The organism is Flavobacteriales bacterium (genome assembly GCA_016716605.1).
Lineage (GTDB): Bacteria > Bacteroidota > Bacteroidia > Flavobacteriales_F > PHOS-HE28 > PHOS-HE28.
Genome location: JADJWA010000002.1, coordinates 338,582 through 396,252, shown reverse-complemented (window position 1 = coordinate 396,252; position 57,671 = coordinate 338,582). Strand labels below are relative to the sequence as shown.

The 57,671-nt window shown below is 62.6% G+C and carries 47 protein-coding genes and 2 tRNA genes (2 of these 49 running past the window's edge); 27 read left to right on the top strand and 22 right to left on the bottom strand.

Annotated elements, in window-relative coordinates; translation table 11 throughout:
* The 6 genes from IPM12_16695 to IPM12_16670 form a co-directional block, all read left to right on the top strand.
* Positions 1 to 320: the 3' portion of a response regulator transcription factor gene (locus IPM12_16695; protein MBK9149444.1), read on the top strand. 319 nt of this gene lie to the left of the window's left edge; only the last 320 of its 639 coding nucleotides appear in the window; the start codon falls outside the window, past its left edge; the stop codon is at positions 318 to 320.
* Between the two features lie 94 nt (positions 321 to 414).
* Positions 415 to 1,194 carry a hypothetical protein gene (locus IPM12_16690; GenBank protein ID MBK9149443.1) on the top strand — a complete coding sequence of 260 codons (780 nt, stop codon included), beginning with the start codon at positions 415 to 417 and terminating at the stop codon, positions 1,192 to 1,194.
* A 110-nt stretch (positions 1,195 to 1,304) separates the two neighbouring features.
* Positions 1,305 to 2,075 carry a hypothetical protein gene (locus IPM12_16685; GenBank protein ID MBK9149442.1) on the top strand — a complete coding sequence of 257 codons (771 nt, stop codon included), beginning with the start codon at positions 1,305 to 1,307 and terminating at the stop codon, positions 2,073 to 2,075.
* A gap of 1,962 nt (positions 2,076 to 4,037) precedes the next feature.
* Positions 4,038 to 4,400: a hypothetical protein gene (locus tag IPM12_16680; GenBank protein MBK9149441.1), complete on the top strand. Its 363-nt coding sequence runs from the start codon at positions 4,038 to 4,040 to the stop codon at positions 4,398 to 4,400.
* Between the two features lie 4,042 nt (positions 4,401 to 8,442).
* Entirely contained in the window at positions 8,443 to 11,943 is a 3,501-nt protein-coding gene (locus IPM12_16675; GenBank protein MBK9149440.1) for a T9SS type A sorting domain-containing protein, read from the top strand.
* 155 nt (positions 11,944 to 12,098) lie between these two features.
* On the top strand, positions 12,099 to 13,601 hold the full coding sequence (locus tag IPM12_16670; protein MBK9149439.1) for a gliding motility-associated C-terminal domain-containing protein: 1,503 nt from the start codon (positions 12,099 to 12,101) through the stop codon (positions 13,599 to 13,601).
* 7 nt (positions 13,602 to 13,608) lie between these two features.
* Here IPM12_16670 and IPM12_16665 read toward each other — a convergent pair whose 3' ends face one another.
* On the bottom strand, positions 13,609 to 14,883 hold the full coding sequence (locus IPM12_16665) for an aminotransferase class V-fold PLP-dependent enzyme (protein MBK9149438.1): 1,275 nt from the start codon (positions 14,881 to 14,883) through the stop codon (positions 13,609 to 13,611).
* Positions 14,884 to 14,993: 110 nt separating this feature from the next.
* Here IPM12_16665 and IPM12_16660 point away from each other — a divergent pair, with 110 nt between their 5' ends.
* Together IPM12_16660 and IPM12_16655 are read left to right on the top strand one after the other, a co-directional pair.
* A complete protein-coding gene (locus IPM12_16660; protein MBK9149437.1) occupies positions 14,994 to 17,348 on the top strand; it encodes a gliding motility-associated C-terminal domain-containing protein in 2,355 nt (784 codons plus the stop codon).
* A gap of 68 nt (positions 17,349 to 17,416) precedes the next feature.
* On the top strand, positions 17,417 to 19,795 hold the full coding sequence (locus IPM12_16655) for a gliding motility-associated C-terminal domain-containing protein (GenBank protein MBK9149436.1): 2,379 nt from the start codon (positions 17,417 to 17,419) through the stop codon (positions 19,793 to 19,795).
* 6 nt (positions 19,796 to 19,801) lie between these two features.
* On the opposite strand, the gene IPM12_16650 is transcribed toward IPM12_16655, so the two are convergent.
* From IPM12_16650 to IPM12_16600, 11 genes are all read right to left on the bottom strand, one after another.
* A complete protein-coding gene (locus tag IPM12_16650; protein MBK9149435.1) occupies positions 19,802 to 20,704 on the bottom strand; it encodes a hypothetical protein in 903 nt (300 codons plus the stop codon).
* A 58-nt stretch (positions 20,705 to 20,762) separates the two neighbouring features.
* Positions 20,763 to 21,371 (bottom strand): septum formation protein Maf, encoded by a 609-nt coding sequence (gene maf, locus IPM12_16645; protein ID MBK9149434.1) that lies wholly within the window; start codon positions 21,369 to 21,371, stop codon positions 20,763 to 20,765.
* Complete coding sequence (locus tag IPM12_16640; protein ID MBK9149433.1) at positions 21,368 to 22,399, bottom strand: geranylgeranylglycerol-phosphate geranylgeranyltransferase; 1,032 nt, start codon at positions 22,397 to 22,399, stop codon at positions 21,368 to 21,370. The genes maf and IPM12_16640 overlap by 4 nt, the downstream gene beginning before the upstream one ends.
* A 2-nt stretch (positions 22,400 to 22,401) precedes the next feature.
* Entirely contained in the window at positions 22,402 to 22,941 is a 540-nt protein-coding gene (locus IPM12_16635) for a 3-deoxy-D-manno-octulosonate 8-phosphate phosphatase (GenBank protein MBK9149432.1), read from the bottom strand.
* The gene (locus IPM12_16630; protein MBK9149431.1) at positions 22,910 to 23,695 is read right to left on the bottom strand and encodes a DUF2520 domain-containing protein; all 786 of its coding nucleotides are present in this window, start codon (positions 23,693 to 23,695) and stop codon (positions 22,910 to 22,912) included. Before IPM12_16630 ends, IPM12_16635 begins: the two co-directional genes overlap by 32 nt.
* Before the next feature lie 66 nt (positions 23,696 to 23,761).
* Positions 23,762 to 26,587, bottom strand: a complete 2,826-nt coding sequence (ccsA, locus tag IPM12_16625) for a cytochrome c biogenesis protein CcsA (GenBank protein MBK9149430.1) — start codon at positions 26,585 to 26,587, stop codon at positions 23,762 to 23,764.
* 131 nt (positions 26,588 to 26,718) lie between these two features.
* Positions 26,719 to 27,108: a cytochrome c maturation protein CcmE gene (locus tag IPM12_16620; protein MBK9149429.1), complete on the bottom strand. Its 390-nt coding sequence runs from the start codon at positions 27,106 to 27,108 to the stop codon at positions 26,719 to 26,721.
* Entirely contained in the window at positions 27,105 to 27,326 is a 222-nt protein-coding gene (locus IPM12_16615) for a CcmD family protein (protein MBK9149428.1), read from the bottom strand. The genes IPM12_16620 and IPM12_16615 overlap by 4 nt, the downstream gene beginning before the upstream one ends.
* On the bottom strand, positions 27,310 to 28,335 hold the full coding sequence (gene ccsA / locus IPM12_16610; protein MBK9149427.1) for a cytochrome c biogenesis protein CcsA: 1,026 nt from the start codon (positions 28,333 to 28,335) through the stop codon (positions 27,310 to 27,312). The genes IPM12_16615 and ccsA (IPM12_16610) overlap by 17 nt, the downstream gene beginning before the upstream one ends.
* Positions 28,336 to 28,337: 2 nt before the next feature.
* Complete coding sequence (locus tag IPM12_16605) at positions 28,338 to 29,003, bottom strand: heme exporter protein CcmB (GenBank protein MBK9149426.1); 666 nt, start codon at positions 29,001 to 29,003, stop codon at positions 28,338 to 28,340.
* 57 nt (positions 29,004 to 29,060) lie between these two features.
* Positions 29,061 to 29,891, bottom strand: a complete 831-nt coding sequence (locus IPM12_16600) for a hypothetical protein (GenBank protein ID MBK9149425.1) — start codon at positions 29,889 to 29,891, stop codon at positions 29,061 to 29,063.
* 101 nt (positions 29,892 to 29,992) lie between these two features.
* Here IPM12_16600 and IPM12_16595 point away from each other — a divergent pair, with 101 nt between their 5' ends.
* On the top strand, positions 29,993 to 30,577 hold the full coding sequence (locus IPM12_16595; GenBank protein MBK9149424.1) for a glutathione peroxidase: 585 nt from the start codon (positions 29,993 to 29,995) through the stop codon (positions 30,575 to 30,577).
* Positions 30,574 to 31,296: a bacillithiol biosynthesis deacetylase BshB1 gene (gene bshB1 / locus IPM12_16590; protein ID MBK9149423.1), complete on the top strand. Its 723-nt coding sequence runs from the start codon at positions 30,574 to 30,576 to the stop codon at positions 31,294 to 31,296. The genes IPM12_16595 and bshB1 overlap by 4 nt, the downstream gene beginning before the upstream one ends.
* A gap of 2 nt (positions 31,297 to 31,298) precedes the next feature.
* Here bshB1 and IPM12_16585 read toward each other — a convergent pair whose 3' ends face one another.
* Genes IPM12_16585 through IPM12_16575 form a run of 3 tightly spaced genes read right to left on the bottom strand, consistent with a single transcriptional unit; the run spans position 31,299 to position 35,273 of the window.
* On the bottom strand, positions 31,299 to 32,555 hold the full coding sequence (locus tag IPM12_16585; protein ID MBK9149422.1) for a polysaccharide biosynthesis C-terminal domain-containing protein: 1,257 nt from the start codon (positions 32,553 to 32,555) through the stop codon (positions 31,299 to 31,301).
* Positions 32,552 to 34,126 carry a hypothetical protein gene (locus IPM12_16580; protein ID MBK9149421.1) on the bottom strand — a complete coding sequence of 525 codons (1,575 nt, stop codon included), beginning with the start codon at positions 34,124 to 34,126 and terminating at the stop codon, positions 32,552 to 32,554. The genes IPM12_16585 and IPM12_16580 overlap by 4 nt, the downstream gene beginning before the upstream one ends.
* On the bottom strand, positions 34,116 to 35,273 hold the full coding sequence (locus IPM12_16575; protein MBK9149420.1) for a glycosyltransferase: 1,158 nt from the start codon (positions 35,271 to 35,273) through the stop codon (positions 34,116 to 34,118). The genes IPM12_16580 and IPM12_16575 overlap by 11 nt, the downstream gene beginning before the upstream one ends.
* A gap of 102 nt (positions 35,274 to 35,375) precedes the next feature.
* Here IPM12_16575 and IPM12_16570 point away from each other — a divergent pair.
* The 5 genes from IPM12_16570 to IPM12_16550 all read left to right on the top strand — a co-directional run bounded on the left by IPM12_16570 (position 35,376) and on the right by IPM12_16550 (position 38,184).
* Positions 35,376 to 35,451, top strand: a tRNA-His gene (locus tag IPM12_16570).
* Positions 35,452 to 35,607: 156 nt separating this feature from the next.
* Positions 35,608 to 36,924: a sodium:proton antiporter NhaD gene (gene nhaD, locus IPM12_16565; protein ID MBK9149419.1), complete on the top strand. Its 1,317-nt coding sequence runs from the start codon at positions 35,608 to 35,610 to the stop codon at positions 36,922 to 36,924.
* 157 nt (positions 36,925 to 37,081) lie between these two features.
* Complete coding sequence (locus tag IPM12_16560; protein MBK9149418.1) at positions 37,082 to 37,438, top strand: 30S ribosomal protein S6; 357 nt, start codon at positions 37,082 to 37,084, stop codon at positions 37,436 to 37,438.
* A 4-nt stretch (positions 37,439 to 37,442) separates the two neighbouring features.
* Positions 37,443 to 37,718 (top strand): 30S ribosomal protein S18, encoded by a 276-nt coding sequence (locus IPM12_16555; GenBank protein MBK9149417.1) that lies wholly within the window; start codon positions 37,443 to 37,445, stop codon positions 37,716 to 37,718.
* A gap of 19 nt (positions 37,719 to 37,737) precedes the next feature.
* Entirely contained in the window at positions 37,738 to 38,184 is a 447-nt protein-coding gene (locus IPM12_16550) for a 50S ribosomal protein L9 (GenBank protein ID MBK9149416.1), read from the top strand.
* Between the two features lie 138 nt (positions 38,185 to 38,322).
* Here IPM12_16550 and IPM12_16545 read toward each other — a convergent pair whose 3' ends face one another.
* Together IPM12_16545 and IPM12_16540 are read right to left on the bottom strand one after the other, a co-directional pair.
* Positions 38,323 to 39,345 carry a multidrug transporter gene (locus IPM12_16545; GenBank protein ID MBK9149415.1) on the bottom strand — a complete coding sequence of 341 codons (1,023 nt, stop codon included), beginning with the start codon at positions 39,343 to 39,345 and terminating at the stop codon, positions 38,323 to 38,325.
* A 3-nt stretch (positions 39,346 to 39,348) separates the two neighbouring features.
* Positions 39,349 to 40,938, bottom strand: coding sequence for a Na+/H+ antiporter (locus IPM12_16540; protein MBK9149414.1), 1,590 nt, complete (start codon positions 40,936 to 40,938; stop codon positions 39,349 to 39,351).
* A gap of 80 nt (positions 40,939 to 41,018) precedes the next feature.
* Between IPM12_16540 and IPM12_16535 the strand changes: the two genes are divergently transcribed.
* The 6 genes from IPM12_16535 to IPM12_16510 all read left to right on the top strand — a co-directional run bounded on the left by IPM12_16535 (position 41,019) and on the right by IPM12_16510 (position 45,359).
* The gene (locus IPM12_16535; GenBank protein ID MBK9149413.1) at positions 41,019 to 41,393 is read left to right on the top strand and encodes a hypothetical protein; all 375 of its coding nucleotides are present in this window, start codon (positions 41,019 to 41,021) and stop codon (positions 41,391 to 41,393) included.
* A gap of 62 nt (positions 41,394 to 41,455) precedes the next feature.
* Complete coding sequence (locus IPM12_16530) at positions 41,456 to 42,394, top strand: hypothetical protein (protein MBK9149412.1); 939 nt, start codon at positions 41,456 to 41,458, stop codon at positions 42,392 to 42,394.
* 3 nt (positions 42,395 to 42,397) lie between these two features.
* Positions 42,398 to 43,156, top strand: coding sequence for a hypothetical protein (locus tag IPM12_16525; GenBank protein MBK9149411.1), 759 nt, complete (start codon positions 42,398 to 42,400; stop codon positions 43,154 to 43,156).
* A 176-nt stretch (positions 43,157 to 43,332) separates the two neighbouring features.
* Positions 43,333 to 43,965 carry a hypothetical protein gene (locus IPM12_16520; protein MBK9149410.1) on the top strand — a complete coding sequence of 211 codons (633 nt, stop codon included), beginning with the start codon at positions 43,333 to 43,335 and terminating at the stop codon, positions 43,963 to 43,965.
* 67 nt (positions 43,966 to 44,032) lie between these two features.
* Positions 44,033 to 44,107, top strand: a tRNA-Val gene (locus IPM12_16515).
* 292 nt (positions 44,108 to 44,399) lie between these two features.
* Entirely contained in the window at positions 44,400 to 45,359 is a 960-nt protein-coding gene (locus tag IPM12_16510) for a DUF3078 domain-containing protein (protein ID MBK9149409.1), read from the top strand.
* Between the two features lie 45 nt (positions 45,360 to 45,404).
* Here the strand turns inward: IPM12_16510 and IPM12_16505 are convergent, their stop codons facing one another.
* Together IPM12_16505 and smpB are read right to left on the bottom strand one after the other, a co-directional pair.
* Positions 45,405 to 47,372 carry a glycosyltransferase family 39 protein gene (locus tag IPM12_16505; GenBank protein MBK9149408.1) on the bottom strand — a complete coding sequence of 656 codons (1,968 nt, stop codon included), beginning with the start codon at positions 47,370 to 47,372 and terminating at the stop codon, positions 45,405 to 45,407.
* A complete protein-coding gene (gene smpB / locus IPM12_16500; GenBank protein ID MBK9149407.1) occupies positions 47,372 to 47,821 on the bottom strand; it encodes an SsrA-binding protein SmpB in 450 nt (149 codons plus the stop codon). The genes IPM12_16505 and smpB overlap by 1 nt, the downstream gene beginning before the upstream one ends.
* 37 nt (positions 47,822 to 47,858) lie before the next feature.
* Between smpB and lhgO the strand changes: the two genes are divergently transcribed.
* From lhgO to IPM12_16475, 5 genes are all read left to right on the top strand, one after another.
* On the top strand, positions 47,859 to 49,100 hold the full coding sequence (gene lhgO, locus IPM12_16495; protein ID MBK9149406.1) for an L-2-hydroxyglutarate oxidase: 1,242 nt from the start codon (positions 47,859 to 47,861) through the stop codon (positions 49,098 to 49,100).
* Positions 49,101 to 49,127: 27 nt separating this feature from the next.
* A complete protein-coding gene (locus IPM12_16490; protein ID MBK9149405.1) occupies positions 49,128 to 49,541 on the top strand; it encodes an acyl-CoA thioesterase in 414 nt (137 codons plus the stop codon).
* Positions 49,538 to 50,263 (top strand): DUF4197 domain-containing protein, encoded by a 726-nt coding sequence (locus IPM12_16485; GenBank protein MBK9149404.1) that lies wholly within the window; start codon positions 49,538 to 49,540, stop codon positions 50,261 to 50,263. The genes IPM12_16490 and IPM12_16485 overlap by 4 nt, the downstream gene beginning before the upstream one ends.
* A gap of 78 nt (positions 50,264 to 50,341) precedes the next feature.
* Positions 50,342 to 51,241 carry a nucleoside phosphorylase gene (locus tag IPM12_16480; GenBank protein ID MBK9149403.1) on the top strand — a complete coding sequence of 300 codons (900 nt, stop codon included), beginning with the start codon at positions 50,342 to 50,344 and terminating at the stop codon, positions 51,239 to 51,241.
* A gap of 153 nt (positions 51,242 to 51,394) precedes the next feature.
* Entirely contained in the window at positions 51,395 to 54,217 is a 2,823-nt protein-coding gene (locus IPM12_16475) for a hypothetical protein (GenBank protein MBK9149402.1), read from the top strand.
* A 109-nt stretch (positions 54,218 to 54,326) separates the two neighbouring features.
* Here IPM12_16475 and IPM12_16470 read toward each other — a convergent pair whose 3' ends face one another.
* Complete coding sequence (locus IPM12_16470) at positions 54,327 to 55,094, bottom strand: energy transducer TonB (GenBank protein ID MBK9149401.1); 768 nt, start codon at positions 55,092 to 55,094, stop codon at positions 54,327 to 54,329.
* 174 nt (positions 55,095 to 55,268) lie between these two features.
* On the opposite strand from IPM12_16470, the gene IPM12_16465 reads away from it, so the two are divergent.
* Entirely contained in the window at positions 55,269 to 56,156 is an 888-nt protein-coding gene (locus IPM12_16465) for a transglutaminase family protein (protein ID MBK9149400.1), read from the top strand.
* 8 nt (positions 56,157 to 56,164) lie between these two features.
* On the opposite strand, the gene IPM12_16460 is transcribed toward IPM12_16465, so the two are convergent.
* Together IPM12_16460 and IPM12_16455 are read right to left on the bottom strand one after the other, a co-directional pair.
* A complete protein-coding gene (locus tag IPM12_16460; protein MBK9149399.1) occupies positions 56,165 to 57,622 on the bottom strand; it encodes a hypothetical protein in 1,458 nt (485 codons plus the stop codon).
* Positions 57,619 to 57,671, bottom strand: the final stretch of a protein-coding gene (locus IPM12_16455; GenBank protein ID MBK9149398.1) for a sugar transferase. The gene runs 541 nt beyond the window's last position; only the last 53 of its 594 coding nucleotides appear in the window; the start codon falls outside the window, past its right edge; it ends in the stop codon at positions 57,619 to 57,621. The genes IPM12_16460 and IPM12_16455 overlap by 4 nt, the downstream gene beginning before the upstream one ends.

The following is a 57,671-nucleotide window of genomic DNA, read 5'->3' as shown; positions in this document are numbered from 1 at the left end:
TGTTGAAGGACGCGCGCCCCAACGAGGTGGTCCATGCTGTGAAGACCCTATCTGGCGGTGGTTCGCCCATGAGCCCAGGCATCGCGCGTCGTGTCCTCGCCAGCTTCAGCGCACCGCGGAAACAGGTCAAGGAAATGGAACTCCTGAGCGAGCGAGAACGTGAAGTGCTGGAACAGCTCGCCAAGGGCCACCGCTACAAGGAGATCGCCGATGGCCTCAACCTGAGCATCGAGACGGTGCGCACGCATATCCGCAACCTCTACGACAAATTGCAGGTGAGCTCGCGCACCGATGCGCTGAATAAGCTCTATCCACGCTAGACAGGGACGGTTCCACATGAAAGTGGTATTGCCGACGGCGCGCGGCGAGACCACCTTGCGCCGTGCTCCGAATGGAACAAGCACCCCTTGTACCATGGCGATCACTCCGCGCGCCCAACTGAGCGCGATTCCCCTTCTTGTCCTGCTTGCCACCGCATGCGCGCCCAAAGCGCAGGCGCAGCGCACCGCATTCGTGTACGATCCCACGAAATACATCCTGGTCGATGACAAGATGTTCCGTGGGGGAATCGGTTATGCCGCCTTCGGCATCAGCGACGTGGACACCCTCCAGGATCGTCTGGGGCAAGGGCTCCATACGCGCATAGAGTGCCGGCTCGTCTCCAGGATCCTCGACCGCGATGAAGGCTTCGTGATCGCTGACGCGTTCTTCCTGGAACTCACGCTGGGACGCATGAGCAGTGAGCCGCTCGCGTACTACATCGATCCAGAATCGCGCTTCAGCGTGAACATGCAGTTCGGCTATTCCTTCCTCGCAGGCTACAGCGCCGAACGCTACGGTGTGCTCGCAGGTAAGAGCTTCAATTGGTCTTCGGCATCAGTGGGCGGCACCTCGTTGCCCGGCGTGGATCTGTTCACGAGCACCGGGCCTTGGATGATGCGTGCGGAATTCCGGCCCGCCTTCTCCAACGAGTTCCGGATCATGCTCACGGGCTGGGACAACTTCAACGACGAGCGCCGCGATCAGGGCTTTCGCGTGGACATCCCCTTCCTGCCCAAGCGGCGCTTCTTCCTCACCTACGAGTACGGCCGGCGTAGCAGCGACGTGAGCTACGCCACCTTCGACAACGACCAGTATGCGCCGGGGTTCTTCACCCAGCACCTCTTCGGAATACGCTTCGGCTCGATCTACTGACCGCTTCCACGGCGAGGTCGCGCTGGTCAGCGTGGTTTCACATCAAAGTGGTATTGCCAACGGGCACATGTCAGGGAACCTTCGCGGGCATCATCGCTCAACCCTCCTTCATGCGCTTCCCGACCCTTCTTCCTCTGCTCATTCCCACGCTCCTCTTCGGACAGAAGGAGTTCCCCAAGGTGTGGGAGACCAAGTTCACCGTTGACCCCAAATGGAACGCCGTTTCACCCGATGCGGCGTACGTGATCGCCGGCGATATGACCGAGGTCGAGATGCTTGACGGAACCAACGGCACGGTCCTATGGAAGTACAACTTCAAGGAGAAGCACGGGGTGAAGAAGTGCGAGAACTGGCGCACGGACCACGAAAGTGAGACCGTTGAAGTGACCACCCAGAAAACCAACAAGGACCCCATCGAGACCGTCTATCTGGACTATCGCACCGGGCAGGTGGTGAATGCGAGCCAAGTGGCCGCGCGCACCAAGGAGAGAAAGACGAAGGCCCCGAAGAACAAGGGGCCCAGGCGCACCAGCCAGAGCAGCTGCTACGATGAGGCCAGCAGTACCACCATCGAACTCGGTTATGATGCAAAGCGCATCATGAGCGCCAAAGGCGGAACGGACCTCAACATCACCTTGGAGGCTTCCGGTGGTCACACCTGGAAGGCGAATTTCACCGGACGCGTGGTGCGCCACCTCACCAATGATTATCTGCCAGCCGATGATGGCGAGGTGATACTGAGCATCTCCTGTGGTCACGGCCGAGCATTCGTGGTAACGACAAGCCAGCGCCCGGCGATGCCGGCACCGGGGCCGCCACCCGGGCATACCGGGGACATGGAACTGCCGACAACTTCAAGAAAGGCGAGTGCAACATCCTGAGCAGCGGCGGTCCGGCTTATGCCTGCGGGGAAAAGAACTGTACATCTTCGAGGCGTCCACGGGCAAATGCTGAAGCAGGGCGAGTACAACGCGAAGGCCATCGGCAAGGCGAAAGGCTCTCTACCCGCATGATGCGTTCATGGTGGAAGGGGAGGGGGCATCGCCCAGCTGGATGCTGACCTTGAACTCGAAGTGCGCCACGAACACCGGCCTGTGCCTGCTCACCGAGATGCGCGGCGATGCCTTCATCGTGTGGACCGGCAAGAAGCCCGACGACCGCAATGAGTTCATCCGCTTCGACCCCGCCACGGTCATCAGGGCAAGCTCGAGGGCTGCTACCGCCCGCGGTTCGATACCACCGGTGACCGCTTCGTGCGCTTCGACAACTGAAGGTGATGATGTACTGGACGAACTGATTTGCCCTCGCCTCATGAGGAAGCGGGCGCGAAGGCTACAAATCGAACGCAGCATGAACATGACTCGCGCGCTGTGCCTTACCGCCTCGGCTTACCACTGGCCTTCTGCCGCACGCCCAGTGTGGGCGCCGCTTTCGGGCCCCGCGGATACCATTACGGCCCACGCCCGAATGGGCCGACCACCAGCAGCATGGTCAGGACGACGCTGGCAACCCCGGTGATGGTTTTCCGCGACCCCAGTCAGAGTCTATCGCACTTACGGTGAAGCGCTGGGAACTGGTTCGCGCAAAACCGTGGGCAGCCCTGATTCTCAGCTGGCATGGTAACCGAGCACAGCATCGCCTCCCCGATGGGCATCCGATGGTGGCCCATCTGGACCATACCGTCTCGCAACGTCTCACTGTGCAAAGCTGGAATGGCAGCGCCCGGCAAGTGGTTGGGGCGGTGGGCATCACTGCCACACAGGTGGCCAAACGAGCTTAGTTGTCGGCGACGATGGCCCGCCCGTGGCCTTCGCGGATTATGGTGCGTCGGGCCGCTTCACTGTGCTGCGCTGAGCGGTGCGGTATGGCAACCTGTCCGTCCTAGCGCTTTCACAACTCGGGGGCCTAGGCCCGCCCGCGCTTGGGATGCAGAGCCCGCGTGTTGTAGTATCGTGATGCGGCCTCGTATCTCCTGTTCGGCGATGGAACGGCAGCCCCTATCGGCGGTGGGCGGTAGCCGCTTCACCGGACCGCGTTCGCATCAAACCCGGGCATGGACTTGACCAGCGCGGGCGAGCCGTGTGGTGGGTGGGGATGGCAGCATGGCGGCGGCCTCTCTGTGCAGCGTTGGAATGGGAGCGCATGGGTTCCGGTGGGCACGCTGGGCTTCACTCCCAGCTCCGCGAATCAAGTGGCGCTGGCGCTCAACGACTTGGATCTACCTACGGTGGCTTATGCGATGTCGCCTTAAGCGACCGCGTCACCGTGCAGCGCTGGGGACGGCTCCACCTGGCAGGGCATCGGCACCGTGGGCATCTCGGCCAGTGTCGACCGGCCCGTGCATGGGCCTTACGCCCACCGGGCATCCCGGTGGTGAGCTACCTCGACAACGGACTTGGCAACAAGGCGATGGCGCAACGCTGGAATGGCAGCGCATGGGTGCCCTACTGATCTCCCATCTCCTGGGCACTGATCACTGCGACCGCTGTTGGTCCGGACGGCAATCCTGGGTGTACATGATCGTTGCACAACAACCGCACCATTGTGAAGCGCTGGAACGGCAGTTCTTCGGCTCGGCGACCCCGCGCTTGCGCCAACGAGAGCGTCTATTACCATGGCATCGCCATCGCCCCCAATGTCGAAACGACGATCGCGTATCGCCTTCCAGCATCCGGGAACCGCGCGCAAGTGCAGCGTTGGAACGGGGACGGCGTGGGAGACCGTAGGCACACTGAATCTCCGTGGGGAAAGTCGAATACACCACGCTCTGTCATGACATCCGATGCGCGACCAGTAGTGGCCTTCCGGACGATGGGCTCAGCGTTGCTCGGTGCTCCGCTGGAATGGCAGCGCGTGTCGCGTTGGGGGGCACGGGCTTCACCAGCGGCCCCATCTTCGACCTCGCCATGGCCCTGAATGCGGCGGGCGACCCCGTGGTGGCTTACCGTGATGTGGCGACCCAAACAGTTGTCGCGCAGCGCTGGAACGGATCCAGCTGGACCATGCTCGGCGGCGGACCTCTTTCCGTGACCAATTCCAGTTCGCCCTCCGTCGCGATGGATGCCCAAGGCGATCCCGTGGTCGTTTTGATGCGTCGGCGGCAAGCCCACCGTGAAGCGCTGGAACGGCCTTGCATGGGAGCTCATGGATTGCCGGGCTTCACGGCCGTATTCGCGCAGCTGCCACAGCTCGTGCTCGGACGATGACGATGCGCCGACCGGCCATCACGATGGCGCTAACGGATTCTCAGCGCGAACGTATCAAGCGGAACGGGGCGGCGTGGGTGCCTGTTGGCGCCAGCGGTTTCACTTCGCCGCTGAGTTACGGTGTGGGACGCTAGTGGCCCGTAGCTCCACTGGTCGCCTCGTAGTCGCGTATCGCACCCGGGACTTTGGTGTGCGTGCTTACGATGAGACGATGCCTGACAGGTTCCGTCGCAGTGATCTGCGCAGGCGCCACGGTGGGAAGCGCCTTTACAGCGTCGAGGGTGCATTCAATCCGGGCAAGTGTTCACGGCGCAATCTGAGCGCTGCATCGGTAGCTTCGCGAGTCCCGCGGACATCGGCAGCGTGAATGCTAACCGCGAGAGGAAGTATCACCACCACGATTCCGCTTGGCCACCACCCGGCATCGCTTTTCGGTACGGGTTCGTGAGCGATCCGCTGCCTTTCAAGTGGAAGCGACAACGGAACCGACCTACTGTCGCCACGCCCGCAATGTGGTACGATGACGGATGGCGATGGACTGGCGACCCTGACACAGGCGTTGAAGCCCGCGCATCCGGGTCCGGCGGTTTGCGAACGAATGCCTCTCGACCCCTGCCCGCTGCTTGCGAACATGGAGCCCGGCGACGCCTGCGATGCCGGCCCGGCCTTCGTGCCGGTCGAGTTGGAGGCAGCTGGGTGATTGCGTTGTGTGGCCCGCACCACCGACTCCGACTTCGTGTACCAGCGGACGGCCTGGACCAGCTGACCCACGAGACGCACCCGTGTGGCGGCACCCCCATCCTCGGGTGCAGAGCGGCGGTTACCCGATCGGTAACGGCTGAGGCTACCCGCCCGCCCGACGGCTGCTTCTTCCGCGGTGGTGGAGGACGGCGGCTTCACGGCATCGTTGGCGGGGATGTTGCCGCGCATCAACAGCGCGCATCCCCGATTGACAACAGCTACGACAACTCCGGCAACGGCGGCTTCACCACAGCGGCCGTTCAGCCGTGTCGCCGGCGGCGAGGGCTTCGCTGTGGCACGGACGCGCTTCGATCTTCACCGGTGCGTCAAGCTCGACTGAGGACCACCCGCGGACAGCAGCAGGGTGTAGCGACAACGGTGCGGTACGCGACCGGTACAACGCCAACCTGCCACCAGCGGCTACCAGGCGTGGTGGTTCAAACCCAACGGCGGGTACAGCTCAAGACCCAGTACCACAGCATGGCCAACGGCCTTCCGGCGAGCGCCACGCGGCTGCCACTTCAAGCTCAACAGCTGGGCGGCAACCAGCCGCAAGAGGCGGTGTACAACGCGAAGGTGCGCGATCCTGAACAACCATTTCGCCACTGCCGTCTGGGGCCCTGCGTGCCGTGCTGGTGGACAACACCGCAGCGATTGCCCGCGCACGAAGCTCAACGACATCCCGGGCGACCCCTTCTTCAGCTGCGGTGGCGCGCGGACCACCGGGAACAACGTTGGTCCATGCCCGCGCGGTGCGCCGCCGGATGGCGCCCGGTTGTACTTTGGAGAACGCGAAGCGCTACCAGTTCCGCTTCCGCTCGGACAACAACAACCCGGTGTACACGGTGGTAAGACGGCCAACACCCACTTTCGTGAACACCACGGGCCTCGGTCTGCGCTTGACGATTGACGTAGAGCTTCGAGACCAGCGGCAAATTTTCAACCGGTGCGCCCTCAACGCTTCCCCATGGGCGATGTATTGCTGACATCTCCGCCCGCCCGTCAACGCGGCAACCAGAACATGGTTGATGATGCTTCGACAGGCCCAGCACAACTGCGCATGTACCCGACCCAACCGCGGCGACCAGCTGATGCTGAGCTCAGTCGGTGGAGGAGGGCGTGCAAACGGTGAGCGTGACATCCCGGATGCTCGCGCGCGAAAGGCAAGTACGCATCGCCACCCGTGTGGCGGCTTCCTCAACACGGTGCTTCAACCAAAGATCAGAACTGGCCGCTGGCATGTACATGGTGAACATCACCGCTGGCGAGCAGGTGTACGAGCGCTCCGGGCGATCCAGCCGTAAGGCAGCAACGACGAATCAATGCGAAGGCCCCGGGCTGGCCTTCTGCGTTCCGCTCAGTGATATAGGACAACAATCGTCACGCAACATCCAAGGCAACCGTGGTGAACGGCGATGAAACAGGAATGTCCTACACGACTTCATCAGGACGACCCTGCGCGTGGCCGTGTCGTGTGGCCGGGATAGCCTAATCATCAACCCGCCTAAATCACCTCGAACTCGAAGCCCGACGGCCTTGGGGTTCGTCATCCGACCAGGTATTTCGGATGACGATCCTCCACGGGTAACGAGTTCGCCCTCCATCAAGCGGACGGAACGAATCACGCGGCCTTATGGTCGACGATGTCCGCCGATGCCGCTGACCGAGCAAGCACCAGCGTGTGGGTCACTTCTGCATTGCTCTCCAGTTCCGCCCTGCGTCAAGGCAGGCGAATCGACCGAGGTCGCGATCGCAGAACGATCCACTCATCCAACTCGATGTAAACCGATGGGCTCCAATATGCGGCCTGGGATACGCGGGTCATCCGGGTTCACCCATTCCGCTTGGAAGAGCGTGGCGGGTTATCCAATTCAACGCCTTGGGCGACCACCACACCCGACTCCATTGCAAGCAGGTAGTGCCGCTTTCGGGGTGCTATCCGGTCGCAGGGGCTGGAGCTGAAGCGGCCTGCACCAGCACACTGGTGGGCAGCATTCGTGCTGCCCGGCCCGGGAGCTCAGATTCGCCGGCGGGGTTATGGCGAAGCGCCGTTTCCTCGTGTTCCTCCGGGGCGAACGCCGTATTCCGCTTGATACGGGTACTGCCCATTCTGTCAATTGGCGGCACCAGGATGTCCACGCACCGATGTTAACATCTTGCCGGCATCCGGATTATCGGGCGACAGGCCCGGGCCCACCCATACCGCCGCGTGGTTGAAGAAGAGCCTCGATCCGTGGGACCGCCCGTCATACCCGTGGGTTGCCCCAGCGATAAAGCGGGTCCCCGCTTTTTGCCGGAATTAAAAGCCACACTGGTAGTGCCGCCGCTTCTGGCCGTAGTGGTGCTACGAATGATCTTATCTCGTTCAGGAAGGGCACGCTGAGTACCATCCGGTCAGTTGTAATCGATTGAATTCGTGCGGAGCCAATCCGGATTCGGAAAAGGCACGGAGAGCGAATTCGGATGCTCCGCAACCACGCCGAAATTCTCAGCCGCAGGATTGAAGTTTCGCACCAGATGGTCCCACACGTGCCACGCCCACACGACCGTCCCCCCTGTGGGGCAGGCCATCGGGTTGCACCTCAATCACCTTATCAGGCCAGGGTCCTGTACCCGGAACCCGGTGGTATCCATCCCGGCATCCCACGCTTCTTGAATGGTCTTCAGTTCCTGCCACCAGCGGCACATTGCCGTTGGGCAGCACTTCTCCACGTCGTGGTGGATGCACCTGCTGCCGGAATCCCACTTCACGAGTGGACCGTGTTGCTTCCAGTCCTTCCACTGCACGAACGCGCCGGTGCCTCAGGCCGTGAAGAACGGATTGCCGCCCGAATTGCTCACATAGTGCGCACGAGGCCCCGTCGCGGCCACTGTAGCGCATCCATTGCCCGGCACGGAAAGCGTCATCCGGCCACGAATGCACCACCCCGGCCGCACGTGCTGAGCATGAACACCGTGCCCCAGGTCTGGGTAGACTGGTCGCCAGCCTTCTGCCATATCCGGAAGCCGAGTAACTCAGGAGGCCGGACCGTGTTCTGCGCCAGGCCTGCACCCGACAGCAGAAAGTCAAAGTAACCGATAACTTGAAGAGTCCGTGATCTTCGCATCTTCATGTGCGTTGGTTTTAAGAGGAGGTGAGCCAATTGCTGTAAGGATACAGAACGCTGTCGGATGCGTGGGCCTCGAAAACCACACGGGCCGTGTACGTTCGGGATTTCACGCGTGGTCGAATTGTCGAAACAACACGACTCGGCGAACGAGCTGGTGGAAGCTTGCTGTGGCTTCCATTAGCCTAGCTGCGATGGCGCCATCAGCGTCAGCGCAGTTCGTCATCATCGGCGGCGATGGCATCACCACGAATGGTACCGGTGCCGATCCCGTCTGCGATTACTTCAATTACATCCGGTACCAGACGGTGTATACGGCTTCGGAGCTGAGCCTGGCTGGTATGCCTTCCGGAGCGACCATTACCGCTCTTGGTTGGTCCGTCTCCGAGGACAACGGCCCTGCATTCCCGAGCTACACTGTTCGATTGGGCCATACTGCCGCCACCAATGCGGCTGCGCACATCGCCGACGCGCTGACCACCGTGTTCGGTCCAGCGAGTGTTGATTGGACTGTGCAAGCACTGGGAAGCCACCAGATGGTGACCTTCTCGAGCTCATTCGTTTGGGACGGCGTGAGCAACATCGTGGTGGATATCTGCCACAACAACTCGATGGCTTTCGCAAGTCCTTATGGTGGTGTGCGTGCGGCCACCCTCACCAACGGCGGTCGTTTCATTCGCGCCGATGGTGGGAGCAGCCTGTGCGGTTCTGCCACCACGAACACTGTTGGCAACCGCCCGCAGGTGCGCTTCAACTATACCGGTTCCCCTTGTGCGGGTGACCCGGATCCTGGGAATACAGAGGCAAGTGCCAATCCTGTTTGCAGCGGCGCGCCGCTCACCCTCTCCTTGCAGAACGCCACCACGGGATCCGGCGTGAGCTACCAGTGGTACGTAAGCACCGTAAGCGCGGGAGGGCCTTGGACCCCCGTTGGCACCAACTCCGCCACCTTCGCGACCACGCAGACCGCTCAGAGCTGGTACTACTGCAACGTAACCTGCAGCACCGGCCCGGATGACACGGATAGCAATCCTGTGGAGGTGAACATGGATGTGCTCGCTAACTGCTATTGCACGCCCACTTACACCTTCGGTAAGACCGATGGTGACCTGATTAGCAATGCAGTGATTGTAGGTACCACCCTGGCCAACAACACGGGTACTTCACCTACCAACCCGGCCTACACATACTTCAACACATTGCCCAACCACACCGCCAACCTGCAGGCTGGTACCAGCTACCAGATCCAGGTGACCGTGGGTACCTTCGGCAGCCAGAACGTGGCCGTTTGGATCGACTTCAACGAGAACGGTTTGTTCGAGACCCCCAGCGAACGTGTGGGCTTCACCACCACATCCATCGGCTCTGGTGGAACCGGCACCTTCACGCTCAGCTTGCCCTGCAACCCCACTCCTGGCGTGAAGCGCATGCGCATCCGCGATGTGTGGAACACGGCCGGCAACCTGATCGATCCGTGCATCAACTACGGCTATGGCGAGACCGAGGACTACGATGTGACCATCGATCCTCCACCTGCGTGTCCCTCTCCGAGCAGCTTGGTTGCCAGCAGCCCTACTGCGAACAGCGTGACTTTGAACTGGAACATCGGTTGCACCGAGACCGCTTGGGAAGTTGAATACGGAGCGCCCGGTTTCGCTCTGGGCACCGGTACCGTGGTTCCTGCGGGCACCAACGTGGCCTTTGTGCTGGGTGGTTTGGCAAGCACCACGGCCTACGAGGCTTATGTGCGCGCCGATTGCGGTGTGGACGGTGTGAGCGGCTCGCTCGGACCGGTGAGCTTCACCACGCTTGCGCCTCCGCCTGCTAATGACGACTGCGCTAATGCTACACCATTGACCGTGGGCTATAGCTGCAACCCCCTGAGCACGAACAATACTGCTGCGACGCAGAGCATTGCCCCCCTCACCTGCAATTTCTTCACCAGCTCCAGTGCGCTCGACGTCTGGTTCAGCTTCGTGGCCACAGGCTCGGCGAACCGTGTCACGGTGTCTGGCGGTCCCGGCTTCGATGCAATCATCGACGTACGCAGCGGTGCATGCGACGGCACCAACATCGGCTGTGCTGATGCAACGGTTGGCGGTGGTGTTGAAGTGGTGAGCCTCACCGGCCTCACCGAAAGCGATACCTACTACGTGCGCGTTTACGGATGGGCTGGCGGAACCGGCAACTTCTCCATCTGCGTGCAGCAGCCTGACTGCGACGGCAACTACGATGGTCCCGTGCTTCCGGGTACGGCATGCGACGACGGTGATAGCCAAACGGCCATCGACTACATCGATGGCAACTGCGTGTGCGAAGGCGTTGCCTGCACCACCGACCTCGACTTCGTGTACCAGGCCGATGGCAATGACGACCTGACCTGGGTGATCTACGAGCAGGGCACCAACCTGATCGCCAAGTCTGGCGGCGGAGCGCTCCTGGGCAACGGCAGCGAGGCTACTTGCCTGCCTGATGGCTGCTTCTACCTCGTGGTAACCGACGGTGGCGGCGACGGCATCGTGGGCGGCGGCTACATGCTGAAGATCAACAGCAGCGTGCGCCTGATCGATAACCTCTACGGCACCTTCGGTGAAGGCGGCTTCACCAGCGGCGGCACCAGCACGATCGACAACAACGAGGGCTTCTGCCTGCCCGTTGGCACCGACCGCCTGATCGTGACCAGCTGCGACAAGGCCGATTGGAAGATCACGCCTTGCGGCGGCGAGTTCGTGGTGGCCAACGCCAACGCGGCCGTTAGCGCGCAGTACAACGTGAACAACGCCAACAGCGGCTACCAGATGTGGTGGTACAACCCCAATGGCGGCTACAGCTTCAAGCGCTTCCAGAGCCACAGCACCAACAACGGCTTGGCTGCAAGCGCCACCCGCGCCTGCCACTTCATGCTCAACGGATGGAGCGGCAACCAACTCGTGGAGGGCGGCTTCTACAACGTGAAGGTGCGCGGCCGTGTGAACGGCGTGTACAACCCCTGGGGACCTGCCTGCCGCCTGACGGTGAACAGCGCCGAGGCCCAGTGCCCCCGCACCAAGCTCATGGACCTGCCCAACAACCAGTACCTGAGCTGCGGACAGAGCCGCACCATTGCAGCAAACCAATACGTGCATGCCAAGCCCGTGAGCCGCTTGACCAATAGCTGCAACAAGCAGAGGGCCAACCGCTACCAGTTCCGCTTCCGCATCCCTGCAGAATTCGTCACCATCGTGAAGACCGCACCAGTGGGTTCGGGCAACTACTTCGTGAACACCCTGGGCCTTACCTGCGGCAAGACCTACGAGGTTGACGTTCGCGTGAGCTTCGATGGCGGCAGCACCTGGTGCCACAGCAGCGACCCTTACGGCGACGTATGCCTGCTCACCACCACGTGCAGCTTCGGCATGGCCGAGGAAGGCACGACCGGCACGGCAACCGAAGCCCGCGTGGCCATGTACCCCAACCCGAACCGTGGCGATCAGCTCTTCGTGAGCCTGAACGACCTGGAGGAGGGCGTGAGCGCTGTGAATGTTGACATCTACGATGCTTTCGGCAAGCGCGTGGCCCAGCGCACCATCGGTGTGCAGGACGGCTTCGTGAACACCACGATCGCCCTCAACGGCGAACTGGCCAACGGCATGTACATGGTGAGCATCGCGGCCGGCAGCGCGATCCACACCGAGCGCCTGGTGATCCAGAAGTAACCTGGGGCCTGACCCCGAACGAAACCCGCCCCCCGCACCCCCGGTCCAAAGACCGGGACGTGCGGGGGGCGGTGCTTTCGCACATAGGCTGGTGAGCGATCAATTCGAGGCCCATGCGTGTTCTAGGCGCCGAATGCGATCTTCGCAGCCGTCTTATGCGCGTGCGACACCTATTCGCCCTTTCAGCCGTGCTGGCAGCCCTTATCGGGCAGGCTCAATTCGCACCGTGCGACGTCTCGGTCGCGGTGACGGCGCCCACCTGCCCGGGACTTGCCGATGGGGCCATCACCGTGGTGACGCAAAGCGGCGGGCCATTCGTCTATCAGTGGGACCATGATGCCCTATTGACCGATGCAACGGCCAATAACCTGGGTGCTGGCATCTACTCGGTGCTGGTGATCGGCTTCGAGTGCGATACGCTCATCGATGTGGTCATCCTGGATCCCATCGTACCGCCCTTGGGCACGCTCGATGTCACCAACCTGAGCTGCGAAGGCGCGGATGATGGAGCCATCACCCTCTCCTTGAATCCGGGCGGGCCTTTCGTCTGGTTCTGGACGCATGACCCGGCCGAGACCAATACCACGATAACCGACCTTCCCATTGGCATCTATGGCGTGCTCATCGCTCCGCCGATCGGCTGCCCATCCTACATTGAGGCCACTCTGGGCAATCCCGATGTGGAGATCATCGGCGGTCCGCTGTCGTACTGCCCCAACGAGGCACCGCTGCTCAATATCGAATTGGTCTTCGGCTTCCAGCCGCATACGTATGTGTGGGGCACCGGTGAGACCACCGACAGTTTCCAGGTACTGCCCGGCACCAATGGCGCGATCTCGGTCACCGCCACGGACACGATCCTGAATTGCGTGGCGACGGCCTCAGTGGACGTGGTGGAATTGGTGCCGCCCTTCGCGGTGCCCCTCATGGTCGATACGGCCTGCCAGAACCTGGCCTTCATCGTGAACACGCTGGCTACCAACGCTGATTCGCTCGAATGGACCTGGGGCGGTTTCGGGCTGAGCAACGCGCGCGACCCCTTGATCACCTTCCCCGAACCGGGTTGGCAGCATGTGACCCTGCAGGCCTTCGACCTCACCGGTTGCGGAAACCTCCCTGTGCTCGATAGCATCTTCATCGTGGCGCAGACCCCGGCCATCTTCACCGCGCGCCAGATCCCCTGCACGCCCTTGGTTGAGATCACCCTCGGCAGCCTCACCGCCGATAGCTGCGCGTTCTACATCGGGGACAGCCTGGTGACCCACGATTGCACGGGCTATCTCCAATGGGACCATCGCCTCTACGACTATTACCCCTACACGCTGTACGCCACCCAGGCCAACGGCTGCAACGATACCACCACGGCCATCATCGATGTGCGCACCGAGCCCACGCTCTTCCTGGCGAATTCCTTCACGCCCAACAACGATGGGATCAACGACACGTGGCCGGTGCGCGTGGAGATACCTGAGCTCGGCTATGAGCTGCGCATGTTCAACCGCTGGGGCGAGTTGCTCTGGACCACCAATGATCCGCAAGCGCAATGGGACGCCAGCGGGATGCCGATGGGCGTGTACGTCTATACCATGAAGATGCGCGACCCGTGCTCCACCACGAACGAGATCGTCAAGCGGGGGCACGTCACGCTCTTCCGTTGACGCTGTGCTATAGGCTTCGGATCGCTTCCGTCAACCGGTCGAGGTCGTCGGTGGTGGTGTACACGTTGGGAGTCACCCGCACATGGTTGTACGCCGCCTCGATGCCCGGCACGCCTTCGCGCTCGATGGCCACGGTATGGATCTTCCACTTCGTGAAGAGCTGCTCGCTGATGGCCGTCGCCTTCCTGCCTTCGATGCCGAATACGCCGATGGCGCATCCGTGGCGCGGATCGGTTGAGGTCTTGAAGAAGATGCCCGGCACGTCGCGCACGCGCTCCATCCAGTAGTTCTTCAGGGAATGCAACCGCTCCTGCTTGCGCCGGGAGCCGATGAGCTCGTGCAGGTCGAGCGCATAGCCCGTGGCCATCTCTATGGGGAAGCTGCGCGTGCCGAGGCTCTCGAACTTGCGGATGTCGGTGCCCTGCGGCTTGTCGTTGCTGAGCAGCGGCCACACCTTGCCGATCTTCTCCTGCTTGATCCAGAGCAGGCCGTTGCCGAAGGGGGCGCAGAGCCATTTGTGCAGGCTGGTGCCCCAGTAGTCGGCGCCCAGGTCAGGGATGCGGTAGTCGAGCAGGGCGAAGGAGTGCGCGGCGTCCACGAGCACTTCGATTCCGCGCGCGTGGGCGGCGTCGGCGATCCGTCGCACCGGGAGCACTTGGCCGTTCCAGTTCACTACATGCGTGAGGTGGACGAGCTTGGTCTTCGGGGTGAAGCGCTTGATGAAGGCCTCGGCCATGGCGTCCTCGTCCTCGCTGGGGAGCTGCGGATAGGCGTGCACCAGCTTCACGCCATCGCGCAGGGCGCGCTGTTTCCAGGCATTGGCCATATTGGGGTAGTCGTGCGTGCTCACCACCACCTCATCACCGGCCTTCAAGGGCAACCCGAAGATCACCGTGTTGAGCGCCTCGGTGGCGTTGCGGCAGATCGCCAGCTCATCCGGTGGGCAGCCCGCCAGTCGGGCGAGGTTCATGCGGAGCGGCTCCCGGTCCTGGTCGAGGATGCGCCACATGAAGTAGCTGGGCGCTTCGTTGCACATGCGGTTGTAGTGATCGAGCGCTTCAATGGCTGCGCGTGGGGCCGGGCATACCCCGCCATTGTTGAGGTTGATGAGCGTAGGGCTGCAGGCGAATGCGGCCCTCACCTGCCGCCAGAACCCCTCTCCGTCGCCTAAGGGCGCGGTTCCTTGGTCGAATCCGGGGAAGGCGGCATCGAGCCGGTGATGCAGGGCGAGCCCGCCGAGCAGGGCGGCGCTCTGGCGGATGAAGCTGCGGCGGTCGGTCATGCACCGAATGTACCGGCTCGAGCTATGCGGATAACCTTGTTAGCATCGCGATGGATGCCGGGAAAGGGCAGGGCTCGAGCGGAGCCACCTTTGCTCGCAACTGCCGCGCGATGACCTTTCCGACCCTTCGGCTCAGGCTCCTTCACGTGCTGGCCTTGGCGCTCAGCGGCCCAACGGCCGCATGGGCTCAAGTGCCCACGCAATGCCTCGAGATCGAGAGCATCCTGGTGGACGCCTGCATAGACCTGGCGCAGTGCCCGGGCGGGGCCGAAGGGCAGAATGAGATGGTGCGCTTCCGAACCGGCCCGCAGCCCATCGCCCTCAGCGAGCTCGAAGCCGATTGGCCGAACAACAGTTGGAACGGACTGGTTCAGGATGCGGCAACGGCCGCGCTCACCGACGCGCTGAATGCGACCATCCAAGGTTGCGGCTGGCTGCTGGAGCCTCCGGGCGGCGTGATCCCGCCGGGCAGCCAGGTGCTCATGGTCACCAGCACGCAGATGTGCGCCGCGGCGAACTCCTTCGCGAACTTGAGCGATACGCTCTTCATCGTGTTCCAAGCGCCGGGCAACACCAGCGGCCACTTCGCCAACCACAACAACGGCGCGGCCATCAGCCCGGTGCCTGTCGGTGCGGAGAGCCTGCGCACGCTGATCCTCATTCATCTCCCATCCGGCTGCGCCGATACCGCCACTTACGACCGTTCCCAATTGGTGAACGTATTCGGCACCTATGGGGGCGCGAGCGCGGAGAATGACGGGGCCACAGCCGAGTTCAGCTGGCCAGGCACGCCCACGGTGACGTACGTGAACTACGGTTGCCAGGCGCCCTTCGAGCCAACCCTGGTTGAGGTGATCTACGCCAATGGCAGCATCTGCAATGGTGCGGGCAGCGTGCAGCTCACCGGCAGCGTATCGGGCACCGATGTGATCAGCGTGCTCTGGCAAGGCGGTACCGGCAGCTTCGATGATCCCTCGTCCACGACCGCCACGTACACCGCGGGCGCAGGCGATCTGGGTCCGGTGGTGGTGCAGTTCTGCGCCTTCGGCGCGTGCGGCCTGCCAATCTGCGTCGATTACACCTTGCCCGGCGGCGCAGCGCCTTTGGTCACGATCAGCGCGGATGGCCCCACGGCGCTCTGCCCGGGCCAATCGGTCACGCTGACCGCAACCGGCGCGGACAGCTACGAGTGGAGCACATCGGAGACGACGGAATCGATCGCCGTATCAGCGCCGGGCACCTACAGCGTGCAAGGCACCAACGCCTGCGGCACGGGCAGCGCGCAGATCGAGGTGACGCAAGCCTCCGGGCCTTCGATCAGCATTACGCCCGATGGCCCCACAGCGCTTTGCCCCGGGCAGAGCGTGACGCTCACTGCCAGCGGGGGTGACAGCTACCTCTGGAGCACCTTGGAGACCACGGAGTCGATCACCGTAACCGGACCCGGCATCTACAGCGTGGAAGGCACCAACGCCTGCGGCACGGGCAGCGCGCAGATCGAGGTGACGCAGGCCTCCGGGCCTTCCATCAGCATTACGCCCGATGGCCCCACAGCGCTTTGCCCCGGGCAGAGCGTGACGCTCACGGCCAGCGGCGGTGACAGCTACCTCTGGAGCACATCGGAGACCACGGAGTCGATCACCGTAGCCGCACCCGGCATCTACAGCGTGGAAGGCACGAACGCGTGCGGCACTGGCAGCGCGCAGATCGAGGTGACCCAAGCCAATGGCCCCACCGTGAGCATCACGCCGAACGGTCCAACCGATATCTGCACCGGCCAGAGCGTGGTGCTCACCGCGAGCGGCGCTGACAGCTATCTCTGGAGCACGCAAGAGACCACAATGGCGATCACCGTGAGCCAGGCCGGAACCTATTCCGTGACGGGCACGAACAGTTGCGGAACCGGCGTAGCGGAGATCACGGTGAACGTGATCGCGGTGACCGCCTCCTTCACGGCCGATCCGGCGTTCGGGGAAGCGCCGCTGGATGTGAGCTTCACGAATTCGAGCACGCCCGCCAATGGTGCCATGCTCTGGCAGTTCGGTGATGGCAGTACCAGCACGGACTTTGAGCCTGCGCATACCTACGTGGATGAGGGCTCCTATTCGGTGTCGCTAACGGTGACCGCTCAGGGCTGTACGGCCAGTGCAACGGGAGTCGTGGTGGTGGGGGAGGGTGATGCGCTGCCGAGCGCGATCGAAGTGCCCAACGTCTTCACGCCGAACGGCGATGGCGTGAACGATCAGTTCCGACTGGATGCCGTGGGCATCGAGCGCATCGAGGTCCTCATCTTCAATCGTTACGGACAAGAGGTTGCGCGCCTGCTGCGGGCGAAGCAGGTCTGGGATGGACGGACTTTCGGTGGTGAGCCCTGCAGCGATGGCACGTATTTCTGGGTGCTCGAGGCGAAAGGGCTCGATGGCGTTACGCACAGCCTCAAGGGCAGCCTCACCCTCTTGCGGTGATCGCGCGCAACGTGTTTTAGCGCATCGGCAGGCACCGGGCAGGACCCTATGACCGTCCTTTGCAGCCGATGCGGATCTTCCGGACAGCGCTGCTGATGCTCTTGCTCGCCCTGGCGGCACGGCTATCAGGCCAATGCCCGGTCACGCTGTCGAGTTTCCCATACGTTGAGGGTTTCGAGAGCGGTCCTTCTTGGGTCGCAGGTGGCACCAGTAGCGATTGGGCCTGGGGCGCACCGACCAAGCCGGTGATCACCAGCGCTGGTGGCGGCAATAATGCCTGGGTGGTCGGTGGGCTCACGGGCTCATTCTACAATTACGGTGAGCAGAGCTGGCTCGAGGGCCCCTGCTTCGACTTCAGCGCGCTGCCCTTCCCATACGTGTCGTTCAGGATCTTCTGGGAGTGCGAGCGCACTTACGACGGCCTTGGCTTCCAGTACTCGCTCGATCAAGGCCTTACCTGGTCGAACGTCGGCTCGGTGAACGATCCGCCCAGCTGCTTCAATCAGCACTGGTTCAATACGGCCAACATCAACAACCTCAACCTCGCCAATCCCAAGCAGGGCTGGAGCGGCCGCATCGGCACAACCCAAGGCAGCTGCGCTGGCGGACAAGGAAGCGCGGGTTGGGTCACTGCCTCGCATTGCCTCGGATTCCTCGCGGGGGAGCCGAGCGTGAAGTTCCGCTTCGTATTCGGCGCAGGCACCACCTGCAACAGCTACGACGGCATCGCGATCGATGACGTGTACATCGGCGAAGCACCGGAAGAGCCCACCGCGATCCAGTTCGAGTGCTTCAGCAATGAGCTGTACATCGAGGATGTGCAGACCTGTTCCACGGAATGGCTCTGGGATTTCGGTGATCCCGCTTCCGGTGCTGGCAATACGAGCGATCTGCTCGCGCCCTCACACGTCTTCAGCGGCCCGGGCTCCTACACGGTGACCTTCACGCGGTTCTTCGATTGCCGCTCGCCGCAAGTCACCACCATCGTCCTGACCATACTCGGCTTGGAGGTGAATGCCACGCAGCCCACCTGCGCAGGCGGGGATGGAGCACTGGAGGCGATCGTCACGAATGCGACCGGACCTCTCTCTTTCTTATGGAATCCGGTTGGCGGCATTGCCAGCAGCATCAGCGGGCTCGACGCGGGCACCTACAACCTGAATGTGACCGGCGGGTCCGGCACATGCCCCACGGGCGCCATCGTCACGCTGGATCCACCGCCAGCGGCTCCGACGGTGAGCGCCAATGCAACAGCAGCCTCCTGTTCCGGCTTCTCCGATGGGGCGGTAACAGCCATCGTGAGTGCGGGCACCGCACCGTTCGCCTTCGCATGGTCGCCATCGGGTGGAAGCAACGCCACGGCTTCGGGCCTGGTCGCGGGCACTTATACCTGCACCGTGACCGATGCCAATGGCTGCAACGCATCCGCCAGCGCAACAGTCATGGAGCCGCCGCCATTGACCATTTCGGCTGGAGACACGGTGAGCATCTGCCTCGGTGATTCCATCACCTTGAGTGCCAATGCAAGCGGCGGCACGCCGGGCTTTGCATACGCATGGAGCCCCAACGGCCCACAGGTCTCACCGTCGGTGAGCACCTCTTACAGCGTGATCGCCACCGATGCGAACGGTTGTGCCTCCGCGCCGGTCGTCACGCAGGTGGAAGTCGGTGATGCGGGCACGCCAACCTTCACTGTGATCGACACCTTGGGCTGCACGCCGCTTTGCGCGAGCTTCATAGCCGATGCGGATGATGGCGAATTCATTTGGGAAATGGGTGACGGCACGGTGATCTCCGATGGACCGAGCATCCGGCATTGCTACAGCAGCGGTGGCGTGTTCGATGTGCGCCTAACCCGCGCGGATGCCAGCGGTTGCAGCGGAACTTGGACATTCGCGGAGGCCGTGCATGCCATCCAATCGCCGACGGCCGCATTCAACGCCGTTCCGCCGGTGACCACAGTCAAGGAGCCGCTGATCCAATTCATCAACAGGTCCACGGGGGCCGATAGCGTGCTATGGAGCTTCGGGGATCCTTCGGATAGCACCAGCGCGAGCTACGATGCGGAGTTCGCATACCATGTGGTGGGCTGCTATCCGGTGCAGCTCCTGGTGACGAATGCTGAAGGCTGCTCTTCAACCACGGCGCTGGAGGTCTGCGTGGAGGCCGAGTTCGGGGTGTACATCCCCAACGCCTTCACGCCGAACGGCGATGGGTACAACGACCTCTGGGGCGCCATCACCACCGTGGGCAGACCGCGCGAATTCGAGCTGGTGGTCTTCGATCGCTGGGGCGGTGAGCTGTATCGCGCCGATGAGAAGCAGGCCTTCTGGGACGGCACGGCCGCCGGGCAGGTCCCGCAAGGCGTGTATCCGTGGATGCTCCGAATGCGGGATACGGAAGGCAAGGTGCAGCAGCGTACCGGCCATGTGACGCTGCTGCGTTGATGGGGCCTACTGGATCGAATCATGCTTGCGCTTGAGCGCATCGAGCACGCGCTGCACCTCTTCCTTGGTGGCCCCTCGGTCCTCGGCCTTGCCGGCCGTGCTCTCCAAGCGGCCCTGCTCTTTGGCGATATCGCCCTGCGCCTTGGCCTCTTGCTGCATCAGCTTCGCCAAAGAGGATTCGCCCTTGGCCAGCTTCTCCCGTGCCTTCGTGAGCTTCTGAAGGTCCTTCGGATCGTTGCTCAGCGCGAACTTCTTCTCGCGGCCGGCGATATCACCGGTGAGGTGCGCGTTATCGCGTTCGATCTTGGCGCGCTTCGCTTTGAGCTTCTCGAGCTGGCTGTTCGACTTGGTGATGCGCGACTGGCTCTTGGCCACATCACCCTTGGTGTCGGCCAGCTTATCACCTGCCTTGGCAAGCTGCTTCTCGTACTCCGCGATCTGCGCTTGCACCACCGCCTGGTTGTACTTCACGGCCAATGCGCGCATGTAGGCTTCCTGGCCGTCCGTGGTTCGCGTGGGCGTGGAGTCGTTCATGGCGAAAGCCACGGTGAGCTTAGCCAGGTTCGACTTCTTTTCCTGCGCGGAGGCTGCGGCTGCCAGTTGCGCTTCGGGCAACTGGGGGACACGCAAGCCTTGGGCTTTGGCAGGCTTGCCCTTGGTGACGGCGGTGCTCACCGCTTGCATGTCGGCCATCCACCAGCCCATCACGTCACTGGCATCGGCCTCATGCACGGCGATGGTCCACGCGGATAATCTGAACACGCCGTTCTGCAGGCTGTCAGGCACCACCGCTATGGTCTTGTCCCACGAGAGCGCATAGCCCTCATGGGTGGAATTGCCTTTCTGCGCGTCGGCCTTGAATGCATGGAGGATTGACGCAGCGGTGATTAGCAGGATGGTGCGGTTCATGGCAGTTCGTTTGAGCGCTGCAAGTTCGGCATGATTCAGACTTTACCGGTGATGTTGGTCACCCGGGTTCGGGCAAATCGCGCAAGGCCAGGTACACGCGATGCATGGGCAGTCCCATCACGGTGTAGAAGCTGCCCTCGATGCGCTCCACGGCGGTGTAGCCGATCCAATCCTGCACACCGTAAGCCCCGGCCTTGTCAAAGGGCTTGTGCTGCTCCACGTAGTAGGCGATTTCGGCGGCCGTGAGCACCCGGAAGCGCACCACCGCCGTATCGGCGAAGTGGAGCAGGTTGCTGGCGGTGCGCAGGCAAACGCCTGTGATCACTCGGTGCGATTGACCGGACAGCAGGCCAAGCATGCGGCGGGCGTCGGCGGCGTCAACCGGTTTATTCAGCAAGTGCGGGCCCGTGGGGTCATCGAGCAGCACCGTGGTATCGGCTGTGATGAGCACTTGGTCGGATGCGAGCGTGCCACGCCAGGCTTCGGCTTTCTTGCGCGCGAGGTGCTCGGCCACCTGGGCATCGGCTATGCCAGCAGGCGGCGTCTCGTCCACATCCACGCTGGTGATCTCCACCGGCAGGTCGAGGCCTTGCAGCAGAAGGCGCCGGCGCGGCGAAGCGGAGGCGAGGATCAATCGCCAGGGGAAGAGCGGAGGGTGGCGCATCATAGGAACCGGATGATCGCCGCGAAGCCCGCTCCCATCACCATGGCCACCTTCATCAAGGCTCCGGCGCGGTTGTGCTCCTCGCGTCGATTCGCGTTGTACGTGAAGCCTGCGGACAGGAGCAGCGGCGCGATGATGCCCAGCTGGATGTACCAGTACGCGAGGTTGCCGCGCAGCGCAGGCACGAGCATGTGCAGCGCCAGTAGCGCGAGGATGAGCGATGCGATATAGAGCAGCACGAGCGCCTTCGCCCAGCGCATGCCCCAGGCGATGGGGATGGTGCGGCAGCCCTGGGCGGCATCGCCTTTCACATCGGCCATGTCCTTCTGCAGCTCGCGCACCAGCGAGGACAGGAAGGCGAAGCCAGCGAAGCCGAGCACCCACCACCACAATTCGGTGAACGAGCTCTCCATCCCGTACCGCGAATCGTCCGGCAGGGTCACGGTGCTGTAGGCGTGAAAGGAATGCTGCAGTGCTGGGACCTCGTAGAGCCCGACCGTGAGCGGTACCAGCGCGGTGAGCGTGGCCACGGTGCCGTTGCCGATGATGAGCTGACGTTTGAAGGTGGTGCTGTATGTCCACAGCGCGCCGATGGCGAAGGCGGGGATGATCAGCAGCGGCCATTGCCCGGTGCGCCATGCCACGATCGCGCCGCAAAGAAGGCCCGCGCTGCTGAGCACCAGGTGCGCGGCCATGGCCACGCGGCGCTTCACGGTGCGGCCCACGAGCACCTGGTCCGGCTTGTTGATCCGATCGATCCGCGTGTCGAAGTAGTCGTTGATGATGTTTCCGGCAGCGCCGATGAGCACCACGCTGAGCACGAGCAGCAGGAAGAGCCACAGCGGCAGCTGCGGGCCGAAGCCAGGCTCCACCGTGAGCTGCCCGCGCGTGATGCCCCCGCCCACTTCCTGCAACAGCTCATTCAGCCCGCGCTCGAGCCAGCCCAGCACGAGGCCGTAACGGATCAGTGCCATGGTGAGCGCCATGATCAGAAGGTTCAGCGGGCGCGCGAGGCGAAGGAGATCGAGCATGCTCACCAGGTGTAGGCGCCGTCGGTGAGCCACTTGCCCTGCACCTTCATGGCCTGTTCCAGAAGGTCGCGCACGCATCCGTGGCCACCGGCCTTGGCGCTGATGAAGCGGCTGATGGCCTTCACCTCGGGAGCGGCGTCTGAGGGACAGCAGGGCAGGGCCACGCGCTGCATCACGCGCAGGTCGGGGATGTCATCGCCCATGTAGGCGGTGCGCGCGGGATCAACGAGGCCCTCGGCGATGAGGGCATCGAGCTTGGCGCTCTTGTCATGCACGCCGCTGTGGTACGCCGTCACGCGCAGCCGCTCGAAGCTCTCGCGCATGCCGTCGCTCTTGCCGCCAGTGGTGATGATGATGCGGCAGCCTTCCTTCATGGCATGCTGCACGGCGTAGGCATCGCGGCTATGGAATGTGCGCACGGGGTCGAGCCCGGGCATCATCAGCACACGGTTGTCAGTGAACACACCGTCCACATCGAACAGGAAGGTGTCGATGCCCGAGAGGAGCTCTTTATAGGTCGATGCCATCCGTGGGGTGGCCATGCGCCTTCAGCACCATGCTGCTCAATTGCGCGTAGGCGCGGCGAAGATCGGCTTCGCCCTGCAACAGTTCGAGGTGGCGCTTCACGGAGCTGACATCGCCACGGCGAGCCGGGCCGGTGAGGGCCTCAGCAGGTCCGATGGTGGTGACCTTGTGCGCGGTGAGCTTCCAGAGCGGCATGAGCAGGTTGGGCGGCAGCTTCTCCTGTTTGAGCAGGCGCTGGGCCTCGTGCATGAGGAAGACCGGGAAGTTGCTGGCAAGCACGGCGGTCAGGTGCAGAAGTTCGCGCTGGCGGTGCGGGAGCTGCAGCACGCTCTCACTGACGGCGCGCGCCAGCCGGAGCACGGCGGATTCGGCTTCTGGCGAGCTGCCTTCCACAGCCATCGGCACATCGCTCAGGTCGATGGGAGCGCCGTGGCTGAGCGTCTGCACCGGCCAGATCACGCCGCGATGCGCATGCGGCAGCAGCACATCGATGGGCACCGCACCGGCGGTATGAACCAGCACGCTGCGGCCTGCGGGGATCCGCGAAGCCACTTCCGGGATGCTGTCGTCGCTGGTGGCGATGATCACCAGGTCGGCGGGCGGCAACGCACGGTCCAGCCGATGCGCCGGCCGCTCGAGGAAACGCGCGAGGTCGTTGAGTTTCTCCGGGTCGCGGCCTGCCACGCCGATGAGTGGCAGCTTGGCCTTCACGATGGCGTGGCCCAGGTGGTAGGCCATGCGGCCGGTGCCGATCAGGAGGATGGAGGTCATGCAGGGAGTTGTGGGGTTGATGAGGTTTGGAGTTGAGGGGATGCGCGCGGGTGGTGCGTTCAACCTTCAACCGCTCAGCTTCTCAACCTCTTTCCTCCGCACCCGCTGCCACACCGCCATGCCCGAGCCCAGTGCCAGCAGCACGCAGCCGATCCAGAGGATATTGATGCCCGGGAAGATTAGCGCCTGCATCACTACGAATTCCTGTTCGGCCACATCGAGGCTGGCCTTGCCGCCTTCCACTTTCGCAAGGCTGAACCGCACGCGCAAGGGCTCCACTTCAGCAGCCTTGCCCATCACGGGCTGGCCATCGGCGTAGATCACCACCGGCCGAGCCTCGAACCAGCGGTCGGCATCGTACAGGTCGCGGATGCGCAGTGCGGCAGCGTGCACGGTGAAGCGATCGCCCAGCAAGGCCTTGGTGGAGCTGTCGCGCAGCACGTAGAGGCTGTCGATCACCACGAAGCTCGTGGGCGTCACGATGGTATCGCCCGCGAGCTTGTCGTACCGGCGATTCGGCATCCAGGTGTCGTCGATCGTGATGGTGCCATCAGGCAGCGTGTCGGGATCCATCGCCATTTCGGCGTAGCGCAGGTGCGTGTAGAGGTCGCGCGTGGGCCAATGGCGGGTGCTGGGCTCGGGCACGTTGCCCATGCGCTTGTTCAGCTGGATGATCGGGGCAAGGCCGAAGAGCCGTTCGCCCGGGGCCGTCGGGCTCCATTCCCGCGCATGCCAGAGCTCGCGCTTGCTGTAGCGCTCGAGCGGCTCCCAATAGTCGGGTTGCTGGCGCAGGAACTCGGGTTCGGCCACATGCGCCTCGCGCGCGCGGAAGAGCGTTCCGCGAAGGCGCACCGTATCGCCCTTGGCGTAGCGGCGCGGATCCACGGCGAAGTAGTCCATGTCGAAGAGCAGGTTCACGCCCTCTTGCCGCTTCGACCGGTAATGCACATAGAACTCGCCCATGCGAACGGTGTCGCCGCGGTAGAGCAGGATCTCCTTGCTGTTGCTGAAGCCTTCGTTCAGCACGCGCAGGTCCATGCCGCGCATGTTCATGCTCACCTCCTGCTTTCGGCCGGTGCTCACCAAGGCGCCCAGCAGCACCAGCGCGAAGCCCGTGTGCGCGATGCTGGGCCCAGCTCCTTTCAGCCGCCCCTTGAGCACAGCGGGCACATAGCCGATGTTGGCCACGGCAGCGAACACGGTGGTGAAGAGCAGCATGCCGAGCTGCAGCTCATGCGCCTTCAGGTGCAGCAGCCACGCGGCCAGCACGGTGACCACGATACTGACCGTCAATGCAACCGCGATCTGCCGGATCAGGCGCGCGAAGCCATCCTGTTTCCACCGGAGGTATTGCGTGAAGGCCACCAGCAGCGATACGATGATGGCGAAGGGAGTTTGCCAGCGGTTGTAGTGCGCGATGGCCTCACTGGGCGGTGCCAGTCCTTCGCTGCCAAGCTTCAGCAGGAAATCCCAGCCCGTGCGCTCACCCATGCTGGTGAAGAAGCCCTTGAAGGGCGTGAGCAGCAGGTTGGTGACGGGGATGCTGGTGCTGAAGGTGATCTGCGCCGCGCTGAGCAGCAGCACCAGCGAGGCGATGAAGAGCCAGAATTCGCGGCTCCACAAGGCCTCTTCGGGATCGTTGGAGCTGAAGCCCTTCCGGTACGCGCTGAAGAGGTGCGCCGCTGTGAGCAGCCCGAAAAGCAGGATCGCTTCCACCTCGATGCCCAGTGCAAGGCCAACCGCAAGCAACGCGAGCGAGAGCCCGACATAGACCCAGCGCTGCTTGCGGTCCGGATGCATCAGCGCGGCGGCGATCCCGATGAAGATGAGCAGGAAGCGGACGAGCGCGGGCAGCATGCCATCGCCGGTGAAACTGTGCACGCTGGTGTCACCCAGCACGCCGCTGCGGGTGAGGAAGGTGCTGTAAAGCACAAGGATGAAGGTGATGAGCGTGAGCGTGAATGCGCTGAACAAGGAGGTCTCCTTGCGCTTGTTCACGAGCATCAAGTGGCCTGCGCCAACGAGCGTGATCCAAGGGACCAGCGAGGCGTTCTCCACCGGGTCCCAGGCCCAGAAACCGCCGAAGCTGAGTGCCTCGTACGCCCATGCGCCGCCCATGAGGATCCCCGTGCCCAGCACCATCACGCCGAAGAATGTCCATGGCAAGGCGGGCTTCATCCACGCGCTGCGCTGGTTGCGCCAGAGCCCGGAGATCGCGTACGCGAAGGGCACCAAGGTGGCCGCGAAGCCCAGGAAGAGCGTGGGCGGGTGGATCACCATCCAGTAGTTCTGCAGCAGCGGGTTGAGGCCGCGGCCGTCCTTGAACTCGTCGATGGCGGTGAGGTAGCCAGCCATCTTCGTCCACGGCAGGCCGATGTAGTCCGTTGTCTCTCGGATGAGCAGGAAGGGTGAGCTGCCGAGCTTCCAATCGTCCACATAGACCCCGATGATCATGAAGGCGAGGAAGACCTGCACGAGGGCGAACACCGCCATCACATGGGGTTCCCATGACCTGGCGCGTGCGATGAGGATATTGCCCAGCACCACGTGCCAGAAAGTCCAGAGCAGGAATGAGCCTTCCTGTCCTTCCCAGAAGCAGCTGGCGATGTACTTCATCGGCATCTGCAGGTTGCTGTGCTTCCACACGTAGTCGAACTCGAACCAGTGGTTGAACAGCATCACGAAGAGCGTGGCCACGATGCCGAGCACCGCCACGCTGTGCGCCCGGAATCCCAGGCGGCCCAGGCGGGTCCATGCATCATCCTTCCGTTGCGCGCCGATGAAGTATGCCAGCGTGGCGAGCATGGCGCTCACCAGCGAGATGATCGTGAGCGCGTGGCCGAGCTGCCCTGCCCAGGCATGCTCGCCGATGTATTCGATGGTGTCGTTCAAAGTGATGGTTGAGGGTTGTTGCTTCGCGGAGCCTCGCAATGACAGGTTGATCCGGTCGGGGGTCGCACCGTGCGGGCATTTCAACCTGCAACCGCCGAAGCCTCATTGAAGGCGGTCAACCCACAGCCTGATCAACTGCCCACCTGCTGCATCTCATTGTACTTGCTCGGGCATTTCATCAGCATGTCGTGCGCATCGAACTCGCCGGCCTCATTCATCTTGCCGGTGAGCACGATGCTCTCCGAGCGCTCGAAGTCATAGGGCTTGGCCTTCGCCAGGCGCACCAGGCAGCGTTCGCCATTGTCGTCCATCAGTGTGAATGTCGTGAGGTTGGCATCAACGATCGGCTCGTACTCCACGGGCGCGCTCTTGTCCAGGTAGCCCTTCACCTTGAACTCCTTGCCGGGCTTGGCCTTGGCCTGCGCGAGGTCAACGAAGGTGCTGCTATCGGCCAAGGTGGCGATGAAGGCCGCCATGGCAATGGCGATGAGCACGAGGGCGATGATGTGCGAGCGCTTCATTTCCGGTGATGGTTCTCCATTCGCCCGATGCGGCGGTCGAGCCGGTAGAGCCAGAAGGCCAGGCCGAGCAGGATCACGCTCACCACGGCGATCACGGTGTTGATCTTCCCGCTTCCGTAGAGCGTGTCCACGAGCCAGTCAGGATTCCCCTGCGCGTGCGCTGTGAACGGCGCGGCGAGCAGGAGGGCGATGAGGGGAAGTCTAGCGGATGCGCGCATCTTCTTGGAGGATCTCGAGCCGCGCGAGGCGGTACCGTAGATTGAGGAGCCAAGCGCCGATGCCCATCCAGCCGAGCACGGCGGCGTAGAAGACAGGGCGCAGGCTGCTATCGAGGTCGTATTGGCTGAAGGCCGGATTGCCGCCGCTGCCGGGGTGCAGGCTCGCGGTCATGCGCGGCAGGGCCATGATGAAGAGCAGCATGAGCACGTACGCGAACACGTTGTAGATCGCCGAGAGCCGCGCCCGCTTCGCAGGATCGGTGACGCTGCCGCGCAGCACCAGATAGGCGAGGTAGATGAGCACGGTGACGGCAGCTCCGTTGAGCTTCGCGTCGCTCGTCCACCAGCCGCCCCAGGTGGCGCGCGCCCAGATGCTCCCGGTGATCAGGCCGAGGAAGGCGAAGAGCAGGCTCACGCGCACGGCTGCCACAGCGCCCCGGTCATGCAGCTCAGCGCCGCTGCGCAGCACCAGGATGCTGAACACCAGCGATACGGTCTGCAGCAGCATCATGGTGAACCACATGGGCACGTGGAAGTTCAGGTTGCGGATGGTCTCATAGAGCAGGTTCCGGTTCGGGAAGAAGAATCCACTGCGCCGATGCACTGTCATTTCGGCTGCGATATCGTGCGTGGCACCGCTCCCTTTCACAGGGTTGTAGAAGGCATCGAAGAGCCGCATGGTGCCAGCGCCCGGAGCCGTCACCAGCAAGTCGCTCATGTCCTCACGGAGGCCTTCGGGCACATACATGTGGATCCTGGCATGCGTGCCATCGATCACATCCACGCGTCCGGCTGGCACGAATTGCCCGCCATTCTCGATGTAGGCGATGACTTCATTCGGCACGAACTGCGTGCGATAGCCCAGCACCTCGATGGCATGCCGCGCACCCGGCTGCAAAGTGGCCGGCTCAACATGCACGATGGCCGGTGCCAGCGGGGTGCGCAGTGCGGTGATGGATGCGGCGAGCACCAAGGCAACCGCCAGGAATTTCCACCACCAGTGCTTCATTCTCAATCGCGCCAAAGGTACGGGAAGAGCAACCAGGCCAGGGTGATGGTGACCGCATCGAGCGCAGCGATCCCCGCGAACAGCAGGCCCGTTTCGGACCAGGGCGCGCCTTGCAGCGCGAGCTGGCTGGCACGCATGATGGCGAGCAGCATGGGCAGGATCACCGGGAAGCCAAGGATGGCCATAAGGCCGATGCCGTTGCCCGCCCGCGCCGCGATTGCCGAGATCAAGGTGAGCACAGCCGCGAATCCGATGCCGCCGAGCAGGACCGCACAAGCGAATTGCACCAGGTCCGCGCCAGACATCGGCTCCGTTCCTAGGAATAGGGCATAGAAAAGCAGGCTGGTGATGCTGAGCGCCGCCATGGTGAGCGCATTGTAGGCCGCACGGGCGATCACCACATGGCGCGGGTGGGCCATGGTGTAGAGGTACAGTTGCCTTCCTTGTTCCTCGCGTTGGAAGGAACGCGCCAAGGCATTGAATGCGGCGAAGAGCAGGATGATCCAGAACAGCGCCAGCCAGGAAGCGCTGTTCAGGCTGTCGCGCACTGCGAGATGGGCCACGTACACCGCGCTCACCACGTAGAGCAGCATGCCGCCCCAAGCAGCGCGTTGCCGGAGGTCCAGGGCGGCTTCCAGTCTCAGGAGGTGGATGATCTCATGCGCCACGGCGGCGCAAGGTAGCGGCGGCTGCCGGTGCGGTTCCGGCGCGCGGCGCGGCTACGGTCACTTCTTCTTGTCCTTCACCTGCACGGCCTCGGCGATGAAGACCATATAGACATCGATCAACGGGCGGATTTCCGCTGGTGCCTTCCGGTTGGCCTCGGCGGGGATCACCAGCAGCACCTTGTCCGCCCAGCGCGCGAGGCGGTAGGCCTTGTACTTGCGGAAGAGCTTCAGTCGGGGGAAGCGCTTCTCGAAGCTGTCGATCCCATCGGGCCAATTGCGCTCATGGCTGCGGAAGACCACGGCTTCGATCTCAGCCCTGCTCAAGCCTTGCTTGTCGAGCGCCGCAAGGGCCTCAGCATCGTCGCCCAGGTCGTAGGTGGCGTACACCGCATCGGGCCGGATGATCCGGGCCGGGCGGAGCCGCTGCCACGAGGGGCCCTTGCTCGGCGGCTCCTTCAGCGCTGAGGCCTCAACTGGTTCGATGCCCCCGGCCCGGAGAACGAGGTAGAAGTCGTTCTTCGCACGAAGATCGTCGGGCATGTGGTAATTGAATGCGGCAGGCACGGAGATGATGGACATGGGCCCTTCATCATCGGAGTAATCGCACACGAGGTAGGCGGTGTAATTGCGCAGGGCGCCGGCATGCACCGTGCGCGCGCTATCGGAGCGCAAACCGTTCGGCAGGGCAGCTGGTTCGCTCAGGCGAAGCACATCGGCGATCCCCTCAGGCGTCACTCCTGCCGCTTGAAGGCCCGCTTGTGCGGCGGCGTCCTGTGCTAGGTCAGGACGGGCCACCAGCGCTGCGGGCATCACGATCCTCACGTAGGTTTGGGCTTGCAGGCTGATTGTGCAGCCCAGCGCGGCCATGGCCAGGAGTCGGTTCTTCATCTGGGGCTTGGTACGCAAGTCGTGGCGGAAAGGTAGGGTCGCGCTCAATCGGCAATCGCCGCTTGTGTCGAACCTTTGCAACCCTGGCCTGTTCATCCGCCATGCGAAACATGAACCTCATGCTGCTCATCTCCTTCCTTGGCCTATTCGGTTGTTTCCGCACCGTTACCCATGCGCCACTTGGCCAGGCACCTGCAGCGGGCGGCACTGGCTTCCACGAGCTCAGCGCGATCGATATCACGGGCAAACCGTTCAGCTTCGCGCAGCTGAAGGGAAAGAAGGTGATGCTGGTGAACACCGCCAGCGAATGCGGTTACACGCCGCAGTACAAGCAGCTGCAGGAGTTGCAGGAGGCCTACGGTGAGCGCGGCCTGATGATCATCGGGTTCCCGTGCAACCAGTTCGGCGGTCAGGAGCCGGGATCGGAACAGGACATCGAGACCTTCTGCCAGAAGAACTACGGCGTATCATTCCCCATGATGAGCAAGGTGGAGGTGAAAGGCGAGGGCCAGCACGCCGTTTATCAGTGGCTCACCCGCAAGGAGCTCAACGGTTCGATGGATTCAGCCGTGAAGTGGAACTTCCACAAGTTCCTGGTTGATGGGGACGGGCGTTTGGCCATGTCGCTCGAGAGCGGGGTATCGCCCTTGGATGATCGTGTGATCAATTGGATCGGAAACCCATGAACGAGCAGGTCGATATCCTCTGCATCACCGCTCATCCGGACGATGTGGAGATTTCCATGGCTGGCACCGTGCTGCATCATATCGCGCTCGGCCGCAGCGTGGGCATCGTTGACCTCACGGCAGGCGAGCTCGGCACGCGGGGCATGCCGGAGCTGCGTGCTCAGGAGGCGGAGGCCGCTCGCATGGTCCTTGGGGCCACGTTCCGATACCAGCTTGGGCTGCCCGACGGGTTCATTGAGGATGACCGTGAGAGCCTGCTCTCAGTGGTGGGCAGCATCCGCAGGCACCGCCCGCGCGCGGTGCTCACCAATGCGCTGCGCGATCGCCACCCTGATCATGGGCGCGCGGCAGCGGTCGTTTCCCGTGCTGCTTTCCTCAGCGGCCTCAGGAGGTTGTCCACGCATGATCAAGGCGGAGAGCAGGAAGCCTGGCGCCCGACCACATTGCTGCACGCTGTCCAGGACCGCTGGATCGATCCGGACCTGGTCTTCGACATCACGCCCTATTGGGAGAAGAAGCTGGAAGCGCTGCACTGCTTCGCCTCGCAGTTCCACGACCCCAAGAGCGAGGAACCGAGCAGTCCGATCGCACGCCCCGATTTCCTGCCCTTCCTCGAAGGCCGTTCGCGCGAGATGGGCCGCTTGTTGATGGTGACCTACGGAGAGGGATTCTGCGCATCGCGGCCACTGGGCATCAAGGATGCCGTTGATCTGAACTGAGATCAGCGCCCGAGCAACCTTCGCAGAAGCGAAGACGCGCGATCCAGGTCACGCGAGTCGGGCAGGTAGTGCCGCCAGCGCGCCCCGCTGATCCGATTGAAGATCGCCAGCTGATAAGCGAGCGCCACCAGGTATGCGGCGGATGCGGTGATGGCGGCCCCAAAGGCCGCGCCGGACGGGATCAGCGCGAATCCGAGCGCCACGGTGACGACCAAGGCCAAGCCGGAGCCGATGGTGTTATGCTGCACGAGGCCCACGCCGCTGAGGTAATGGCTCAATGCCTGTGATGCCGCCATAGCCAGCAGGCCCGGTGAGAGCAGCAGCACCAGTTCCTGGATTCCCTTGGCCTCCGGGCCGAACACCAGGATGAAAACGGAGTCCGGAAGGATTGAGATCACCGCGCATGCCGCTGCGGCAAGGGCCACCGAGAGTTTCAGGACCGTGAGTGTCAGCTCACGTTGCCGGATGGCTTCCTCGGTATTGCTCACCCGGGCATACAGCACAGTTCCCAAACTCTTCGGCGCCAGCCAGGCGCTTTCTGCCAATTGGCTGGTGATCGACCAGAGCCCTAGCGGCGCTGCCCCATGGAAGCGCTGCATCAGGAAATACGACAGGCGGTAGTTGAGCAACTGCAGTCCATTGGCGGCCTGCGAGGGCACCCCTTGCCGGAGCATCGCCGTGAATGCCGCCAGCGGATCGGACCATGAGCCCGGCTGCTTCACGAGCGAGATCGCGCTGGCCGCCGCAACCAAGCCGTGCGCCGCGAAGAGCGCATGCAGGTAATCCTCGAAGCTTGGCCCATCGATAAGCAACAGGACGACGAAAACCGCCAGCACCAGCATTGCGCGGGCGAGCATCAGCCCATTGTACCAGGCGTAGCGCTCGCGACCGAGCAGCAGGGCAAGGTGAACCGTGCCCGCCGCCTCGAGCGCGGCAATCAGCGCGGCGTAGGCACCCATGCCTTCCGGGACCAAACCCAAGGGCTCCAATGTCCAGGCAGCGCTTGCGCACACCACCAGGATCCAGGCGTAGGCGATCATGCGCAGGGTGCGTGTGCCATGCCTGGGCTCCAGGTACACCAGCGCGCTTCCGCCGATCACGTTGTTGGCAAGCATCACGAAGGCGATGCCGAGCACGAGCAGGCTCATGCGGCCCACTTCGGCCATACCCAGCAGCTGCGCCGCTAGCGCTGCAATGAGCAATTGCGCCATTGCGATGGCGACGCGCGCGCCCACGGTGCCGATCGCCGCTCGTGTCATTCCGTGTCGTCCGCATCCTGCGGGCGCCGCTTGCTGCGGCTCCGTTTGGCGTTGGCGTTGCGGCCCGAGAGCACCGGGCTGCGCAGTCCATCGACCAAAGTGAGGTTGCCAATGGCGCTCAAGGTGCGCACACCCATGCCGTAGGCCGTGGCTGGGAATCCGTCGATTCGCCGCACGGTCTCTTCCTGGAAGCGCTCGGGATCCAGTTTGGTGACCCGATTGATCCGGACGGCCAGCCGATTCGGATCGGCGGCATCCAAGGTGGGCCGGTACAGTACGCCATCCACCACGAATGGCGTTCCCGCCGGCCGGGAGCTGCGCGCATCGCATTTCATTGGTGAGCAGGCGTGCTCCACGAAGGGCCCTTGGGCGTTAGGGGCGTGGAAGGCGTGCAGTTGCGCATCGGGCATCGGGTCCCGTGTGCCCATGAGCCACCAGCGTCCTTGGTGCTGGAAGAGCGTGGGGGCGTGCAGTGGGAGTCCGAGCAGCACGAACCCTTCGTCGTACCCGTCGTTCTCTGCATTCACCGGTAGGAGCAGCACCTCGCCGCTCTTATGGTCGGTGAGCACCGTGTGCGGTGCGCCATCGATCGAAAGGGTGTAGGGGTAGCTCGGGTCCATGAAGCCGTCGTGCATGGCGCGCGAGCGCTTCAGGATGTTGTCCGGCTTGGGGCGAAGGCGTGCGATCACGCCCTGGTACCCGTCTTCATGGCACTTGCGGTAAACCGTGTTCAACTCCCCATCGGCATCGGTATAGCCGAATGGTTCCATTCGCGACCTGCCCTTGGATGGGCTGGGCAGCCATCGAACGTTCAGGCTCCCATGCTCCTGAAGGAGCGCATGAACAGGTTGGTGCAGCACGCCGATGTTCCAAGCGCCGGCGGCGCTGCTCACATTGTGCGGCGGGCTCCCAGTGAGCCTGCGCCATTGGTAGCGGAGCATGTCAATGGCCCCGGGCAGCCTCAGGGGAGCGCAGCGGGCATGCTCCGCCTGCCCCGGCGGTGCTTCACTCGCGATCCAATCGCGCACGAGGTCGGCGGGCCATCGCGAAGCAAGATCCGCCAGGCGCACCGCCGTGGAGACAGGCTCGGTGTCCATCGGCATGAAACAGCCGCGCAGCACCGTTCGGCCCCCGGCATCAACAAGGTGCATGATGGCATGGCTGATCCGCAAGGCGCCTTCGCGCATCGCCGGAAGAACCCCATGCACCGGTGCGCCATCGCCATGGCGGAAGGCCCAGCACCGGCCGTTGAATGCCGCTGGCCTTGCTGCACCCCCCAGCAACAGCAGCAGGTCGCTCGCTTCGGGGAGGCCGGCCAGTTCGGCCAAGCCGGTGTCGCGAAGACCTTGACGTAACGGCTCCAGCGAAGCCTGCGCCTCGGATTCGCGCTCCCAACGGCGGAAGCGGCCATGCGTCCAGGAATCATTCAATCCAGTGGGCTCTGTTTCCGTCGCATGCATCCAGCCTTGGAGATGCACGCCGCGCACCGCGCGCAAGCGCCTGATGCACTCCGCCTCCCATGCCCGGAGTCCGTTTCCGGCCAGGCAGAAGATTTTCAATTCAATGCCCATGCGCGGGAAGTGCTTGCTGGTAAACTTGGAAGAGTGCCCGCCCAACCGCCTCCGGGCTGAAGCGGTCACTGACGGAATCCCTGATCCGCTGAGGGTCGAAGGATGAGTGGGCCTCCATGAGCCTAAGCATCGCGTCGGCCAGGGCCTCGTCGTCGCCCGGCTCGATCAGCAAGCCGTTTTCCGGATGAATGAAGGCCTGCGGGCCGCCGCAACGCGTGGCGATCACCGGTTTGCCTTGGGCCAGGGCCTCGCCCGTGACCACGCTGAAGGTCTCCACATTGCTGTTGATGATCACGGCGAACGCACTGGCCATGCGATTGAGCACTTCACTGTTGGGCAAGCGCCCGATGAATTGCACGCGATCCACGAGGCCAAGGTCGTGAACGATCCGTTCAAGCGGCTCACGATCCGGGCCATCGCCGATCACCTGAAGGCAAGCGCGTGAATCGACCCGGCTCGCCTTTGCCATTGCACGGAGCGCCCCGCTGATGTTCTTGATGCGGTCGACCAGGTCGGCCACCATGAGGAAACGGCCCATCGGCCCGCGGGACGGCAGCGGTCGATCGAGGCCAGGAATCACATTCGGCACCACTGTGTAGCCGGGGCAGAGCCCATGCGCGCGCATGGCTTCACCGAGGTGCGAAGAGACCGCTGTGACCGAAGCTGCGCGCCGGAACAGGAAGCGGTTGAGCCAATGGAAGAGGAATGACTTGCCCGCGTACGTGCCATCGAGGTACTCGCTGCTCTGCTCGCTCACCATGTAAGGGATGCGGCGCGTGATGGAGATCGCCCATGCGAAGAGCGCCGGTCGCACCATGATGTACGCGTGCAGCAGATCAGGCAGGCCCCGTTCCTTGGCCACTCGGGTGAACCCGTGCGTGGCGGCGCGCCAATAGCGGATCAGGTTGATCGCCTTGCGCAATGGCGCAATAGCCGCCGTGCTCGGACTGTAGCGCACGGCCAGTTCCCAAGCCTGCCCATCGGCCCTCAGTTCCAGCTCCTCGGCTTTGAGCCCGCGCACCGCCTCGATGTGCAGCACGCTCAGGCGAACGAATGCGCTTGCAGCCAGCGCCTGCTTGCGGATGAAGTCGCCCAGCTGAGGGTCATTGCGGCCGGGGTACCACTTGGGCAGCAGGAGCACGTGCATGGCTTGCGGCAAAGTACGCGGCGACGACAACGCGAGCGATGGCGCCGGTTATATTTGCTGCCCGTCTGAAATCTGCGGCGGCAGTGGAAAGCACTGTGTCATGGTGGTTGTAGCTCAGTTGGTTAGAGCGCCGGATTGTGGTTCCGGAGGTCGCCGGTTCAAGCCCGGTCTACCACCCGAAGGATGAAGGAGCGCCGTGAGGCGCTCTTTCTTCTTCGTGCTGCCCGGAATGAAGCTCATGCGGTTAACTCGAGCCGGTTGGCAAGGCAGCGCCTTGGCCGATGCCGCATGCAATGGCGCGCATTAACCTTGCCGCCGCAAAACCCGACCGCGCATGTTCTTCCTTATGGCCGTTGTGTTCGTGATTGGCTACCTCGCTATCGCCCTTGAGCATCCGATCAGGATCAACAAAGCGGCCAGCGCCATCCTCACCGGCGCGGTCGTGTGGGCCATCCTCATGCTAGGCCGCGAGGCCATCTTCCACGGCGATCCGACCCATGCCGACCTGGATGGCCTCGTGGCTCACCTGCTGCACCACTTGGGCGACATCGGCAGCATCCTCTTCTTCCTCATGGGCGCCATGACCATCGTGGAGCTCGTGGATGTGCATGAGGGCTTCCGCGTGATCACTGACAGGATCAGCGCGACGAAGAAGACGCAGTTGCTCTGGATCATCAGCATCATCACCTTCTTCCTGAGCGCTGCGCTCGACAACCTCACCACCACCATCGTGATGTGCGCCCTGCTCCGGAAGCTGATCAAGGACAAGGAGACGCTTTGGATCTTCGCTGGCATGGTGATCATAGCGGCCAACGCGGGCGGGGCATGGAGCCCCATCGGCGATGTGACCACCATCATGCTCTGGGTGAAGGGCCAGGTGACAACCGTGAACATCATCGTGAAGCTGATCGTGCCCAGCTTGGTGTGCCTGGTGCTGCCCTTGCTATGGATCGGCCGCACGCTGAAGGGCCATGTGGAGCGCCCGGATTCGGTGATCGACCATGGGCATCACGGACACCACGGCAGCGGCGTAACCTCGAACGAGCGCATCATGGTCTTCGTCATCGGGGTCGGGGCATTGCTCTTCGTCCCGGTATTCAAGGCGGTCACGCATCTGCCGCCCTTCATGGGCATCATGCTCGGTTTGGGCATCCTGTGGGTGTACACGGAGATGATCCACATGCGCCACGGGATCGATGAGCGCGGCCACTTGATGGTGACCTCTGTGCTGCGCCGGATCGACCTCCCAAGCGTGCTGTTCTTCCTTGGCATCTTGGTCGCGGTGGCAGGCCTTCAGGTAGCCGGGCACCTGACGCTGCTGGCGGAGACGCTTGACAGGAACCTGGGTAATATCTTCCTGATCAATGGCGCCATCGGCGGGCTCTCAGCCGTGGTGGATAACGTGCCCTTGGTGGCTGCCGCACAGGGCATGTATCCGATGACGCAATTCCCGCCGGATCACCTTTTCTGGGAATTGCTCGCATTGTGCGCCGGTACGGGAGGCAGCATGCTCATCATCGGCTCGGCCGCTGGTGTGGCAGCCATGGGCATCTTGCACATCGATTTCATCTGGTACCTGAAGCGCATGGCCTTGCCGGCGGCAATCGGCTACGTCGGTGCAATCCTGACGTTCTGGCTGATGTGGCATTGAGTGTTGATAACCAGGCCGTTAGAGCTGCGCGTTAGGGCCATGGCGCGCCCAGGGTGCATGGTGGCAGCCAATTCAGTCACGGCCGAATTCCCATGCCGGGTGCAACCAAAGGGGAGAGCACCTACATTCGCGGCCCATTTTCAACCGAACAGTCAACATGACCACCCGGTACGAGACCGTCTTCATTCTCACTCCCGTTTTGTCTGAGGACCAGGCAAAGGAGACGGTAAAGAAGTTCAAAGACCTGATCAAAACAGGCCGTGGTAAGGTCCACCACGAAGAGAACTGGGGGATGCGCAAGCTCGCGTATCCCATCCAGAAGAAGTCCACGGGCTTCTACCACCTGATCGAGTTCGAGGCCGACGCGCAATTCGTGGCCAAGCTCGAGACCGAATACCGCCGAGATGAGCGCGTGATCCGCTTCCTGACGACCAAGATGGACAAGCACCATCAGGCCTTCGCCGAGCGCATGCGCAATAAACGGAAGCAATCCGCCGAAATCGCCAACGCATAGGACCATGGCTGCTGAGAACACCGGCGGAGAGATCCGCTACCTCACCCCGATCGCCATCGAGACGAAGAAGGCTAAGTACTGCCGCTTCAAGAAGATGGGGATCACCTACATCGACTACAAGGACGAGCAGTTCCTTCTGCGCTTCGTGAATGAGCAGGGCAAGATCCTGCCTCGCCGCCTCACGGGCACCAGCCTCAAGTACCAGCGCAAGGTGGGCCAAGCCATCAAGCGCTGCCGTCACTTGGCATTGATGCCGTACGTGGCTGATATGATGAAGTAACCCTCAACACGCCAGACCAATGGAAGTCATCCTGAAGCAAGACGTGGAGCACCTGGGCTACGCCAATGACGTGGTGAAGGTGCGCGAGGGCTATGCCCGTAATTACCTGCTTCCGCGCGGATTGGCCGATGTGGCCACGCCGAGCATGAAGAAGCAGGTGGCCGAGACGCTGAAGCAGCGCGCGCACAAGCTCGCCAAGATCAAGGCCGATGCCGAGGCCCTCGCCAGCAGCGTGGAAGGCAAGAGCCTGAAGATCGGCGCCAAGGTGGGCGAGAAGGGCCGCATCTTCGGCAGCGTGAACACCATCATGATCGCCGATGCGCTGAAGGCCATGGGCTTCGAGGTGGACCGCAAGAGCATCAAGCTCAAGGGCGAGGCCATCAAGAGCATCGGCAAGTACGAGGCTGAGGTGGCCTTCCACCGCGATGTGGTGCGCACCATCCCCTTCGAGGTGGTGGAGGAGTGACCACGATCAACTGAATGAGCAAAGGGCTGCCGAGGGGCGGCCCTTTCTTCTTGGCAATCGGCCATCGTCCTGGAATAGCGCGGCAGGGTCAGTCCATGGTCATGGCTTCGCCCCCCTCTTTCACCCTCTTCACCGACCTCACAACAGGATTTCATTCACCGGCTGCAGCGGCTCTAGGCTGTGCGCCTCGCCGAGCATCTCGCGCAGGTCGATCTCTATCGTGCGCGTGATGGCCGTGATGGGCACATCGTTCGCGCTGCCCTCGAAAGGATTCTCCGTGGCCTCGCCGATGCGCTCCATCATCATGAACACCCAGCCCACCACCACGGTGAAGGGAACCGTGAGCCAAATGAAGCCGGGGCCCAGCTTGGCGAATTCACCCAGCATGCCGAAGGGCACCATCCAGTTGAACAGGCGCACGAACATGAGGTTGATGGTGGCGTACTGCCTCGGATAGGGAAAGTTCTTGATGCGCTCGCACTTGCCCTGGTGATCGTACAGGGCGACCAGCAGGTTCTCCATCTCTACATGGTGCAGGGTGCTGATTAGCCCTTGATCGTGCAGCGCACGGAGGTCTGCCGATTGCGCGGCGATGAGCTGCGCGGCGGCATTGCTCTTCGCGAGCACTGCGGACCGTTCTTCATCACTGACCAGCCCAGCGATCGCATCCGACAGGGGTGGGCCGTCCTGTTCTTCCACCGTGTAGTTCTTCCGGTACTCCCGGTTGTACACCTTGATCGTGTGCTCCCAGGTCCGGGGCACGCGGAGCTGGTAGCGCAAAGCATGCAGCCAAGCCAGATGCCGATGGATGAGCCGCGTGCGGATGCCTTTGAGCTCTGTGTCGGTTAGGGACGTCTTTGCCTGCATCGGGCTCACGAAGTCGATGGCCATGATCGCCCACGATCGGCTGCTGTTCACGATGGCGCCGTAGATCTGGCGGGCCTCCCACAGGCGCGCGTAGGTGGCGTTGTTCTTGAATCCGACTATGAAGGCCACGGCGGTTCCCACGATGGCGATGGGCACCCAGGGGATCGTGAGCCAGGTCCACCCGAGGAAGTGGTAGAGCGCGGTGGGCAAGGCCCCGAGCACAAGGAAGAAATAGATATCGCGCCGGGTCCAATGGACCACTTGTGAGAAGGAGTATCGACGTCCTGCGTGCATGGTTCAGTTGTTCATCCGCATTTCCTCCAGGTCCAGCTGGCCTTCCATCTTGCGCATGACTTCCGCATCGAAGGCCCGTTCCCGGCGCGCATCGGCCAGTGAGCGGCGCTGCACGGCGATCAGGGCGCGCTGCAGTTCGCGGTTGCCATCCTCGGGCAGTGCCGCTGTTTCGGCATCGCGCAGCTCCTCCAGCGCCTTGAGGTAATTCTGCTCGAGGCTCAGGAAGTGCTGGTGCACGCGTTCCAGGCGCTGATCACGATCAGGCAGCGAGGCCACATGCTCCACCACAGCGCGCACCATTCTGACCCGCAGCGCAAGTTCCTGTTCCGCATGCGGCGTGTCGGCGTCCAACTCACCCATGTTCAGCCGGCGCACCATCCAGGGCAACGTGAGGCCCTGGCCCACGAGCGTTACAAGGATCACGGTGAAGGTGATCACCAGGATCGTCTCGCGATGCGGGAAGGGTTCGCCATTGGGCAGGGCCACGGGAATGGATAATGCGGCCGCCAGCGACACCACCCCGCGCATGCCAGCCCAACTGAGAAGCGTAGGCCCGCGCCAGCCGGGTGATTGCTCATTCCTGCGGATGCTTGCGAACAGCCAGCGCGGAATATGGGCAGCAGGATACATCCAGAGAAAGCGCACGGCGATCACCAACAGGCTCACAAGCAGGCCGTAGCCGATCGCTTCACCCAAGGCTTGAGCGCTGAGCCCTTCCACGATCACCGGCAGATCCAGCCCGATGAGGATGAAGACCAAGGCATTCAGCACGAAGCTCACCGTGTGCCAGACCTGCGTGGCCTGCACGCGGGCGCGGTAGTCCAGGAATGCGTGCGAGCGGAATGAGAGGAAGAGCCCGCCGGTGACCACGCTCATCACGCCGGAGCATTCAAGCTCCTCCGCCGCGATGTACATGATGTAAGGCGACATCAGCGTCATGGCAGTATCGATGCTCGGCGTAGTGGGCAGTGCCCGGTGCAGGAAGTACACCGTGTGTGCGATGACCAGTCCGACCACGATGCCCCCGAGCACCAGGACCGTGAATTGCTCCAACGCTTCAGCCGCCACGAATTGCCCGGAAACAACAGCTGCCAGTGCGAAGCGGAACACGATGAGGCTGCTGGCATCGTTCACCAGGCTCTCGCCTTCAAGGATCGCCGTGGCCCGCTTGGGAATGGGCATGCCCTTCAGCACCGACGTGGCAGCCACGGCATCTGGCGGGCTGATGATGCCGCCCAACAGGAAGCCCATCGCCAGGGTGAATCCCGGGATGAGCCAGCTGGTGAAGAAGGCCACCACCAGTGAAGTGAAGAACACCAGCCCGAAGGCCAGCATCAGGATGCTGCGCTTCCATTTCCAGAAGGCCCGCCACGAGGTGAACCACGCCGCTTCATAAAGCAGTGGGGGCAGGAAGACCAGGAAGACCAGTTCGGGCTCGAGCTTCACGTGCGGCACGCCCGGAATCAGGGCAATCGCCAATCCCCCGAGCACCAGGAGGATCGGCTGCGCGATCCGCAGCTTGGGTCCCAGCAAGGTGAGCAGCGATGCCGCGAAGAGCAGCCCGATGACGAGCAGCAGGTCGTGATGGAGCATGCGTAGCTCGCCAAAGATGGTTGTTGACAAGACCTGATGGTCATCACCTCGTCCGGCTCTTGACACCGTAGTATTGCAGCATGCTCAGGAAAGGAGCCGTCGTGCTGCTAATGGCCATCCTGGCCGGCATCGTGGCACCTTCGCTCTTCGTGCTGCACTTCCAATTGCGCCAGGGTTATATCGAGCGTGAGCTCTGCATGCAGCGCGAAGTCGCTGCTGAAATGCGGACCTGCCACGGACAATGCCACTTGAGCAAGCAGCTGAAGGCGCTGGAGCGCGAGGCAACGCAAGGCTTTCCGGCCGAGCGGATCGATTTCCGGACCGAGCCGGCCGTGGATGATTTCGGTGCGCCTGTCGTGATTACGAACATGAGCGAGCCGCGCCGTTTCGCGTGTGTAGCGGTCGGCCTTCTGAACGGATTCCGGGCACAGAGCGATCCCGTGCCCTGGGGGTAGGTGCGAACGCAAGGGCGCCCTTTATGAGCGGCGCCGTCCGTCGAACCTTCTAACCCTTTTCCATGCGACACTTAGTCGTTGTCGGGTTGGCGCTCCTGCCCATCCTGACCACAGCGTGCGATGTTTGCGGGATCTTCCTTGGCATACAGCCGCACGACCGAACCTCGACCGTTGGCCTGCTTTACCGGTATCGGAGGCTGGAAGGCACCTTGCCGGGCGTGAGCAAGGCGCTGAAGCACGGTGATCATGCGGCCAGCACCCCTGACGACATGCGCTATCGTGAGCTTTACCAGGTGGTGGAACTGCGTGCCGACCTCTGGCTCACGAAACGGCTGGCTGTCCTGGCAGCCGTTCCTGCGGTGAACAACTACAGCGCCGTGAACGGCAAGGTGTCGGCCGATGTTTATGCCGTGGCCGACCCCTATGCCATTGCCCGCTATCTCGTGGCCAATACCAAGTGCACCACCACCGACGAGCGCACCGCGCACCGCGTGATGCTGGGCATCGGCGCTAAGGTGCCCGTGGGCCAGACCGCCATGCGGTATCGCGAAGCTGAAGTGCAGCATGACCAGCAGCCCAGCACCGGCGCTTGGGACCTGCTCGGCAGTGCCGAATACAGCGTTCGGCGCAATCGGAATGGCGTGGCGATCACTGTGATCGGTCGGCGGAATGGCGAAGGCGCAGATGGGCACCGGATGGGGCATGGCATCAGCACCACGCTCGAGTTATTCCGTCGCTACGAGCGCGGCGCAGATTGGAAAGTGCTGCCCTCCTTGGGCGCGTACCACGAGCTTGCCGGAAAGGATGCCCACGATGGTGAGGCCATCGATGGCACCGGCAGCTCAACCCTTTTCACCCATGCAGGGCTCCGCATGTGGTGGCGCTCCTGGGGATTCCAAGGCGCCTTCCAGTACGCTGTTGCGCGTCAACTGGGAGAGCAGATGATCCCCAACCGCGAGCGTTTCGTCCTGGGCCTCACCTACAACATCAAACAACACTGAACCATGAGCATTTACAGGATCTCGCTTTGGGCCCTCGTTGCCTTGAGCCTCACCGCGTGCAAGAAGGAGACGGAGGAAGAGCATGACCACGATCACGGCGGCGGAGGAGCTGCCACGGTGAGCACGCGTCTCAATTTCATGCATGGTGCCAACGCCTTCGACATCAACGCCGTCTACTCCGATGGCATGGGCCACGCCATCCAGTTCACCACGCTGAAGTTCTATGCCTCCGATTTCCACATGGAGGATGACGGCGGCGCGTCCGTGGCGGAATTCCACGACAAGGTCGTGCTCTTCGACGGTGCCACGCCCACGGCCTCCTTCGAGCTGGGCACCATGAACGCGGGCCACATCCATGAAGTGCATTTCAATCTGGGCCTCGATAGCACCGTGAACCACGCGGATCCCACCACGGCCGCCTATCCGCTCAATATCCCCGGCATGCACTGGAGCTGGAATCCCGCCGCTGGGTACAAGTTCCTGAACATGGAAGGCCATGTGGATGGCAATGGCGACGGCGATTTCGATGATGCCGCTGATCTCACCTTCACCTACCACTGCGCCACCGATGCGCTGCTCTCCGAGGATCACTTCCACTTCCATCAGGATGTGAACGGCGGTGCGGTGACCGTTACCGGCAAGCTGGATGTGGCCGTGCTGCTCATGGGCCTCGACCTGCTCACGAATAACGTGGCCATGGGCGGAGGTCCGAATAATGTGCAGGCCATGAGCAACCTCGTGACCGCCATTACCGAGCTCTAGGGGCATAGCGCCGCTGGGGGCACATGCCTCCAGCGGCGCTGCCACTGGCCTTAGCTTTCGGCGCGATGCGATTGCGAACTTTTCTTGGGGTATTCCTGCTCGGCTGCTTATCGGCGTGCGTACCGCCTGATCCCGTGGAGCCGGAGGATACGCGACCCACTTTGGCAGTCCGCGTCATGCATTCATTCGATTCGTTGCCCTTCGACCCGCAAGATGCGCTCAGCGATGGGGCGGGGAATGCAATTCGCTTCACCACCTTGAAGTTCATCGCGTCGGGGTTCGTGGCAGAGAATGCAGAAGGCGACACGGTTGCCGAATTCCCGATGAGCGCTGTCGTGGAAGACGCGCTACTGGGTTACTTTCAGGAGAATGGCATCGGCCGGGTACCAACCACCGATGTACGCCGCTTGCGCTTCAATCTGGGCCTCGACAGCGCCTTGAACCACGCGAATCCGCTCTCGTTACCGTATCCGCTGAACGCACCGGGCAATCATTGGGACTGGAACCCGGCCGCCGGCTTCAAGTTCCTGCAGCTCGAGGGCCTGGTGGACGTGAACGGTGATGGTGACTTCTCCGATTCGGAGGACGAATCGTTCGTGTGCCATTGCGCGACTGATGCCTTGGTGCGCCCGCTCAGTTTGGAGTTGGAGCCGGAGCTAGGCGAGCAGGTCGTTCGCGCACGCTTGAAGGTGGAATGGAGCACGGTCCTGCAAGGCATCGACCTGCTCGCTGCCGGCACGGCCATGGGCATTGAGGAGCCATGCCCGCAACTCATGGATAACCTGGTGCTCGCTGTCAGCGCGGAGTGAACCGGGCATTTCCAGGTTCGGGGGCGCAGCCTACATTCGCGGCCCGCGCGGCCGAAGGGCTGCAACCGGGCGCTTAGCTCAGCTGGTTCAGAGCACCACCTTGACAAGGTGGGGGTCGTTGGTTCGAATCCAATAGCGCCCACAAGTACGATGGCCGCCAGTGCGGCCATCGGCATTTCAACCCGTTCGCGGGAGGCGATGTGGCCGGATCGACGCAGCGCGTCTCAAGCGAGCACTGCTCCCTAGGTGCTGTTCAGTAAGAAGGTCATACCGGTCCCCGAGGCCGCGGATGAGGAGATCGTCAGGGAGATTCGTCGCAAGCCCGATGCGGACCGAATCGGCGTGCTCGACCAGCGTGCAGCTGAACATTCATGATATCCGGTCCGCTTCCCGTTGCCACCTTTGCAAACCATAACCAAACTAAATCGCCGTCCATGAGAATCGCGCGAGTTGTCCTATTCAACCTTGCTGCCCTGACAGCCATCAGCACCATCGCCCAGGAAGACATCGATCAGAAGGCCCGCGATGCCGCTGCTGCAGCGGCGGCTGCCCGCCACACCACCGACAGCCTCGATGGCAAGTGGCAGCGCAGCGGCGTCTTCAGCCTGAACATGACGCAGGTGAGCCTCACCAATTGGGCCGCAGGCGGATTCAACACCGTGAGCGGAATCGCCATGTTCAATGGCGCTGCCAATTGGAAGAAGGGCCGCCGCGCCTGGGATAACAGCCTGGTACTCGCTTTCGGGGGCCAGCAGATCGAGGATGGCGATCCTGTGAAGACCGATGACCGCATCGAGCTGAACAGCAAGTACGGCTACGACCTCAAGAAGCATTGGTATCTCGCCGGCGTGTTCCAGTTCCGGACCCAGTTCACCGAAGGCTTCAACACCGATGGCACGCGCATCTCGAATTTCCTCGCGCCCGCCTACGGCCTGCTCGGCCTCGGTCTCGACTACAAGCCCAACGACAACTTCTCGGTGTTCATCTCGCCGGCCACGGCGCGCCTGGTGATCGTGAATGATGAACTGCTCTGGGGCGGGAGCACCGATTCCGAGCTCCGCGTCTACGGCGTGAAGAACGGCAACACCACCGAGCTCGAAGCAGGCGGCTACCTGCGCTTCATGTACAAGACCGAATTGGCCAAGAACATAAGCTTCATGACCCGTGGCGACATCTTCAGCAATTACCTGCGCGAGCCTGGCAACATGGATGTGACCTGGGAAACGCTTTGGACCTTCAAGGTGAACGACTGGTTCGCTGCTACGCTGAACACGTTGCTGCTGTATGACCACGATACCAATCTGCCGAAGAAGGATGCCGAGGGCGTTCCGTATGCAGGCCCCGCCACGCAGTTCAAGCAGACCTTGAGCATCGGCCTCACGGTGAAGCTCTGATCGCCGTTGTTCTCCATTGCGAAGGCCGCCATGTGCGGCCTTCGCTCATTCCGGAGGGAAACGTCCCAGCCAGGGAATAGGGCCGAGCACTGCATCGCGCACCGGATTCGCATCGCGGCGCAGCACGGTGAAGGAGCGCACTTGCAGTGGGCCTTTGCTTCGGTTGTGCACGTAGGTGCGCAGCCGGGCCCCATGCGCTGCGCCTGAATACGACGGGCACAAGGCTACCACCAGGGAGCTCCTTCCGGCGGCACGAAGCGTTGGCTCCAATTCTCCTGTGCGGTAGAACAATGAGCTGTCAGCGCCATGCAGCTCTGCCACGATCGCAGCATCGGCATCCGGGCTGTAGCCATCAATGTCCAGCACCACCTCGATCGCATCGTCAGCATCATGCGCGACGCTATCCAAGCCGATATCGATCAACATCCCGAATTCATGCCCGGCCATGTCCCAGCCTGATGGGCTGCGTGCGGTCCATTCACTCACCTCCCACGGCCCGAACTGATGCGCCGGAGCCAGGTGCGCCACCGTATCGCGGTCGAAGCGTTGGTTGGCAATGGGCCTTCGGCTGAAGCGCAGCACCTGTCCTTCAACCAAGTCGCGGCGGTCCGCCAATCGCGGGAAGCGCTGCTGCACCAATGCGGGCGACTCATCCAAGCCGCCGTTGCTTCGGCCCAGCAGCACGTGGTCGCCAGTGTGCGCGGCGACGATCGAGTCGATGCGCGCCTGCGGCATGCCAAGGATGTTCACGGCGTTCAATTCGCCCTCGGGCACGCCCCAATGGCGCTTGTAGAAATCGACCATGTGCCACTCGGTCTCGAACAGCACCAGCACTTGATCGCGTCCCAATTGCTTGGTGGCATCGATGGCCGTTCGGAGCATGGCCTCGTACTTCGAATGGTAGGTGACCGTGTAGTGCTTGCGCGCATGCACCAGCGAATGCACGCTCACGCCAGCAACGAGGATGGTGCCCGTGACCACCATGCGCTTCGGCAGATGCCTGAGCCCTTGCAGGAAGAAGAGCGCGAGGTAGGGGAAGCTGAAGAGCACCACCGAGAATTGCAGCACCGGTGCACGCCACACGGAGTAGCAGTAGCCGATGGCCAATGGCGCGGCGCCCCAGAGGATGAGCATCCATTTCGTGGGAGCGGGCAGCGTTCCTGAGCGCAGCGAGAGCGTCACGGAGATCATCACGGCGATGACGAGCGCGCCGCCCATGAACGGCGACCAATGCGCGATGTAGGCGGCGTAGTGCGGGAGCCAATCCGCATTGGGCGCTTGAAGCCAGCCCGACAAGCCACCTTGGTTGAGCTGGGTGAAGAAGATGGGCAGGTTGGGCAGGTAGAGCAGGCCCGCCGAGGCGCACGCCATGATCCACTGCTTGCGCTTTCCTACGGTAGCGAGCAGCAGCCCCGTGAGCGCCATGAGGATGGCGAGCAGCAAGCTGAAGTGATGCGCATAGCCGCTGGCCACCATGGCGAAGGCCGATCCGATGAGCGCCTTCCGATTGCCATTGGCGAGCCAGCGCGTGAGTTGATCGGCGAGCAGTGCCGTGGTGAAGAGGCCCGCTGCATAAGGCCGTGCGAGCTGTCCATAGAAAACGCTGTACTGCAAGGTGACCATTAAAGCGGCCAGCATCAGCGCTGCACCGGATCCAGTCCAGGCCAGGGCGAAGCGATACAGCAGCACGATGGCCGCGAGGCTCATGAGGATGAAGGGCAGCTTCATGTCGGCTTCTTCCAAGGAGAAGAGCCGGGCCCAGAACCACTCGAAGACCTGCACGCCGGGCGGGTGCGTATCGTTGGCGATCACGCCATCGGCGATGGTCTGCGAGAGGGTGGGGTGGAGGCGGTGCAGCGCGCTGAGCTCATCATGCGTGTAGGGCAGGTTCGGCAGGTCCCAGAAACGCAGTACGGCGCCGAGCAGCACCAATGCGATCAGCAGCTTCTTCGCCCACGATTCGCCGGGCAGCACCGCGCCGCCATGCCTTCTGATGTGCGCGCGCCAGTCCATCACCGTTCGCGGTCGATATCGCGCTGCACGTCACGCGCCTTGATGCTCTCGCGCTTGTCGAAGGTTTTCTTCCCCTTGGCCAGAGCGATCTCGAGCTTGGCATAGCCGCTCTCACCGATGAAGAGGCGCACAGGGACGATGGTCATGCCTGTGTCCTTGAGCTTGCGCTTGAGCTTGGCCAGCTCGGTGCGGTGCAGCAGGAGCTTGCGGTCGCGTTTGGGCTCGTGCACGAAATGCGGGTTGGTGCCGTATGGGTTGATCTGCATGTTCCGCACTACAAGGTCCGGCCCGGCGAAGGCGCAGAAGGCCTCATTGATGCTGGCCCCGTTGGCTCGGATGCTCTTGATCTCGCTGCCCTGCAGCACCATGCCGCACACATAGCTGTCGAGCAGGTGGTACTCGAAGCCGGCCCTGCGGTTCTTCACTTCGGGCGTGGTACGCTGCGCCATGGATGGCGGCGAAGCTAACCGCGCGATCTTCGCCCCCATGAGCAACGAGCGCACCTGGGATGTGGTGGTCGTGGGCGGCGGCATCGTAGGCGCGGCCACGCTGTATAAGCTGCAAGCGCGATTCCCGCACCTCCGCATTCTCCTCTTGGAGAAGGAGAAGGCCCTGGCCGGCCACCAGACCGGCAACAACAGCGGCGTGATCCACAGCGGCATCTACTACAAGCCCGGCAGCTACAAGGCCAAGAACTGCGTCGATGGCCGGCGTGAGCTGGTGGCCTTCGCGAAGCAGCACGGCGTGAAGCACGACATCTGCGGCAAGCTGATCGTGGCCACCGACGCGGAAGAGCTGCCACGACTGGAGAAGATCTTCAGCACCGGCATGGCCAACGGTATCGAGGACATGCGCAAGGTCACTGCCGATGAGATCCGGGAGATCGAGCCGCATTGCACGGGCATCGCGGGGGTGCATGTGGGCTGCACCGGCATCATCGACTTCCGCGGCGCCACCTACAAAATGGCCGAGCTGGCACTGGCCCTTCAGCCGGAGAGCCGCGTGGCGCTGGGCGAGGAATGCCTCGGCATCGCATCCGGTGATCAGGGCTCGCACGTGCGCACCAGCAATGGCACGCACCAGACGCGCTACGCCATCTTCTGCGGCGGCTTGCAGAGCGACCGCCTGGCCAAGGCCGATGGAGCCGTGGTCCGTGAGCGGATCGTCGGCTTCCGGGGCGACTACTACGAGCTCACCGAACAGGGCAAGCACAAGGTGAAGCACCTCATCTATCCGGTGCCCGATCCGCGCTTCCCCTTCCTCGGCGTCCACTTCACGCGCATGACCGATGGCAGCATCGAATGCGGGCCTAACGCTGTCTTCACCTTCAAGCGCGAGGGCTATGGCAAGACCGACTTCGACCTCCGCGACACCGTGGATGCGCTCACCTACAGCGGCACCTGGAAGCTCTTCCTGCGCAACATGGGCTACGGGATCAACGAGTACCGCCGCGCGTTCTCGAAGAAGCTCTTCCTGAAGACCCTTCAGCGTTTGATCCCCTCGCTCACCATGGATGACATCGAGCCGGGCCGCGCGGGCGTTCGCGCCATGCTGTTGGGCACGGACGGGAACATGGTCGATGATTTCCGGATCGAGCGGCGCGGCAATCACATCCACGTGCTCAACGCGCCGTCACCAGCGGCTACAGCGGCTTTGGCCATCGGAAGCCATATCGCGGAGATGGCCGCGCGAGAGTTCCGGATCGGCGAGGGAGCCGTTGTCGCCTGAGCCGTGCCACTGCGCCATCTTCGCCGCATGCCGATAGCCAACGTGCCCATCCAGATCCGCTTCGCCGACGTGGATATGGCGCACCACGTCCACAATGCCGTGTACCTGCAATGGTTCGAGCTGGCCCGCATGGAGCTGCTGCTGCGCTTCATCGCACCCGACCACGATTGGAAGAGGCAGGGCCTGATCCTGGCGCGCAATGAGGTCGATTACCGCCAGCCCATTCATCTGCGCGACCGCATTGTAGCCGAATGCCTCGCCGGGCGCATCGGCACCAAGAGCTTCGATCTGCACTATCGCATCATCCGCTTGAAGGATGAACAGCAGGAGGTGTGCGCCGAAGGGCGCAGCGTGATGGTCTGCTTCGACTACGCAGCGAACCGTTCCATTGAGCTGTTTCCGGAGTGGAGGTCGGCGCTGGAAAAACTCAGTGAGCCATGAAGAAGTCGATGACCCGATGCACTGTGATGGCGCTCGCCCTTTCGCTGGTCGCATGCTCGCCGCAGGACCTGCAGACCATTCTGGGCTCCACCAGCACGCCCTCTGCGCTCAGCAACGAAGAGGTGATCGCTGGCTTGAAGGAGGCCTTGCGCGTGGGCGCTGAACGCGCCGTGAGCAGCACCAGCGCCGCCGATGGCTTCTGGGGCAATGCGCTCATCCGCGTGCCATTCCCGGAGGAAGCGATCAAGGTGAAGAACACGCTCAATGACTTGGGCATCACCAAGCCCGTTGAGGATTTCGAGCGCACACTGAATAAAGCGGCAGAGGCGGCGGCGAAGGAAGCCGTGCCGGTCTTCGTGGATGCCATCACGAGCATGACGATCCAGGACGGCTTCACCATCCTGCGCGGCGGGGAGAACGCGGCCACCAACTTCCTGCGGGAGAGAACGAGCGGGGCCTTGCGAGCGCGCTTCGCCCCCGTGGTGCAGAACGCCACGCAGCAAGTGGCCCTCACCAGCTATTGGCAGCCGTTGGCAACGGCCTACAACACGGCCACTTTGCTCACAGGCGGAAAGGCCGTGAACCCCGACCTCGACGCCTATGTGACCGACAAGGCCTTGCAAGGCCTCTTCACCGTGCTCGCGCAAGAAGAGAAGCGCATCCGCATTGATCCCCTGGCCCGCACGACTGCGCTGTTGCAGAAAGTATTCGGAGTGCAATAGATGATCGCTGTCGGTTGCCGGTTACCGGGCAACCCTCAACCCGCCCAACCTTCAATCCTCAACCGTTCGCCAAGCGCCATGCACGCCATCACCCTCACTGAACCCGGCACCGTGCTCGAGCCCAGCGAGCTCGTCCTGAATCCCGACGGCTCCGTCTATCACCTCGCCTTGCGGCCCGAGCAGCTCGGCGACCTGGTCATCGTCGTAGGTGATCAAGGACGCGTGGAGAAGGTGAGCCGATACTTCGAGCGCATCGAGCACCGCGTGCAGAACCGCGAATTCGTGGCGCACACCGGCGTGTACCACGGCATGCACATCACCGCGCTCAGCACGGGCATCGGCACGGACAACATCGACATCGTGCTCAACGAGCTCGATGCCCTCGCTAACATCGACCTGGCCACGCGCAGCCCCAAGCGCGAGCACAGGAGCTTGCGCATCGTGCGGCTCGGCACCTGCGGATCATTGCAGGAGGACATCCCCGTTGACAGCCGCATCGTGAGCGCGTTCGGCGTTGGCCTCGACAACGTGCTGCACTATTACGCCTACGAGAACACCGATGCAGAGAACCGGCTGCTCAATGGCTTCCTCGCGCATTGCGAATGGCCGGATAACCTTCCGGTGCCATACGTGGCCGCGGGCGATAAGGAACTCATCGAGCGCCTCGGCCACGGCAATACCGTTGGCATCACCATCACCTCCGGCGGTTTCTACGGCCCGCAAGGGCGCCAACTGCGCCTGCTGCCTTCCGTCGATGGACTGAACGAGCGCATCAGCGCCTTCGCGCACGAGGAGCTGATCGCGTGCAACTACGAGATGGAGACCAGCGCGCTTTACGGCCTCGGAGGCCTCTTTGGCCATCGCACCTGCACCGTGTGCACGGTGGTGGCTAACCGCCTGCGCAAAGAGTACAGCAAGGACCACCACGCGGCGATTGACCTCATGATCGAGGAGGTGCTTGAGCGGTTGGCGGGTTAGGGGGGCGTGCTCACGCTCCCTTCGAGTCAGCAGCGAGTGACGGACACAAATCATGGCCTTGTAGCGCAATTCTCGATCAGCGGTTGCTGATTAACCCTTGGCGGACGCCATTCAACGCCCGCATCTATATTGGCTTGCTGAATCAACACGACCATGAGAGCGGCCGTCATCGTTCTGTGTACCCAGTGGTTCGCTGAAGCGGCTGAGGCGCAGGACTTCCTCATCACGCAGGACACCATCACAACGTGCGCAGGAATGCTCTACGACAGCGGTGGTCCAGGCTTCGTGTACGGCATCCTCGAGAATCACGTCTCTGTAGTCTGCCCCGATCAGCCGGGCCAACGGGTGGTCCTGGACTTCCTCTCCTTCAATCTCTCTCCGCAGTTCGATTCACCGATCGACCGCTTGAGCATCTTCGATGGGCCAAGTATCGCGGCGCCCTTGCTGGGCGAATACGAGGAGCAGGATTTGCTTGGCACGGTCATCCTGCCGTCACTGCTGAACGCCAGCGGGTGCCTGACGCTCCAGTTCCAGTCCAATGCCAACGGCCCTGGCAACTTCGCGGCTACCATCTCCTGTGCGCAACAATGCGAATTGCCATCCGCATCGTTCACGGCCATGGGTGATACTATGCTTCTCTGTTTCGGCGATGCACTCGTTGTGGATGGATCCGTATCCATGCCGACCGGTCCGCAGGCACTCGCCTCATGGGCCTGGATTAATTCCACGACGGGCCAAACTGAAACGAGCAGCAACGCGATGGACACGCTCAGCTTCTCGCAAGTGGGAATCAATCGTATCCGATTGCAGGTGGCGGACAGCGCGGGTTGCGCATCGGTCCTTTCGGATGAGTTCATAGCCGTGGTGCTGCCACCCGCCTCGTTTGAGGGCACCTTCACATCGGATCCATACGCCTGCCTAGGTGATACCGTTACGCTAACAGGCGCAGCCAGCCTAGACAGTCTCGTGATGCATCAATCCACCGGTGCGGTGTACCCTGGAGGTTTCTACTTACCCGATGACGTAAACGTACCTAACGTTCTCACCATCAACGTTTCATCGTTTCCGGACAGCGCGGTTGTTGACGAAACGTCTGACCTCAGCAGCGTTTGCGTGAACATGGAACACAGCTTTCTAGCGGACCTCGTCATCTCCCTTACCTGTCCCAACGGCACCTCAATTTCACTTCATCAACAAGGCGGCTCCGTATACATCGGTGGGGCCATGGATGGGATTTCCGGTCCGCCCCTGATTGGCGACTGCTGGCAGTATTGCTGGACCTACCCAGCGGACTTCGGGACCTTCTCCCAGTCCGCAGGTTACGGCTCTTCCAATCTCGTGTTAGCCGGATCGCCTCCGAATAGCACGCTAATCCCCGGCACCTATACTCCGGTTCAGCCGATCTCCAATCTGATTGGTTGCCCGATGAATGGCACTTGGACGCTGACGATTACCGATCTGTGGGCCCAGGATGACGGATTCTTATGCTCATGGGCTTTGAGTCTAGGGCAGTCGCCACAGCTGGATAGCCTGCTCATCACCACATATCCGACAATTCAGCTCAGCAATCCCGATTCGGCGTTCTGGAACGGTCCTGGTCTGCTGCCGCCGATGACCGCCCAGCAGAGCATCGCCATCCCTGGCGGATTGGGTGAATTCCCTTACACCCTCACGGTGATCGATTCCGAAGGCTGCGTCCACGACACCACGCTCATCATCACGGTGATCGATTCCCCCTTTCTCGTGGATGCCGGGCCCGATGTCTCCTTGTGCGACGGCCCGACAACCTTGGAGGGCAGCGTGTTCAATTCTGCAGATACCTGCACGTACACCCTTATCCTCTTCGAGACCTTCGGCGATGGTTGGGGCGGCGGCGCCAACCTGTCGGTCTCCATCGCGGGCAGCACGGTCAATTACTCGATTACGGATCTCGGAGTGGCTGTGGATACGATTCTGTTGCCTGTAGCCACTGGCGATGCGATTTCTCTGTTCTATACGGCAGGGACCATTTGGAATAACGAGAATCGATTCACCTTGCTGAACAGCGTCGGGGACGCGGTCTACGAATCGCCGCAAGGCCCTCCTAGCGGTACGGCTTACCAAGGCCTCGCGGCCTGCATCGGCTCCCCAGCCTCACCGTTCATCAGTTGGACTCCCGCGCTCGGCCTTGGTGACACGACCAGTGCGGTGACCAGCGTGAGCCCGCCTGCCGCCGGCTGGTACGTGCTCACCGTTTCGCTTGCCGGAGGTGCCTGCATGGCCAGCGATAGCGTGTTCGTGCTGGGGAGCAGCGTGACTGCCTCGATCGCCTACAGCGCTGCGAACTCAACGTTGTGCATGGAGCCTGCGGGCTTCATTTCCTATCAGTGGTACCTGGCTGGTGCTCTGTACGCGACAACCGCAGGCAATTGCCTGCAGAATCCGCCATTCGGCATCTGGACCGCGATCGGCGTTACCGGAGGCGAATGTGATGCCTACGCGCAAGCCGTCGCCATCTGCCCAGACCTCGCACTGACCTACGCCAACGGCAACCTGAGCGTGCAGGCCGGACTGGGCACCTACACATGGACGCTGAACGGGCAGGCACTCCCCAACGCCATCGGACCGGTCATCACACCCACAAACATCGGCACCTACTCAGTGACCGTGACCATGGCTGGCGGCTGCGTGGTGAGCGCGAGCATCCAGTTGGATTCGCTCATCGGGATCGAAGAGCACGACGGTGCGCAGGCTGGCCTGCGCATCGTGCCCAATCCGAGTCGCGGAGAATTCGTCTTGGGCCTGCCCGAAGTCTCGCATGGTACCCTGCGCATCACCATCCTGGATGCGACCGGTCGCGTGGCGGATGAGCGCAGCGTGAATGTGGCAGCGAAGCAGCGCCATGTGCCCTTGAGCCTGTCTCTCGCATCTGGAGCGTACAGCATCGGAGTGCGCAGCGCGGAGAAGCAGTTCTTCACCAGGTTCACAATCGAATAGCGGAACACACCGCAAGGATCACCACGCAGCGATCGATCAGATGATCGGGGAGGCGCTGGAGCGGTTGGCGGGTTAGGGCAGGGAAGTGCTGTGAATGTCGCGCAAGGACTCACTTCGGTGAGAAGCGGATCGGCAGGGTGAATTGCACGCGGACGGGCTTGCCCCGTTGCTTTCCTGGCGACCATGCGGGCATGCTGTTCACCAAGCGAAGGGCTTCTGCATCAGCTGCAGGGTGAAAGCCACGATAGACTCTGGCATTGTTGATTGACCCATCGGTGCCAATCTCGAAGGTGGTATGAACCGTGCCATTGGCTTTGCTTCGTTTCAATTCCGTAGGGTAGCGGAGTTCCTTCTTGATGAACTGATACATGGCAACAGCCCCTCCGGGGAATTCGGGCATTTCCTCCACGACCGTGTATGCTCGATCTGAGGTTGAAATGACCTTCTCAGGTTCTTTCATGGTGAACTTCACCGGCAGGTTGTACCTCACGCGCACCCTCTGCCCCTTGTGCTCGCCGGGCGTCCATGCGGGCATGCTGCGCACGGCGTTCAGCGCAACCTCATCGCAGCCGCCACCGATGCCACGCAGCACGTTCGCGTTCGTGATGCGCCCGTCCTTCTCCACGACGAAGTTGATGAACACAGTGCCCTGAATGCCGGCGTCGCGCGCGGCGTCCGGGTAGCGGATTGCCGTTAGCAGGTACTTGTACAACTCAGCTTCTCCACCCGTGAATGCGGGCGACACTTCCACTACGGTGAAGACCGAATCGGTGAGTTCGCCGTCGTCGAGATAGGGAGCGGTGACAACCTGGGCCCTTGCTTGACTGGTAACCGAAGCAAGCAGGCACGCAAATAGGGCGTGATTCACTTGAAGCATGCCGAAATCTACCACGGCAGATCCAATGGCACGGCCTTTCCACAAGCCCCTGTTCAGTCTGCTCGTGTGTCAGGCGCCATCAACAGCCTGCCGCTGAAACATGCATGCCTGGAGCACAAGACTTCCCTGACCGCCCCGATAGCTTTCGCTCCGAGCCGCTTACCCGGCGATCACATGGGCAACAACGAGATCCGCGCGCTGATCACCCTGATCGACGATCCCGACGAGACCATTTACACCCAGGTGCGCGACCGCATCGTGCAGCTGGGCGACGACATCGTGCCGGAGCTCGAGCGCGCATGGGAGATCGACGACTTCGGCGACCTCTTCCGCAACCGCGTCGAGGACCTCTTGCACACCATCCACCTGAGCCGCGTGACCGATCGCCTCAAGGCCTGGTACGAAGCAGGCGGAGAGGACCTGCTCGAAGGCGCGCTCATCATCAGCCGCTACCGCTACCCCGATATGGACGAGCCGAAGGTGAAGGCGCGGCTGGCAGCGATCCGGCAGGACATCTGGCTGGAGTTGAACGATCACCTCACCGCCTTCGAGAAGGTGCGCGTGTTCAACCACATCTTCTTCCAGGTCCATGGCTTCAAGGGCAATAAGCGCAACTACCACGCGCCGCAGAACAGCTACATCAACGAGGTGCTCGACAGCCGCAAGGGCAATCCGCTGTCGCTGGCCATCATCTATCAGGTGCTCGCTGAGGACCTGGGTCTGCCCATGCGCGGCGTGAACCTGCCCAATCATTTCGTGCTCGCCTATCTCGATGAGGAGAGCATCGGCGGTGCGGATGCCGGCCAGCAAGGCGAGGAGAGCGTGCTCTTCTACGTGAATGCCTTCAGCCAAGGCGATATCCTCGGGCGCAACGAGATCAACGAGTTCCTTTCGAAGCTGAAGATCGAGCCACGCCCGAGCTTCTATCAGCCCTGCACCAACATCGACATCATCCGCCGCCAGCTGAACAACCTGGCTAACAGCTACAGCAAGATGGGCGATAGTGAGCGCGCCGCCGACCTGGAGAAGCTGAGGGATATGCTCGGCAGGGTTGAGGGATGAAGGCCTACCTATTCATCTCGCCTCACCTTCCAAAGCACCCAGCGGTCGGTACGATCGGCCCAGCCGCCGATGTTGATTCGCTTTGCCCAAGCCGGATAGGAAGCGAAGCATTCACGCGCGATGAATCCTGTTGGAAGCGCGGGTGATTGATCCAGCGTGAGCAGGAGAAAGGCTGATTCATCGGGCCAGCCCTCATCGCGCAAGGCGAATCGAAGCCCGAGTGGCCTGCCGAACCACACCGGGTGCTCCTGCGCGAAAGGCTGTCGGCCTTCATGCACGAGGGTCATCGGTTCAGAGGCCGAATCGTGGATCGCTTCGCGCAACACGGCATCCTCATTCGCAGGCTTGAAGAGCACGACCAATAGAAGCGGCACATGCACGGCGATGAAAGCGATGCGGAGCACGCGCCACCATCGGTCGCTGAAGTAATTGAACCAGCCTTGCTCCAGTGCCGCGTGCGCGCCAAGCACCACAAGTGCCGGAAGGAAGGGGATCAGCGGGAAGAGGAAGCGAAGCTCTTTGTGGCCGATCGACAGATGCGCCAAGAGGAATGGCAATGCGGCCCAGACAACGGGATCCCTTCGGCGGAAGACAATGGCAAGCAGCGGCAATGCGATGAAGGTGATGCTGAAGGGCGGAACTGCGCGCTCTGTGATTTGCGTGAAATACCACCACCATGGCTCGGTGCCGAAGGACGCTGCCTTTCCGGCGATGATGTTCTGCTCGAAGTAGTTCCATGCGGTGAATACCCATTCACCATAGAACCAACGGTCGATCAGAAGGCCGATAAGTTGCGCCGCCACCACACCCGCGACCAATGCGCTCAGTTTGGGCAAGGCCGCTCGCTTCACCAGCAGGCACCAACCCACCAGGCCGATCACCATGGAGCCCATTTGCACGCGCGCCACGCAGGCCAAGCCGATGAGCAGTCCACCGATCAGCCATGCGCGCGAACGCTGACCATTGCCATGCACCACCTGCGCGAAGCCGATGAGGAAGAGCGCGGCCGAAAGCCCCTCGGAGGAGAACCGCACTGCCGCGAAAACCCCGAACCAGAGCAGGAAGGCGAGCGCTGCATAGGTGCTCCGCAGGCGGGGCCGCTGAAGCGCGGGATCATCGCGAAGCCGCCGGTTGAAGAGGAGCACAGCGCCGGACCATGCGAGCGCTGCGGTGAATAGGCGAAGCAGAAGAGCGGTGCCGTAATGGTCGTCGAAGCCAACGGCATTCAATACGCGATGCACCACCACCACCATGGCTGGCTGAAGCGCCGGTCGGAGGCGCGCGCCGAATTCCCAGGTGAGGTCCGTTTCCGGGGTGATGCCTAGCTTCCAGCCAGCGAACTCGAGGATCTGGAAGTGCTCATCGGCATGGAAGGGGCCGATGGAGAAGATGGCGGCGATGGATAGGGCGAGTGCACCGAGTAAAGCGATGCGTCGAACCGGGGAAGGTCGGTCCGGTGCCGTCATCGGTTGAACAAGCGAAGCGCGGTTCGAGCGATGATTCGCAGATCGAGCC

Bases quoted from the DNA above. Each gene is read 5' to 3' on its own strand.
- IPM12_16690 (MBK9149443.1), top strand. From the start codon at position 415: ATGGCGATCACTCCGCGCGCCCAACTGAGCGCGATTCCCCTTCTTGTC.
- IPM12_16685 (MBK9149442.1), top strand. From the start codon at position 1,305: ATGCGCTTCCCGACCCTTCTTCCTCTGCTCATTCCCACGCTCCTCTTC.
- IPM12_16680 (MBK9149441.1), top strand. From the start codon at position 4,038: ATGGCAGCGCGTGTCGCGTTGGGGGGCACGGGCTTCACCAGCGGCCCC.
- IPM12_16675 (MBK9149440.1), top strand. From the start codon at position 8,443: ATGGCGCCATCAGCGTCAGCGCAGTTCGTCATCATCGGCGGCGATGGC.
- IPM12_16670 (MBK9149439.1), top strand. From the start codon at position 12,099: ATGCGCGTGCGACACCTATTCGCCCTTTCAGCCGTGCTGGCAGCCCTT.
- IPM12_16665 (MBK9149438.1), bottom strand. From the start codon at position 14,883: ATGACCGACCGCCGCAGCTTCATCCGCCAGAGCGCCGCCCTGCTCGGC.
- IPM12_16660 (MBK9149437.1), top strand. From the start codon at position 14,994: ATGACCTTTCCGACCCTTCGGCTCAGGCTCCTTCACGTGCTGGCCTTG.
- IPM12_16655 (MBK9149436.1), top strand. From the start codon at position 17,417: ATGCGGATCTTCCGGACAGCGCTGCTGATGCTCTTGCTCGCCCTGGCG.
- IPM12_16650 (MBK9149435.1), bottom strand. From the start codon at position 20,704: ATGAACCGCACCATCCTGCTAATCACCGCTGCGTCAATCCTCCATGCA.
- maf (MBK9149434.1), bottom strand. From the start codon at position 21,371: ATGATGCGCCACCCTCCGCTCTTCCCCTGGCGATTGATCCTCGCCTCC.
- IPM12_16640 (MBK9149433.1), bottom strand. From the start codon at position 22,399: ATGCTCGATCTCCTTCGCCTCGCGCGCCCGCTGAACCTTCTGATCATG.
- IPM12_16635 (MBK9149432.1), bottom strand. From the start codon at position 22,941: ATGGCCACCCCACGGATGGCATCGACCTATAAAGAGCTCCTCTCGGGC.
- IPM12_16630 (MBK9149431.1), bottom strand. From the start codon at position 23,695: ATGACCTCCATCCTCCTGATCGGCACCGGCCGCATGGCCTACCACCTG.
- IPM12_16620 (MBK9149429.1), bottom strand. From the start codon at position 27,108: ATGAAGCGCTCGCACATCATCGCCCTCGTGCTCATCGCCATTGCCATG.
- IPM12_16615 (MBK9149428.1), bottom strand. From the start codon at position 27,326: ATGCGCGCATCCGCTAGACTTCCCCTCATCGCCCTCCTGCTCGCCGCG.
- ccsA (MBK9149427.1), bottom strand. From the start codon at position 28,335: ATGAAGCACTGGTGGTGGAAATTCCTGGCGGTTGCCTTGGTGCTCGCC.
- IPM12_16600 (MBK9149425.1), bottom strand. From the start codon at position 29,891: ATGAAGAACCGACTCCTGGCCATGGCCGCGCTGGGCTGCACAATCAGC.
- IPM12_16595 (MBK9149424.1), top strand. From the start codon at position 29,993: ATGCGAAACATGAACCTCATGCTGCTCATCTCCTTCCTTGGCCTATTC.
- bshB1 (MBK9149423.1), top strand. From the start codon at position 30,574: ATGAACGAGCAGGTCGATATCCTCTGCATCACCGCTCATCCGGACGAT.
- IPM12_16585 (MBK9149422.1), bottom strand. From the start codon at position 32,555: ATGACACGAGCGGCGATCGGCACCGTGGGCGCGCGCGTCGCCATCGCA.
- IPM12_16580 (MBK9149421.1), bottom strand. From the start codon at position 34,126: ATGGGCATTGAATTGAAAATCTTCTGCCTGGCCGGAAACGGACTCCGG.
- IPM12_16575 (MBK9149420.1), bottom strand. From the start codon at position 35,273: ATGCACGTGCTCCTGCTGCCCAAGTGGTACCCCGGCCGCAATGACCCT.
- nhaD (MBK9149419.1), top strand. From the start codon at position 35,608: ATGTTCTTCCTTATGGCCGTTGTGTTCGTGATTGGCTACCTCGCTATC.
- IPM12_16560 (MBK9149418.1), top strand. From the start codon at position 37,082: ATGACCACCCGGTACGAGACCGTCTTCATTCTCACTCCCGTTTTGTCT.
- IPM12_16555 (MBK9149417.1), top strand. From the start codon at position 37,443: ATGGCTGCTGAGAACACCGGCGGAGAGATCCGCTACCTCACCCCGATC.
- IPM12_16550 (MBK9149416.1), top strand. From the start codon at position 37,738: ATGGAAGTCATCCTGAAGCAAGACGTGGAGCACCTGGGCTACGCCAAT.
- IPM12_16545 (MBK9149415.1), bottom strand. From the start codon at position 39,345: ATGCACGCAGGACGTCGATACTCCTTCTCACAAGTGGTCCATTGGACC.
- IPM12_16540 (MBK9149414.1), bottom strand. From the start codon at position 40,938: ATGCTCCATCACGACCTGCTGCTCGTCATCGGGCTGCTCTTCGCGGCA.
- IPM12_16535 (MBK9149413.1), top strand. From the start codon at position 41,019: ATGCTCAGGAAAGGAGCCGTCGTGCTGCTAATGGCCATCCTGGCCGGC.
- IPM12_16530 (MBK9149412.1), top strand. From the start codon at position 41,456: ATGCGACACTTAGTCGTTGTCGGGTTGGCGCTCCTGCCCATCCTGACC.
- IPM12_16525 (MBK9149411.1), top strand. From the start codon at position 42,398: ATGAGCATTTACAGGATCTCGCTTTGGGCCCTCGTTGCCTTGAGCCTC.
- IPM12_16520 (MBK9149410.1), top strand. From the start codon at position 43,333: ATGCATTCATTCGATTCGTTGCCCTTCGACCCGCAAGATGCGCTCAGC.
- IPM12_16510 (MBK9149409.1), top strand. From the start codon at position 44,400: ATGAGAATCGCGCGAGTTGTCCTATTCAACCTTGCTGCCCTGACAGCC.
- IPM12_16505 (MBK9149408.1), bottom strand. From the start codon at position 47,372: ATGGACTGGCGCGCGCACATCAGAAGGCATGGCGGCGCGGTGCTGCCC.
- smpB (MBK9149407.1), bottom strand. From the start codon at position 47,821: ATGGCGCAGCGTACCACGCCCGAAGTGAAGAACCGCAGGGCCGGCTTC.
- lhgO (MBK9149406.1), top strand. From the start codon at position 47,859: ATGAGCAACGAGCGCACCTGGGATGTGGTGGTCGTGGGCGGCGGCATC.
- IPM12_16490 (MBK9149405.1), top strand. From the start codon at position 49,128: ATGCCGATAGCCAACGTGCCCATCCAGATCCGCTTCGCCGACGTGGAT.
- IPM12_16485 (MBK9149404.1), top strand. From the start codon at position 49,538: ATGAAGAAGTCGATGACCCGATGCACTGTGATGGCGCTCGCCCTTTCG.
- IPM12_16480 (MBK9149403.1), top strand. From the start codon at position 50,342: ATGCACGCCATCACCCTCACTGAACCCGGCACCGTGCTCGAGCCCAGC.
- IPM12_16475 (MBK9149402.1), top strand. From the start codon at position 51,395: ATGAGAGCGGCCGTCATCGTTCTGTGTACCCAGTGGTTCGCTGAAGCG.
- IPM12_16470 (MBK9149401.1), bottom strand. From the start codon at position 55,094: ATGCTTCAAGTGAATCACGCCCTATTTGCGTGCCTGCTTGCTTCGGTT.
- IPM12_16465 (MBK9149400.1), top strand. From the start codon at position 55,269: ATGGGCAACAACGAGATCCGCGCGCTGATCACCCTGATCGACGATCCC.
- IPM12_16460 (MBK9149399.1), bottom strand. From the start codon at position 57,622: ATGACGGCACCGGACCGACCTTCCCCGGTTCGACGCATCGCTTTACTC.